The 57,416-nt window shown below is 48.3% G+C and carries 53 protein-coding genes, 1 rRNA gene, 2 pseudogenes and 1 riboswitch; of the genes and pseudogenes, 20 read left to right on the top strand and 36 right to left on the bottom strand.

Features of this window, described 5'->3' with window-relative positions; all coding sequences use genetic code 11:
• The 6 genes from rrf to NC980_RS20580 all read left to right on the top strand — a co-directional run.
• Positions 1-112 (top strand): 5S ribosomal RNA (gene rrf, locus NC980_RS20605); the annotation flags it as partial.
• A 953-nt stretch (positions 113-1,065) separates the two neighbouring features.
• Positions 1,066-1,707: a DUF3386 domain-containing protein gene (locus NC980_RS20600; RefSeq protein WP_190377155.1), complete on the top strand. Its 642-nt coding sequence runs from the start codon at positions 1,066-1,068 to the stop codon at positions 1,705-1,707.
• An 88-nt stretch (positions 1,708-1,795) separates the two neighbouring features.
• Positions 1,796-2,032, top strand: coding sequence for a NifU family protein (locus NC980_RS20595; RefSeq protein WP_190377154.1), 237 nt, complete (start codon positions 1,796-1,798; stop codon positions 2,030-2,032).
• Positions 2,033-2,103: 71 nt separating this feature from the next.
• A complete protein-coding gene (locus tag NC980_RS20590; protein ID WP_190377163.1) occupies positions 2,104-4,338 on the top strand; it encodes a glycoside hydrolase in 2,235 nt (744 codons plus the stop codon).
• Between the two features lie 85 nt (positions 4,339-4,423).
• Positions 4,424-4,633, top strand: coding sequence for a Uma2 family endonuclease (locus NC980_RS20585; protein WP_277881402.1), 210 nt, complete (start codon positions 4,424-4,426; stop codon positions 4,631-4,633).
• Positions 4,634-4,697: 64 nt separating this feature from the next.
• The gene (locus tag NC980_RS20580) at positions 4,698-5,102 is read left to right on the top strand and encodes a Uma2 family endonuclease (RefSeq protein WP_277881401.1); all 405 of its coding nucleotides are present in this window, start codon (positions 4,698-4,700) and stop codon (positions 5,100-5,102) included.
• Here NC980_RS20580 and eno read toward each other — a convergent pair.
• Positions 5,093-6,388, bottom strand: a complete 1,296-nt coding sequence (eno, locus tag NC980_RS20575) for a phosphopyruvate hydratase (RefSeq protein WP_190377162.1) — start codon at positions 6,386-6,388, stop codon at positions 5,093-5,095. The genes NC980_RS20580 and eno overlap by 10 nt on opposite strands.
• A 190-nt stretch (positions 6,389-6,578) precedes the next feature.
• Between eno and NC980_RS20570 the strand changes: the two genes are divergently transcribed.
• From NC980_RS20570 to NC980_RS20560, 3 genes are read left to right on the top strand one after another with little or no spacing between them, the layout of a single operon-like run.
• Positions 6,579-7,712 (top strand): AI-2E family transporter, encoded by a 1,134-nt coding sequence (locus tag NC980_RS20570; RefSeq protein ID WP_190377153.1) that lies wholly within the window; start codon positions 6,579-6,581, stop codon positions 7,710-7,712.
• Between the two features lie 36 nt (positions 7,713-7,748).
• Entirely contained in the window at positions 7,749-8,168 is a 420-nt protein-coding gene (locus NC980_RS20565; protein ID WP_190377152.1) for a hypothetical protein, read from the top strand.
• A gap of 53 nt (positions 8,169-8,221) precedes the next feature.
• A complete protein-coding gene (locus tag NC980_RS20560; RefSeq protein ID WP_190377151.1) occupies positions 8,222-9,244 on the top strand; it encodes an SAM-dependent methyltransferase in 1,023 nt (340 codons plus the stop codon).
• A gap of 94 nt (positions 9,245-9,338) precedes the next feature.
• Here the strand turns inward: NC980_RS20560 and rpsD are convergent, their stop codons facing one another.
• From rpsD to NC980_RS20530, 6 genes are all read right to left on the bottom strand, one after another.
• Positions 9,339-9,947, bottom strand: coding sequence for a 30S ribosomal protein S4 (gene rpsD / locus NC980_RS20555; RefSeq protein WP_190377150.1), 609 nt, complete (start codon positions 9,945-9,947; stop codon positions 9,339-9,341).
• A 71-nt stretch (positions 9,948-10,018) separates the two neighbouring features.
• Positions 10,019-10,513, bottom strand: coding sequence for a MogA/MoaB family molybdenum cofactor biosynthesis protein (locus NC980_RS20550; protein WP_190377149.1), 495 nt, complete (start codon positions 10,511-10,513; stop codon positions 10,019-10,021).
• A complete protein-coding gene (gene psb28, locus NC980_RS20545) occupies positions 10,513-10,848 on the bottom strand; it encodes a photosystem II reaction center protein Psb28 (RefSeq protein ID WP_190377148.1) in 336 nt (111 codons plus the stop codon). Before psb28 ends, NC980_RS20550 begins: the two co-directional genes overlap by 1 nt.
• 75 nt (positions 10,849-10,923) lie before the next feature.
• On the bottom strand, positions 10,924-12,246 hold the full coding sequence (locus NC980_RS20540) for a serine/threonine-protein kinase (RefSeq protein WP_190377147.1): 1,323 nt from the start codon (positions 12,244-12,246) through the stop codon (positions 10,924-10,926).
• A gap of 63 nt (positions 12,247-12,309) precedes the next feature.
• On the bottom strand, positions 12,310-14,028 hold the full coding sequence (locus NC980_RS20535) for an ATP-binding protein (RefSeq protein WP_199298553.1): 1,719 nt from the start codon (positions 14,026-14,028) through the stop codon (positions 12,310-12,312).
• A 132-nt stretch (positions 14,029-14,160) separates the two neighbouring features.
• Positions 14,161-15,321 carry an MFS transporter gene (locus tag NC980_RS20530; RefSeq protein ID WP_242026997.1) on the bottom strand — a complete coding sequence of 387 codons (1,161 nt, stop codon included), beginning with the start codon at positions 15,319-15,321 and terminating at the stop codon, positions 14,161-14,163.
• Positions 15,322-15,530: 209 nt separating this feature from the next.
• Here NC980_RS20530 and NC980_RS20525 point away from each other — a divergent pair, with 209 nt between their 5' ends.
• The gene (locus tag NC980_RS20525) at positions 15,531-16,961 is read left to right on the top strand and encodes a phosphoglucomutase/phosphomannomutase family protein (RefSeq protein ID WP_190377159.1); all 1,431 of its coding nucleotides are present in this window, start codon (positions 15,531-15,533) and stop codon (positions 16,959-16,961) included.
• Between the two features lie 116 nt (positions 16,962-17,077).
• On the opposite strand, the gene NC980_RS20520 is transcribed toward NC980_RS20525, so the two are convergent.
• Positions 17,078-18,529 (bottom strand): glycoside hydrolase family 13 protein, encoded by a 1,452-nt coding sequence (locus NC980_RS20520; protein WP_190377145.1) that lies wholly within the window; start codon positions 18,527-18,529, stop codon positions 17,078-17,080.
• Between the two features lie 115 nt (positions 18,530-18,644).
• A riboswitch (Glutamine riboswitch) is annotated at positions 18,645-18,719 on the top strand.
• 36 nt (positions 18,720-18,755) lie between these two features.
• Between NC980_RS20520 and NC980_RS20515 the strand changes: the two genes are divergently transcribed.
• The 6 genes from NC980_RS20515 (at position 18,756) to NC980_RS20490 (ending at position 23,819) form a co-directional block, all read left to right on the top strand.
• Positions 18,756-19,139 (top strand): DUF4278 domain-containing protein, encoded by a 384-nt coding sequence (locus tag NC980_RS20515; protein ID WP_199298552.1) that lies wholly within the window; start codon positions 18,756-18,758, stop codon positions 19,137-19,139.
• Between the two features lie 159 nt (positions 19,140-19,298).
• On the top strand, positions 19,299-19,526 hold the full coding sequence (locus NC980_RS20510; RefSeq protein WP_190377144.1) for a 4Fe-4S dicluster domain-containing protein: 228 nt from the start codon (positions 19,299-19,301) through the stop codon (positions 19,524-19,526).
• A gap of 106 nt (positions 19,527-19,632) precedes the next feature.
• Entirely contained in the window at positions 19,633-20,706 is a 1,074-nt protein-coding gene (locus NC980_RS20505; RefSeq protein WP_190377143.1) for an aromatic ring-hydroxylating dioxygenase subunit alpha, read from the top strand.
• A gap of 164 nt (positions 20,707-20,870) precedes the next feature.
• Entirely contained in the window at positions 20,871-21,392 is a 522-nt protein-coding gene (locus NC980_RS20500; RefSeq protein WP_190377142.1) for a hypothetical protein, read from the top strand.
• A 41-nt stretch (positions 21,393-21,433) separates the two neighbouring features.
• The gene (locus NC980_RS20495) at positions 21,434-22,321 is read left to right on the top strand and encodes a hypothetical protein (RefSeq protein WP_190377141.1); all 888 of its coding nucleotides are present in this window, start codon (positions 21,434-21,436) and stop codon (positions 22,319-22,321) included.
• A 211-nt stretch (positions 22,322-22,532) separates the two neighbouring features.
• Positions 22,533-23,819 (top strand): aminotransferase class I/II-fold pyridoxal phosphate-dependent enzyme, encoded by a 1,287-nt coding sequence (locus NC980_RS20490; RefSeq protein WP_190377140.1) that lies wholly within the window; start codon positions 22,533-22,535, stop codon positions 23,817-23,819.
• Positions 23,820-23,930: 111 nt separating this feature from the next.
• Here the strand turns inward: NC980_RS20490 and NC980_RS20485 are convergent, their stop codons facing one another.
• Entirely contained in the window at positions 23,931-24,851 is a 921-nt protein-coding gene (locus tag NC980_RS20485) for a HEAT repeat domain-containing protein (protein WP_190377139.1), read from the bottom strand.
• Positions 24,852-24,921: 70 nt separating this feature from the next.
• Between NC980_RS20485 and NC980_RS20480 the strand changes: the two genes are divergently transcribed.
• Positions 24,922-25,356, top strand: a complete 435-nt coding sequence (locus NC980_RS20480) for an SRPBCC family protein (protein ID WP_190377138.1) — start codon at positions 24,922-24,924, stop codon at positions 25,354-25,356.
• On the opposite strand, the gene NC980_RS20475 is transcribed toward NC980_RS20480, so the two are convergent.
• The 5 genes from NC980_RS20475 to NC980_RS20455 all read right to left on the bottom strand — a co-directional run bounded on the left by NC980_RS20475 (position 25,353) and on the right by NC980_RS20455 (position 29,352).
• Positions 25,353-25,937, bottom strand: coding sequence for a hypothetical protein (locus tag NC980_RS20475; RefSeq protein ID WP_190377137.1), 585 nt, complete (start codon positions 25,935-25,937; stop codon positions 25,353-25,355). The two genes, NC980_RS20480 and NC980_RS20475, sit on opposite strands and share 4 nt — an antisense overlap.
• A 66-nt stretch (positions 25,938-26,003) precedes the next feature.
• Entirely contained in the window at positions 26,004-26,243 is a 240-nt protein-coding gene (locus NC980_RS20470) for a 2Fe-2S iron-sulfur cluster-binding protein (RefSeq protein WP_190377136.1), read from the bottom strand.
• A 141-nt stretch (positions 26,244-26,384) separates the two neighbouring features.
• Positions 26,385-27,854 carry a cobyric acid synthase CobQ gene (gene cobQ, locus NC980_RS20465; protein WP_190377135.1) on the bottom strand — a complete coding sequence of 490 codons (1,470 nt, stop codon included), beginning with the start codon at positions 27,852-27,854 and terminating at the stop codon, positions 26,385-26,387.
• A 36-nt stretch (positions 27,855-27,890) separates the two neighbouring features.
• Positions 27,891-28,292, bottom strand: coding sequence for an Npun_F0494 family protein (locus tag NC980_RS20460; RefSeq protein ID WP_190377134.1), 402 nt, complete (start codon positions 28,290-28,292; stop codon positions 27,891-27,893).
• Between the two features lie 187 nt (positions 28,293-28,479).
• The gene (locus tag NC980_RS20455) at positions 28,480-29,352 is read right to left on the bottom strand and encodes an ABC transporter permease (RefSeq protein ID WP_190377133.1); all 873 of its coding nucleotides are present in this window, start codon (positions 29,350-29,352) and stop codon (positions 28,480-28,482) included.
• Between the two features lie 97 nt (positions 29,353-29,449).
• On the opposite strand from NC980_RS20455, the gene NC980_RS20450 reads away from it, so the two are divergent.
• A complete protein-coding gene (locus NC980_RS20450) occupies positions 29,450-30,007 on the top strand; it encodes a Uma2 family endonuclease (RefSeq protein ID WP_190377132.1) in 558 nt (185 codons plus the stop codon).
• A 385-nt stretch (positions 30,008-30,392) separates the two neighbouring features.
• Here the strand turns inward: NC980_RS20450 and NC980_RS20445 are convergent, their stop codons facing one another.
• The 15 genes and pseudogenes from NC980_RS20445 to NC980_RS20375 all read right to left on the bottom strand — a co-directional run bounded on the left by NC980_RS20445 (position 30,393) and on the right by NC980_RS20375 (position 47,936).
• Positions 30,393-32,567, bottom strand: a complete 2,175-nt coding sequence (locus NC980_RS20445) for a polysaccharide biosynthesis tyrosine autokinase (protein WP_190377131.1) — start codon at positions 32,565-32,567, stop codon at positions 30,393-30,395.
• Between the two features lie 52 nt (positions 32,568-32,619).
• Positions 32,620-34,074 (bottom strand): SLBB domain-containing protein, encoded by a 1,455-nt coding sequence (locus NC980_RS20440; RefSeq protein ID WP_190377130.1) that lies wholly within the window; start codon positions 34,072-34,074, stop codon positions 32,620-32,622.
• Between the two features lie 144 nt (positions 34,075-34,218).
• Positions 34,219-35,205 carry a hypothetical protein gene (locus tag NC980_RS20435; protein ID WP_190377129.1) on the bottom strand — a complete coding sequence of 329 codons (987 nt, stop codon included), beginning with the start codon at positions 35,203-35,205 and terminating at the stop codon, positions 34,219-34,221.
• A 6-nt stretch (positions 35,206-35,211) separates the two neighbouring features.
• Positions 35,212-36,369, bottom strand: a complete 1,158-nt coding sequence (locus NC980_RS20430) for a glycosyltransferase family 61 protein (protein ID WP_190377128.1) — start codon at positions 36,367-36,369, stop codon at positions 35,212-35,214.
• 3 nt (positions 36,370-36,372) lie between these two features.
• Positions 36,373-37,272, bottom strand: coding sequence for a glycosyltransferase family 2 protein (locus NC980_RS20425; protein ID WP_190377127.1), 900 nt, complete (start codon positions 37,270-37,272; stop codon positions 36,373-36,375).
• A 6-nt stretch (positions 37,273-37,278) separates the two neighbouring features.
• On the bottom strand, positions 37,279-38,442 hold the full coding sequence (locus tag NC980_RS20420) for a glycosyltransferase (RefSeq protein ID WP_190377126.1): 1,164 nt from the start codon (positions 38,440-38,442) through the stop codon (positions 37,279-37,281).
• Positions 38,443-38,488: 46 nt separating this feature from the next.
• Positions 38,489-39,751: a glycosyltransferase gene (locus tag NC980_RS20415; RefSeq protein ID WP_190377125.1), complete on the bottom strand. Its 1,263-nt coding sequence runs from the start codon at positions 39,749-39,751 to the stop codon at positions 38,489-38,491.
• 58 nt (positions 39,752-39,809) lie between these two features.
• Positions 39,810-40,292 (bottom strand): annotated as a pseudogene (locus tag NC980_RS20410) (glycosyltransferase); the annotation flags it as partial.
• Between the two features lie 388 nt (positions 40,293-40,680).
• Positions 40,681-41,934 (bottom strand): glycosyltransferase family 4 protein, encoded by a 1,254-nt coding sequence (locus NC980_RS20405; RefSeq protein ID WP_190377123.1) that lies wholly within the window; start codon positions 41,932-41,934, stop codon positions 40,681-40,683.
• 121 nt (positions 41,935-42,055) lie between these two features.
• Positions 42,056-42,970, bottom strand: a complete 915-nt coding sequence (locus tag NC980_RS20400; RefSeq protein ID WP_199298550.1) for a glycosyltransferase family 2 protein — start codon at positions 42,968-42,970, stop codon at positions 42,056-42,058.
• A gap of 35 nt (positions 42,971-43,005) precedes the next feature.
• Positions 43,006-43,698 carry an FkbM family methyltransferase gene (locus NC980_RS20395; protein WP_199298549.1) on the bottom strand — a complete coding sequence of 231 codons (693 nt, stop codon included), beginning with the start codon at positions 43,696-43,698 and terminating at the stop codon, positions 43,006-43,008.
• 19 nt (positions 43,699-43,717) lie between these two features.
• Positions 43,718-45,046, bottom strand: a complete 1,329-nt coding sequence (locus NC980_RS20390; protein WP_190377122.1) for a flippase — start codon at positions 45,044-45,046, stop codon at positions 43,718-43,720.
• Positions 45,043-46,416, bottom strand: a complete 1,374-nt coding sequence (locus NC980_RS20385) for an O-antigen ligase family protein (protein WP_190377121.1) — start codon at positions 46,414-46,416, stop codon at positions 45,043-45,045. The genes NC980_RS20390 and NC980_RS20385 overlap by 4 nt, the downstream gene beginning before the upstream one ends.
• A gap of 22 nt (positions 46,417-46,438) precedes the next feature.
• On the bottom strand, positions 46,439-47,245 hold the full coding sequence (locus tag NC980_RS20380; protein ID WP_190377120.1) for a WecB/TagA/CpsF family glycosyltransferase: 807 nt from the start codon (positions 47,243-47,245) through the stop codon (positions 46,439-46,441).
• A 373-nt stretch (positions 47,246-47,618) separates the two neighbouring features.
• Positions 47,619-47,936, bottom strand: a complete 318-nt coding sequence (locus tag NC980_RS20375) for a hypothetical protein (RefSeq protein WP_190377119.1) — start codon at positions 47,934-47,936, stop codon at positions 47,619-47,621.
• A 205-nt stretch (positions 47,937-48,141) separates the two neighbouring features.
• On the opposite strand from NC980_RS20375, the gene NC980_RS20370 reads away from it, so the two are divergent.
• Together NC980_RS20370 and NC980_RS20365 are read left to right on the top strand one after the other, a co-directional pair.
• Entirely contained in the window at positions 48,142-49,722 is a 1,581-nt protein-coding gene (locus NC980_RS20370) for a B12-binding domain-containing radical SAM protein (RefSeq protein WP_190377118.1), read from the top strand.
• Between the two features lie 45 nt (positions 49,723-49,767).
• The gene (locus tag NC980_RS20365) at positions 49,768-49,956 is read left to right on the top strand and encodes a hypothetical protein (RefSeq protein WP_348254044.1); all 189 of its coding nucleotides are present in this window, start codon (positions 49,768-49,770) and stop codon (positions 49,954-49,956) included.
• A gap of 42 nt (positions 49,957-49,998) precedes the next feature.
• On the opposite strand, the gene NC980_RS20360 is transcribed toward NC980_RS20365, so the two are convergent.
• From NC980_RS20360 to NC980_RS20330, 7 genes and pseudogenes are all read right to left on the bottom strand, one after another.
• Positions 49,999-51,324 carry an HlyD family type I secretion periplasmic adaptor subunit gene (locus NC980_RS20360; RefSeq protein WP_199298548.1) on the bottom strand — a complete coding sequence of 442 codons (1,326 nt, stop codon included), beginning with the start codon at positions 51,322-51,324 and terminating at the stop codon, positions 49,999-50,001.
• A gap of 229 nt (positions 51,325-51,553) precedes the next feature.
• Complete coding sequence (locus NC980_RS20355; protein WP_206753826.1) at positions 51,554-52,639, bottom strand: hypothetical protein; 1,086 nt, start codon at positions 52,637-52,639, stop codon at positions 51,554-51,556.
• 236 nt (positions 52,640-52,875) lie between these two features.
• The gene (locus NC980_RS20350) at positions 52,876-53,022 is read right to left on the bottom strand and encodes a hypothetical protein (RefSeq protein ID WP_190377115.1); all 147 of its coding nucleotides are present in this window, start codon (positions 53,020-53,022) and stop codon (positions 52,876-52,878) included.
• A 45-nt stretch (positions 53,023-53,067) separates the two neighbouring features.
• Positions 53,068-53,658, bottom strand: a complete 591-nt coding sequence (locus NC980_RS20345) for a hypothetical protein (RefSeq protein WP_199298547.1) — start codon at positions 53,656-53,658, stop codon at positions 53,068-53,070.
• A complete protein-coding gene (locus tag NC980_RS20340) occupies positions 53,659-54,372 on the bottom strand; it encodes a S8 family serine peptidase (RefSeq protein ID WP_199298546.1) in 714 nt (237 codons plus the stop codon).
• 109 nt (positions 54,373-54,481) lie between these two features.
• Positions 54,482-57,037 (bottom strand): annotated as a pseudogene (locus NC980_RS20335) (peptidase domain-containing ABC transporter).
• Positions 57,038-57,160 (bottom strand): hypothetical protein, encoded by a 123-nt coding sequence (locus tag NC980_RS20330; RefSeq protein WP_277881398.1) that lies wholly within the window; start codon positions 57,158-57,160, stop codon positions 57,038-57,040. It lies immediately after the preceding pseudogene.
• Between the last annotated feature and the right edge of the window lie 256 nt (positions 57,161-57,416).

Raw genomic sequence — 57,416 nt, 5'->3', positions numbered from 1 at the left:
TGGTGATGGCGGTGTGGCCCCACGCTCATCCATCCCGAACTGAGTGGTGAAACGCATTTGCGGCGACGATAGTGAGAGGGTAGCCTCTTGTCAAAATAGCTAGCTGCCAGGGTATTGATTAGAAGAGCCGAATGCATTCATTTCTGTGAATGCGTTCGGCTTTTCACTTTCTTCACTTCATGAGGCTTGCAGCAGAAAGCTTAGGTCTTGAAGCGCAGACGCGAGCTACTGTGTTTCTCCCCAGGCATCGATGGCAGTTGGGGCTGTTGTGACCACGCTTGCTCGAACTGCTGGCAAAAGTCATCCACGTCGCAAAAGATTGCCGTCACATTCAGTCGCGCTATGATTGGTTCCATAGCTGAGACTCGCAAGAACGTTACAGCTCTTTCAAACGTAGTTTCGGCTTTCTTTTCGCGCTACCTCTCCCGTCGAACTCACGTCAGCACAAGGTGTTTGAGAACTTGGCAGCGCGAGGCAAGACCTCACAGGAAGCCTCGAATTCCAGTTTGGACGTTTCCTAGTGTCTTTTCTTTGCAGATCTCGTTTGATCACAATTGCTGAATTGAGCGACTCGATCTGATCCGGTTTGTAAATGAGAAGGTGATCTCTAAACTTTGAAAGTTTGGGGTGAGCAACGTAATCGCCGGTTGGGTCAATTTGGGTCAATACAATTCTTGTACAATCTATACGATTCTTCCAATTTTGGCGAGATTCTATTCCATTGATTTGAGGTTTAATTTTGTAGCGAAGAAGAGAAAATTGATGCTCTAAATGGGACTAAATAATTGACGCGAGACAGCTATGTAGAAATCACGGCATTTCGAGGGAAGCTTTTTGCAATATACAATCGTTTCAGATTTCATCCCAAGCTCAGCATTTGCTTGCTGTGAGACGCAGCATTTTCTTTTGAAGATGTTCTTCTTAGGTGCATATTAAAGAAGTATTTGACGGTTTTTAGGCACGATCGCAATTTTTCTCTTTCATGGGCTGATGTCACCTTCCCAAAATTAGGCGAATTCGTGTCAAATTCTTTAAACTAAAGGGAGTGACTTTGTTGGAGATGCTATGACCACCACTGTGCAAACCGATGCGCGTGCCTTGTTTCAGGCTGCTTACGAAAATCGGTACACCTGGGACGAAAACTTCCCCGGTTATACGGCAGACGTGACTTACCGCGAAGGCGACAAAACTTACCATGCAAAATGTCGCATCAATGCCGATTTCACTTTTGATGTGACTGACATCGAAGAGGAAGAAGGTAAAAAGGCAATTCACGGTCAAGTTTGGGAAATTGCAGTTCACCGGGTTCGTCGGGCGTTTGAAGAAACGCATGGGAAGAACACGTTTACATTAGGTGCAACTGATCCCGATGGAGGCGTTGAGATTTTAGTAGGTGGTAAGTCGGAAGGCGATCGCTACAAGGTTCGCAACAATGAAGTGAGTCTCGTTCACCGCCATATTCATGGAGTGGTTGTGACAATTAACACCTTTAGTAGTCACGACACTGGAAATGGCTATTTGTCGCACCGCTATGATTCGATTTACAGCGATCCGAAAACGGGAGCTGTCAAAGGTGCGAGGAGTGAGTTTGAAGATCTTTACGAACAAATTGGCGAATATTACATTCTGACGAGCCGCACCATTACAACTGAGCAGCATAAGAGCGAATTTCTGTTTACGAATGTGCAGCCATTAGAGCGGGTATAAGCCGCACTCAATCAAGTGCAAGACCCGCACTCTCTGAACGATCGTTCAGAGTTAGGATTAAAGTTGTCAAGCTGTTAGAAGGTGAATTATGTCTTTGACACTAACGCCCGAAAATGTCGAAACCGTTCTCGATGAGCTGCGTCCGTATCTGATCTCAGACGGCGGCAATGTGGAATTGGTGGAATTGGACGGTCCGATCGTGAAGCTGCGCTTACAAGGTGCGTGTGGAAGCTGTCCGAGTTCGACCATGACGCTGAGAATGGGGATCGAACGCCGCTTGCGCGAGATGATTCCAGAAATTGCTGAAGTCGAACAAGTTTTGTAGGCAAATCCTTATATCGAAAATGGAGGCAAGGGATAGACTATTAAAGGTCTAATCCTTTGCCTCCGTTTTTTATGCCGCATCCGCTCCACGTTGCATTTATCTGGCATCAACATCAACCTCTCTACAAAAGCCGAGGGGATGCCAACTATTACGCTCCGTCTGAAGGGCAATATCGCTTACCCTGGGTACGTCTTCATGGCACAAAAGATTATCTCGATTTAGTGCTGCTTCTGGAGCGCTATCCGAAATTGCATCAGACGGTGAACCTGGTGCCATCTCTGATGATGCAGATTGAGGACTATGTGGCAGGAACGGCACTCGATCCGTATCTGACGGCAACGGTTACGCCCGTGGAGCAGTTCGATCGTGCGCTGAAGGAATTCGTGATTGAGCATTTCTTTGACGCGAATCGCCATACTTTGATTGAGCCACATCCACGCTATGTGCAGCTCTATGAACAGCGACAAGATTGCGGGTCGGGCTGGTGTCTGGAAAATTGGAATACTCAAGATTTTAGTGATTTACTCGCGTGGCATAACTTAGCGTGGATTGATCCGCTGTTTTGGGATGATCCGGAGATTGCAGCTTGGTTAGAGCAAGGGAAAGGCTTTACGTTGAGCGATCGACAACGCATCATTGCGAAACATCGCGAAATTATGAGCCGCATTATTCCGCAGCATCGCAAAATGCAGGAAGTGGGACAGCTTGAGGTGACGACGACCCCTTACACGCATCCGATTTTGCCGTTGTTAGCGGATACAAATTCGGGGCGAATTGCGGTTCCAAATATGACGCTACCCGAATCGCGGTTTCAGCATCCGGCGGACATTGAGCGGCACTTAAGAAAGGCGTGGCAGATGTATGAAGATCGATTTGGTCGATCGCCGCGTGGGTTGTGGCCCTCGGAACAGTCGGTCAGCCCTGAGATGCTGCCATATGTGGCGAAGCAGGGCTTTAACTGGCTGTGTTCGGATGAGGCAGTATTGGGCTGGTCACTAAAATACTTTTTCCATCGGGATGAAACCGGGAATGTTTACGATCCTGAGAAGTTGTATCGTCCATATCGATTGGAAACACCTGCGGGAGATTTAGCGATCGTCTTCCGCGATCACCGTTTATCAGATTTGATTGGCTTTACCTACAGCGCGATGGAGCCAAAACGAGCGGTTAGCGATTTGGTGGGGCATTTGGAGGCGATCGCGCGATCATTAAAACCGAACAACGATCAGCCGTGGTTAGTGACGATCGCATTAGACGGTGAAAACTGTTGGGAATTCTATCCACAAGACGGTAAGCCGTTCTTGGAAATGCTTTATCAAACGCTGAGCGATCACTCTGAGATCAAATTAGTGACCGTTTCAGAGTTTATTGAGCAATTCCCGCCGGCTGAGACAATTGCAGCCGATCAGCTTCATAGTGGATCGTGGGTCGATGGAAGTTTCACTACTTGGATCGGAGATCCAGCGAAAAATCGAGCTTGGGACTTGCTGACTGCTGCAAGACAAACCTTGGCAAATCATCCTGAAGCAACTGAGGAGAATAATCCTGAAGCTTGGGAAGCACTCTACGCAGCAGAAGGATCAGATTGGTTTTGGTGGTTTGGAGAAGGACATTCCTCGAATCAGGATGCCATGTTTGATCAATTGTTTCGAGAGCATTTAGCGGCGTTGTATCGATCGCTGAATGAACCCGTTCCTGAGAATGTGCGTCGTCCGGTCGAAGTGCATGAAGCGCGGGGCGATAGTGCGCCACAAGGATTTATTCACCCCGCGATCGACGGTCGCGGAGATGAGCAGGATTGGGACAAAGCGGGACGACTTGAAGTCGGCGGTGCGCGGGGAACCATGCACCAAAGTAGTTCAATTCAGCGACTCTGGTATGGTGTGGATCACTTGAATTTTTATTTGCGCTTGGATTTACAGATCGGAGTGCAAATCGGCAAGGATATTCCACCAGAGCTGAATCTCTTCTGGTACTACGCGAATCAACCGATGCACAATAGTCCCATTCCATTAGTTGATGTTCCAAATCAAGCGCCTTTGAACTATCACTTCCATCACCATTTGGGTGTGAATTTGCTGACTCAAACGATTTGGTTGCAGGAAGCAGGTGAACATTTCCGGTGGCAGTCGAGAGCAAGCCGCGCTCAAGTGGGAGTCGATCGCTGTGTTGAAATTGCGATTCCGTGGGCAGACCTGCAAGTTCAGCCGGATTACTCGCTGCAATTGATTGCGGTGTTTTCGGAAGGGGGACGGTATCGGCAAGCGTTGCCGGAGGATGGAGTGGTTGCGATCGTGGTTCCATAACACATTGGCGATCGTCTGGATGGTTAGACGATCGCTTTTTTGAACCACGTTAAACTGAGAAAACCAACTTGTAGGATCAGCGTCGATGACTGCCCTCTCTCCGTCAGCCTCAATCCAGTCGCGCCTCTACACGTCAGAAGAATACCTTGCGTTGGAAGATCAAGCAGAATTCCGAAGCGAATACCGACAGGGAGAAATTGTGCCTCCTGCCATCGGCACAACAAATCACAACCGAATTGCACGAAATGTGAGTGCAGCGCTACATTTTGCGGCTAAGGTGCAAGACGGGGTTTGAGAACTTTATCGGGGATGTGAAGTTGTGGATTCCGCAAGAGCAGCTTTAGACCTAGCCGGATATCATGGTTGTAGTCGGTGAAGTGGCTTATCACAACAATCGTCGCGATATCATTCTGAATCCTCAAGTCATTATTGAAGTATTGTCTCAATCGACAGAAGACTACGATCGATTAGGAAAGTTCGCGAGTTACCGCACCATTCGTAGCTTTGTCAAATATGTTCTGGTTGACCAAAATCGAATTCGAGTGGAACATTTCACAAAGCAAGCAGCTAAACGTTGGCTACTTCAAGATTTAGATGCGGAAGATCGTGAGATTCGATTAAGAAGTATCCCGGTTTCGATCTCGCTGAATGATGTTTACCGCAATGTAAATTTTTCAGAAACAGAAGTCAGTAAAACAGGAAATTTAGCGGAAATGAGGAGCGATCGCATCTCAACAATCGCTCCTCATTTCCCTTATTTGTAGCTCGGAGCCATGCCAATGGTTCCCGCGTAAACCGCAAGGCCGCCTAACTCGTCTTCGATCCGCAGCAAGCGATTGTATTTCGCAACTCGTTCACTGCGACAAAGCGACCCAGTTTTGATCTGACCAGCGCGGGTAGCGACTGCGAGATCTGCGATCGTCGTATCTTCGGTTTCACCGGAACGGTGGCTGATGATCGATCGGAAACCATTCCGCGCACCGAGATCGATCGCTTGTAGCGTTTCCGTCAGTGATCCAATTTGATTCAGTTTAATCAAAATTGAATTTCCTGCTTTCTGTTCAATTCCCTTTTGCAGTCGCGTGATATTTGTCACAAACAAATCATCCCCAACCAATTGGCATTTGCTACCAATCTTTTCGGTCAATAACTGCCAGTGCTGCCAATCATCTTCATGTAACCCATCTTCGATCGATACAATCGGATAACTGCTGACTAACTGTGCCAGATAATCCACCATCTCAGTCGGTTTGTGAGCGGTTCCATCATAGGTGTATTGCCCATCTTTGTAGAACTCACTCGCCGCCACATCCAGCGCAAGGGCAACCTGTTCGCCGGGTTTGTAGCCCGCTTTCTCGATCGCAGAAATCAACAGGTCGAGGGCTGCCTGATTCGATTCGAGATTGGGAGCAAAACCGCCTTCGTCACCCACACCCGTCAGCAAGCCTTTATCGTGCAGCACTTTACTCAGCGATGCGAACACTTCCGCGCCCCATCTCAGCGCTTCTCGAAACGTCGGTGCCCCAACCGGAACGATCATAAATTCTTGGAAATCGACGTTGTTGTCTGCATGAGCACCACCATTAATCACATTCATCAAGGGCACAGGTAATACATTCGATAACGGCCCACCCAGATAGCGGTAAAGCGGCAGTCCCAGCGCGTCTGCACCTGCTTTTGCGGTTGCCAGCGACACACCCAAAATTGCATTTGCACCCAAAGCTGCTTTATTCGGAGAACCATCGATTGCGATCATCGTGCGATCGACTAGCTCCTGATTAATGGCATCCAGCCCGATCAACTTCGGAGCCAGCGACGTTTCAACGTTTTCGACCGCTTTGAGAACACCTTTTCCACCGTAGCGGCTTTTGTCGTCGTCGCGGAGTTCGTGGGCTTCAAAGCTTCCAGTCGAAGCTCCGCTCGGAACTTGAGCAATTCCGTAAGCACCATTCGCCAGAGTGACTTCGGCTTCGATCGTCGGACGACCGCGTGAGTCGAGAATTTCACGGGCACGAATGGATTCGATCGCTGTGTCTAGGGCATCAATCATAATAGTCAAACCTGTAGTGAAAAAGGCAGCATTTTCGGGCAAATCGATTTTGCCTTTGCCTAGAATACGCCCTTCCTGAACAATTCTTGTAGCGAGCTTCACATCCCGGTCGCAGGGAAGTGGAAAAAATCCGGAATTAAATTCGATCTGAGCAGTACACTCGATTAGGTTTCGGTAAGGAGTGAAAACGGTGGGACTCGGTAGATGGATTGGGTTTTTGGCGTTTGCGATCGCGCTTTACATTCTGTGGGAGCTTCGCCAGGTGTTGCTGTTGGTGTTTGCGGCCGTGGTGTTTGCGACGGCGCTGAGTAGCTTGGTGAAGTCTTTGCAGCGATTTGGACTCAAGCGCGGCGGAGCGGTGCTAATTTCGATCGTGACGCTGCTGGTGTTAACGGCTTTGTTTATCGGGCTGATTGTGCCACCGTTTATCACTCAGTTTCAGCAGCTAGTCGAACTGGTACCACGAGGACTCGATCGGGTGCAAAGCTGGTTTGATCAGATGCAGCAGATGGTTCCAGGGTATTCGCAATATATGCCTGGTGTGGATGACTTAGTGCGGCAGATTCAACCGTTGGCGACTAGGGTTGTGGGAAATTTCTTCGCGCTGTTCTCGAATGCGTTAACGGTACTATTGAATATTCTATTAGTATTAATTTTGACGATTATGCTGTTGATTAATCCTCAACCGTATCGTCAAGGATTCATTGCGCTATTTCCTTCGTTTTACCGGAGACGAGCCGATCGTATTCTCTCACTGTGCGAAGTGTCGCTCGTGAACTGGATTATCGGGATTTTGATCAATATGGTCGTGATTGGGTTGGTGAGCGGAATTTCGCTGCTGATCTTGGGTGTGCCGCTGGTGTTGGCGAATGCGCTTCTAGCGGGACTTTTAGAGGCAATTCCGAATGTCGGCCCAGTGTTGAGTGTGATTCCACCGATCGCAGTCGCACTTCTCGATGCCCCGTGGAAAGCGGTTGCCGTTTTGATTGTCTACATTTTGATTCAGCAGCTTGAACAGTATTTGCTGGTTCCGTTTGTCATGTCGCGGCAGGTAGCACTTTTGCCCGCAGTAACGTTAATTTCGCAGGTTGTGTTTGCCATTGCCTTTGGGTTTCTCGGTCTGTTTTTAGCGATTCCATTGGTGATTGTGGGACAGATTTGGATACGAGAAACATTGGTGCACGACGTTCTCGATCGCTGGCGCAAAGATGAACTTGAGGCAGAGTTAATTGATGCGGAGACAGACTTGCAGCAACTTTCAGAAGCGAAAGTCGGGATTGATTCACCCGAAGAAACTCACAGTGACGAGGAGGGTTCGCGGTAAACTAATTCCTGTGTCACATCTGGAATGTTCTGAATTATGAGAGCGTGGATTGCGGTTGCACTGTCGGCAGTCATTTGGTTAACGGGCATCTCGGACGCGTGGGCGTTGATTCAAATCAAGCTATCGGATTTGTCGTATCGAGAATGTTCGGCGGAGATGTCGAAAGGCGCAGTTACAGCGGGCGGTGTGCCGCAGTCGGCGCGATGCTTTATTGTGTTTGGCAAGGCGACCAATCCCACGAATAAAACGATCGTCAATGCCGATATTTTCGGACGAATTTATGATGCGAACGACGATCCGATTATCGAGAACCGTACCCGGTTGGGCGCGATCGAGGAAGTTCCGCCGGGTGTGAGTGAGTTTGAGTTTCAGGTGAATGTGCCTGAGAATCAACCGTTACCGTTGAAGTTGTTGCAGTTCAAAGCAGCAGGATTTACAGGAACAGTGAGACGTTAGCTCAAAGCTAAATGTGATAGGACTATTACTCGTTTCTGTAGCCTCGTAAATTCATGCAAAAGCCCCCAACTTCTCAAGTTATCTTCACGGCATCACCCGAATTTGCTCAAGTTGCATTGAACGAAATTCAGCAAAGCGATCGCGGCTCAAAATTGCTGCAATGGCTTGATCAAGGAGTGGGCTTAATTCAATTAGACACTCTAGATTTCCGCGATTTAGCACCCCGAATTCTAAAGACAAAGGCTGCATTCATTAGACATCTTTGCCCGGTGAATGACAAAATTCCGCTTGAAATTACACAGTTAAGAGCGGCGATCGCGGCTCAAATCCCTTTGTTCGATCGGGCTGAAACGCTCTCGATTCAAGTTCGTTCTTCTATTAAAAACATCAATCGATCTGAACTTAGAAACGCTCTTGTTGATGATTTAATCAATGCAGGCTTGAAGGTGGAAGCAAAAGATCCAGTCCAAATTATTTCAATTTTTTGTGATAGCACAACTGCTTATCTGGGATTTTCTAATGCTTCAGATAACTTGAGCAATTGGGCAGGCGGAATGCACCGATTTGCACACGAAGACGAACAGATTTCTAGAGCCGAATTTAAGTTGCTCGAAGCGATCGATGTTTTCAATCTCAATCTTCCCACCGCAGGATTAGCGCTCGATCTTGGTGCAAGTCCGGGCGGTTGGACAAGAATTCTGAGAAAGCTTGGATTATCCGTGGTTGCCGTTGATCCGGGTGATTTAGCTGAATCGCTGCGCTTGGATTCAAACATCACTCATCACCGTCAGCTTGTACAACAGTATTTACCAAACTGCCGCGATCGCTTTGATCTCATCGTCAATGATATGAGAATGGATGCAGTTGACTCTGCAAAAAACATGATTGCAGCAAGTAAAACGCTTAAAGAAGATGGCATGGCGATCATGACTCTGAAATTGCCCAGTAAAGGGGTAAAGAGCGTGATTAACAATGCGATCGCACTGCTCGAAGACCATTACGAAGTGATTGGAATTAGAAATCTATTTCACAATCGGCAAGAAGTGACAGTCGCGATGCGAACAGCGCCAGAATAACCCACAATACGACGAAACCTCCCAGCGCTGACGGGGCGCGGGAGGCTGTCAAAGATATTCAATTGCCGCGGAGAATATCAATTTCGGAAAAATCTTACGCCTGACGTGAGTAATACTCAACGACCAGCAGTTCATTAATTTGCAGCGCCACCCATTCGCGATCGATGACTCCGTTCACTTTCCCAGTCATCTTGTTCTTGTCGAACTCCAAATGACTCGGCAAGTTAGACAAACCCGGATATTGCAGGTTTGCTTCGACCAATTTGCGAGAGCGATCGCGATCGCGCACCGCAACCACATCTCCCGGACGGCAGTTATAGCTCGCAATGTCTACAACCTTACCATTGACCGTAACGTGACCGTGATTCACTAGTTGACGTGCGCCGGGAATCGTCGGAGCCATTCCTAAACGGAACACAGTGTTATCTAACCGCATTTCCAGCAGTTGCAAGAGTACCTGTCCAGTCGAACCTGCTGCACGGCGGGCTTTCCGCACGTAGCGAAGCAGTTGTTTTTCGCTCACTCCATAGTTGAAGCGAAGCTTTTGCTTTTCTTCTAGACGAACTGCATATTCTGAGCGTTTCTTACGCGCTTGTCCGTGTTGTCCGGGTGGATAGGCGCGGCGTGCAGATTTACGGGTGAGTCCGGGAAGATCTCCCAGACGACGGGTGATTCTAAGGCGAGGGCCTCGATATCGCGACATTGAACGTTCCTCGTTTGACTCGGAGATTTAAACAACTTTTCTAGTATACGACGCGGAATTCGCGGCTTCAATTATTTTTTCAATTGAGTGACCAGATGCACTAATTCCGGCAAAATCAGTTGCTCTACTGCCAGTTTTACCGCATTCGATGAGCCGGGGAGCGAAAAAATCAGCTTGTTTGAATAAACTCCGGCGATCGCTCTCGATGCGATCGCTCTTGATCCAATCTCGGCATAGCTCAGCGATCGAAAGATTTCCCCGAATCCGGGCAGCGTTTTTTCGAGGAGTTGTTCGATCGCGTCGTAGGTGGTGTCTCTTGGGGCGATGCCTGTTCCACCACTGAGAATCACCGCATCGACAGCGAATAGATTGACGAATTGAGCGCGAATCTGATCAGGTTCATCGGGCACGATCGCATAATGCGCGATTGTGTGACCGGATTGTTTGAGCAGCGATTGGATCAGTTGACCACTGCGATCGGTCTCGATCGTGCGGGTGTCACTGACGGTAATCACGGCACAGGAAACGGTGATCGCAGCTTTATCCGGGTGGGGCTGATGCGACATTACGACTTTGTAAAGCCTAGATCGTTGGATTCAGCGTAGCGATCCATAAACCGCATAAAGCGATCCCAATCTTCCACCGATTTCATGATGTAGGTCGCTTCGAGTGCCGCAGGCTGACCGTTGATAAATTTGGCTTTGACTTCGCGGGTGAGCAGTTCGCCTTCTTCGTCGATCATGTACATTCCGGTGATGCTATCGGTCTTTTCAGCTTCTAGCGCTTTTGGCTTCTCGAAGATGAAGGTGGCGGCTCCGTTGGTTCCATCTTTGGAGCGGGTTATACGAACATCTGGGATCACTTCTTCGGTAATGCCTCTTGAAAATTGGATTTCTGCCATGATGCGAATCGATGAGTATTTTGGATTGGCTCTATTCTCCCATCTTTGCGTAACTTAACAAAGGCTTCTCATTTTTCATTTAAGCTTCAGCCACGATCGAATCTCTTTCAGTACCCAAGCCTGCTCGAAATCGGTGAGTTCTTCACCAAACTGGTGCAATCGATATCCGGTACGATACGGCCCTGATGTGATTGTGATTAAGCCATTTGAGTCGCGCCGCACTTCTCGAATGTCACGGGTAATGCCTGTCATCCGATTGCTGGCGGTTTTGAAGCGCTGAGTTTCGACGACGAATTCTCGGCGATCGAACTTGACATAAGTCCGTTGAAACGTCGGACTCATAAACAGCAAAAAGATCAGCACTCCCAAAATGAGAATCCAGGTTGCAGAGCTAAGCACGCCGAAAAACAGGATCAGGAAAATCATCGGCACGATAAACGTTAATCCCAGCGATGCAACGCCTAGCTTGATCAAGCCTGGAAGATTTAAGCCCTTCTCTTCGGGATGCTTGGGAATAACAATTTCTAGCCGTTTTTTCGAGCGAATCAGTTGGACTCGCGTATTTTTTGGGCGTTCAACCGGCGGAAAGGAAAACACAGTTTCAGAACGATTCAAGGCATCGATCGCCTCATGTGCTGTCTGGAATCGCTGCTCTAGATCAGGATGGGTGAGCTGATCGATCCAATCTGCTAACGCGGGCGGCAATGTGACACGATCGCGCCATTGAATCCGAAGCTGTCGCTGGGGTAAATCGGCTGGGGAGACTCCGGTGAGTAAATGAATCAACGTCGCACCCAACGCATAGAGATCAGAACCGGGAACAGCACGACCGCCGAACTGCTCGATCGGCGTGTATCCGTAAGTTCCAACGATCGTAAAGGTTGCACCCTCGACATTAGCGCGATCCTGCACCGCTCCAAAATCGACCAGATACACTTGCTGATCCGTGCCCAAAACTAGATTACTGGGCTTGATATCGCGATGCAGAACGGCGGGATTGAGACCATGTAAATCGCGCAGAATCGTTAGAACTTCCAGCGCAATTTGTCGCACTTCCGCTTCAGAAAATCGCTTGCCTTCCTGAATTAATTGTTTCAGTGAAGTTCCCGGAATGTAGTCCTGCACCAAGCCAAACCAGAGAATGCGATCGTCGATCGAAAAAGAATCCCGACACTTCGGAATGCGCGGGTGATCCAACTGCCGCAAAATCTGAGATTCACGCTCAAACAGCTTGAGATCATCCCACTGCGATTGCTCCCCAAACGCCAACAGTTTCACAATCACAGATTGCGACTGAGCCGTTAAATCCATCGCCAGCCAAGTTTGCCGCCCTGCACCGTGACCTAATTTTTCTTGAAGTTGATAGCGATCGTACAGCGTTTGTCCTGCACTCAGCATCGATCAAGGCTCCCTATCGTCTTTACCGACTTCGCTTTCGATCATAGCGATTCCGTCTTTTCTTTAGCTGAAGCTGGGGAGTTTGACGATAAATTCTGTGCCTTGAGGCAAGACGGGGAAGCACTCGATCGAACCGCGATGTTGTTCGACGATTGTTTGATACGAGAGCGCGAGTCCCATTCCGGTTCCTTTGCCGACTGGTTTTGTTGTGAAAAATGGATCAAAAATGCGGGGTCGAATCTCTGCTGAAATACCGATGCCTGTATCTCGGATTCGGACTTTTACAGTTTGGTCAGAATGTTGATCTGTCCAAATTTCAATCGTGCGATTTTCTACGGTTTCGATCGCATCGATCGCGTTGTTAATCAAGTTCATCCACACCTGATTGAGTTGTCCGGCATAACAGTCAATTGGGGCAACAGTTCCATAGTGCTTAACGATTGTAATGTGTTGAGCCTTCAATCGGTGCTGCAATAGCGTTAAGGTTTGCTCGATCGCAGCGTTAATATCAATGGTTTTGAGCGCTGCTTCATCTAATCGGGAGAACGATCGCAGCGATTTGACAATTTCTTGAATGCGAGTCGTACCTGTTCGCATTGAAGCAAACACCCTAGCAACATCATCGAGCAAAAAGCCGAGATCAATTTCATCAATGGTGTGTTGAATTTCCGCGATCGGTTCAGGATAGTGTTTTTGATAAAGCTGAATAACCCGAATTAAATCGCGAGTGTAAGCATCTGCATAACGCAAATTTCCGTGGATAAAATTAACAGGATTATTCACTTCATGAGCAATTCCCGCAACTAATTGACCCAGACTCGACATCCTTTCACTTTGAATGAGTTGCGTTTGAGTTTGATTTAAGCTGGATAGCGTTGCTTCGAGTTCTGCATTTCTTTGAGACAGTTCAGTGGTTCGCTCTGCAACCCGACTTTCTAAAACTTCGTTCGCTTGCTCTAGGGCTTCTTTGGCACGTTTGAGATCAGTGATATCTGTTGCGATCCCACCGATCGCAAACGCTTGTCCTGTTTCATCAAACAAGGGAAATTTGACGACGATCGCAATATGTAATCCGTCTTCATGGGGCTCAATTTCCTCAAGCTGAATCGAAGTTCCAGACGCGATCGCAGCACGATCGGCGACTTGAAATGCTGCTGCAATCTCAGGCGGAAAAAAGTCGTAGTCGGTCTTGCCTAGATCGCGGTCTTGATCGAGATTGAATCGATGGGCAAATTCTCGATTCATCAATATATACGTTCCATTCGTATTGCGATATTCTTTGGCAAAGATACTAGCTCTTGTGTTGTTGATAATACACTTAAGCAAGTTCTGGCTTTGCTGCAACTTCGCAACTTGACCTGATAATTCTGTAATTAATTTGTTATGTGATTTCTTTAGTCTAATTTCAGACTGTTTATATTTTGTTATTTCGGTAATCATTCCACAAAAGATGGTTTCACTCTGATTGATCTCAGTGAGCGCTGCGATAATTTGAATCCATCTCTGCTTGACTCGTCCCTCAAAGCTCCAGGGAATGGCACGATTGATTGCCTTTCTTAAAGATTCTCGAAAGCGATCACGATCGCTTGGATCAATTTGGTTTTCTAACACGGCAAAATCTTTTGTAATCACCGCAGCAGAAACACCAACGAGATCAGCGACGCGATCGCTGATGTAATCAATTCTGTACTCGTTCCCGATCGCGCTTAACCGAAAGATTGCACCTGGAGCGTTAGCGGCGATCGTCTGCACATCAATCTCTATAGCCGAATTAGAACTCATACAGGGCACAACCGAGCAATCTTGAGAAAAGTTTCCTTATCATTCCCTCAATTCTCTTGTGCTACCACTACGATCAACCCCTATGATCAAATACAAAGATCAAATACATACAAAGATCAAATACAAAACTTGTCAATGGGCTGTTAAGCGCTGCTGTCGCCAATATAATCCTAATCCTGCTAGCAGCATCATCCCAAATCCGATCGCGCACACGCCAGACCACTGAAACCGATTCCAAGCGTAAGTGCCTAAATACGAGCCAATTGCACCGCCAACAAAATAAAGCGTGATGTACAACGCATTTAAGCGACTGTGATATTCCGCAGGCAAGCTGTAAAGCGTTGCTTGATTTGAAATTTGGCTCGTTTGGACTCCCAAATCCAGCAAAATCGCACCGAGGACTAATCCGCCTAGCTGTTTCCCAAATGCCCAAACCACGAGAAACGCTGCGATCGTCATCAAAACTCCGATTTTTAGCGTGAAGCCCGGACTCCGACGATCAGCAATTTTGCCAACCACCACCGCCGCTACTGCACCCGCAATGCCAACAAATCCAAACAACCCTGCAATATCACTGCCATACTGATACGGCGGTTGTTCGAGCAAAAACACAAGCGTACTCCAGAAGGCACTAAACGCCCCAAACGACATCGCCCCAATCCAAGAAGTCGCTTGTAGTATAGGGTCTCTCTGAATTAGCTCCAACATCGATCGCAGCAAAGTTGGATAGGTCATTTTCAAGCTCGATTGATAGCGGGGTAACTGTTTCGCTAAAACGATCGCCAACAGCACCGTCGCACCACTAGCAAACCCATAGATTGCCTGCCAACCGATGATTTCTCCGGCAAACCCGCTTAGCGTTCTTGCGACCAGAATGCCGATAAATAAGCCACCCATCACCCGACCGACAATTTTGCCGCGCTCCTCTGGTTGGCACAGTTGCGCGGCAAACGGTACGAGGATCTGTGCAGCAATGGTACTCGCCCCGATCGCAAAACTCGCAAGGCTCAATCCCACTAAATTCGTCGATAGTGCCGCCAGCAAGAGCGCGATCGCGGCGCATCCCGTCACCAGGACAATTAGCCGTCGCCGCTCCATGCGATCGCCCAACGGCACGATGAATAAAATTCCAATCGCATAGCCAATCTGCGTCAACATTGGGATCACTCCGACTTCTGCTGCCGAAACTCCGAACTGTTGAGCTATTTTGGCTAAAAGCGGCTGATTGTAGTACAAATTAGCGACCGTTGCGCCCGACGCGATCGCCATCATCCAAACCAGTGAAGAACGCATAAATGAAAGAACGGTGAGGTTTATATTGCAAGGGTAATTGAGGAGCGAGGAGTAAAGGGATTTTGAAGTGTCCTGGAAGCCTTGAGGCGCTCTGTAAAGAAACTGGAGAAAGATCATAAAACTCGATAAAGTCCGAGATATCCCCGTTACACTGTTTTTGTTTCAAACCCTTTTGCAGCAGGAGAAGTGCAAGCATGGCTCACGCGCCGATGACAATTACCACAATTAATCCGATTCAGTTTGGCACCGATGGCTGGCGCGGCGTGATTGCTGCTGATTTCACGTTCGATCGCGTCATGACCGTCGCCCCGATCGCCGCAGCAGTTCTGTCTGAGGTTTACGGTGCAGAAACCGGAAGCAACACCGTGATTGTGGGCTACGATCGCCGATTTTTATCTGAAGAATTCGCTCGCACTGCGGCAGAGTCGATTCGCAAAGTTGGCTTTGATGTGTTGTTTTCTGAAAGTTTCGCGCCGACTCCTGCCTTTAGTTGGGCAGCGAAGAAGCTGAATGCGTTGGGCGCTATCGTAATTACGGCAAGCCACAATCCTGGCAACTATTCAGGCTTGAAAGTCAAAAGCGCCCACGGGGGATCAGTGCCGCCGGAAGTGACGAAGAAGATCGAAGCCTTGTTAGCGAGTGGTGCGCCTGCGCCTGATGTGCAACCGGGAACATTCAGCACGTTTGATCCCTGGGAGAGCTATTGCGAAGGACTGCGATCGCTTGTGGATACTACAGCGATTAAAACGGCGATCGAGCAAGGGAAAGTCACGGTGTTTGCGGATGTGATGCACGGAGCCGCAGCGACCGGATTAGCGCGATTGCTCGGTGTGGAAATTCATGAGTTGAACAGCGATCGCGACCCCCTGTTTGCAGGAGGCGCACCAGAACCGCTACCGAAGTATTTGCCAAAGATTTTAGAGACGATTCAGAATTTTGACGGAAATAGTTTAGCGGTGGGCTTAGTGTTTGATGGCGATGCCGATCGTGTTGGCGCAGTTGATGCCAAAGGGAATTTTCTCAGTTCTCAGATTCTGATCCCGATTCTGATCGAGCATCTGGTGCAAAAAGGCTTTAGCGGCGAATTTGTCAAAACGGTGAGCGGTTCAGATCTGATGCCGTTGGTTGCCAAGCTTTACAACCTGCCTGTACACGAAACGCCGATCGGCTACAAATACATCGCCGATCGAATGCTCGAAACCAAAGTTCTACTCGGCGGAGAAGAGTCCGGCGGGATCGGCTATGGTCATCACATTCCAGAGCGCGATGCGTTACTGTCGGCGCTGTATGTTCTCGAAACTGTGGTACAAACGGGAACCGATCTGGGCGAACTCTACCGCCGTTTACAGGAAAGAACCGGATTTTTGTCAGAGTACGATCGCATTGATCTGCCTCTTGCCAGCATGGAAGTCCGCGCCAAACTTCTAGAGCAGTTGAAAACACAACCCCCGCAAACCATTGCTGGAAAAGTGGTAATTAGCTGTCAGACCGACGATGGCTATAAGTTCCGGCTTGAGGATCAAAGCTGGTTATTGATTCGCTTTAGTGGGACAGAACCCGTTTTGCGGCTGTATTGTGAAGCGGCAACGATCGACCAGGTTCACCAAACGCTAAATTGGGCGCGTGATTGGGCGAGTTGAGGACGAATTTTCCGCTTCGGTTTGAGCGGCTGACAGCCCCTAAATTTCCCACTCGTGGGGAATTTAGGGGCTACCCGGATTCAACATCGAAGCAAGTTCTATGGACTTATGCTCTGTTAGATGACAATACAGCCCGATCGCTCAGGTAGATCAATCTCTAACTCTTGCTCATTCCAAATCAATTCTGCATTGCCGTAAACGATGCGACTCGGATGTGTTTTAAGTCCCGTTTTATTCCAATGAATCGCCGCTTTCACCGCAACGGTTCCCACATTCACCGCAATGATCACTGTTTGATTGTCTAAGGTTCGCGCAAAAACGTAAGTTGTTCCTTCCGCATATAACACCTTGTAATCCCCCGTTCTCAAAGCGGGATAAGCATGGCGCAGTTTGACTAATTGACGGTGACACTCATAGATTTTGTAATCCCAGTTTGACTCCATCGGAAAACCCCGCCGAGAATCTGGGTCGATCGCTCCCGGTAATCCCACTTCATCCCCGTAGTAAATACTCGGCGCACCCGGAAACGTCATCAATAACAAAGTACAAAGCTCAATGCTTGGACGATCACCACCTGCAATGGTCATCAATCGCGCTGTGTCATGGCTTGCTAATAAATTGAGTTGGGTAAGCTGAATCTCCCAAGGATACAGTTTCAATAGATCCTGCATCTTTTGAGCATACTCACCCGCAAACATCGGTGGATACGGCTGATAATCCCGGCTTTGAACCTGATCTAATACCACACGATCGCCCGCAGCAAACGCGATCGTCGGGCCTGCAAACAAGTAATTCATCACGCCATCGAACTGGGTGCCATCGAGCCACTGACGCGAGTCACCCCAGACTTCGCCGACGATGTAGGCTTCAGAATTCAGGGCTTTGACGCGATCGCGAAATTCTTGCCAGAATCCCGGTGTTTTCACCTCAAACGGCACATCTAACCGCCAGCCATCGATGCCAAATTTAATCCAATACTCCGCGATTTCCATGATGTACTCTCGCACCTCCGGATTATCGTGATTGAACACAGGCAAAGCGCGATTGTTATCCCAGCCTTCATACCCTGCCGGAAACTCTCCCGTATACGGATGCAGCGGAAACTGATGAATTCTAAACCAATCGATCCAAGGCGAATGATCACCGTTTTCTAAAACGTCATGGAAAAAGAAGAAGCCGCGACTGGAGTGATTAAACACACCATCCAGTACAACTTTGATGTCTCGCTCATGTGCCGCTTCGAGCAACTCGCGAAACGCTTCATTGCCACCCAACATCGGATCAACCTGGTAATAGTCGTGCGTGTGATAGCGGTGATTGCTAGCAGACTGGAAAATTGGCGTAAAGTAAATCGCATTCACGCCCAAATCCTGAATGTAATCAAGCTTCTCGATGATTCCCCAAAGGTCGCCCCCCTTGTAGCCTTGCAGCGTCGGAGTCGCATCCCAATCTTCCCAACGCATCGACTTGAGCAGTTTTCTATGCCGTTGCTTGGCGCGGGCAAATCGATCGGGGAAAATTTGATAAAAAACCGCGTTCTTTACCCAGTCTGGTGTCTGTATCTGCATGAAAAGGCGACATCGATCACATCAATAGTACGGTAATGATCCCTGTGAAAATCGCTCTCTAACTATTGGTAGAAGTTTAGGAATTCTACAAATCGTAGTCTATAATACAGATATGAACGTTCATCCTTGCTATGCGCTAATTGCTATGGGCCAAGGACGGAAGTAAGGGGTTCTCCTGAAGGAACGCGCCTCAATCTCACTTCATTTCCATTGTTCGAGGCGACTTATGAAACTCATTTATCGTGGTGTTAAATACGAATACGACCCCACTCAGCGCGGATGCGACGATCGCTTTTCTCAGTCTCATGAGCCGATCACGCTAACCTATCGCGGCAATCGCTACCAACTCGACCCGAATCGCCCTGTACGATCGGCAGTTGAACAGCAACCGCGTGAACTGATTTATCGCGGCAATCGTTACTGGATGGGCTATCCAGACGGTAAACCGACGCTTAGCAATGTGAGACGATCGCAGCAAGTCAAAGATCTGCTTTCAACGCATCGTGCGAATTTGCAGCAGAATTTACAGCGTCGTATTGAGAGTGCCCGCCAGAAGGGCGATGAGGCTTTGCTGACGCTGCTTGAAGCAGAACGTCGTCATCTCACCTAACCCCAGTTTGACTTACTCTTCACGCACTGAGCCGCGATTGCGGCTCTTTTTTTGCAAAAACGCACTTTTTCAAATTCAGTCCGACTTTGGGCAATTGGGCAGAAACATATACGAGAATAGATCTATCCGAATGTCGATTTGCTCAGAGAGAAGAACACTGTGTCTCATACGATCGTTACAAACACTTGTGAAGGGGTTGCGGATTGCGTCGATGCCTGTCCGGTTGCCTGCATTCATGAAGGTCCTGGAAAAAATACCAAAGGAACAGACTGGTACTGGATCGATTTTTCGACCTGTATCGATTGCGGCATCTGCTTGCAAGTCTGTCCAGTTGAAGGCGCGATCGTGCCTGAAGAACGTCCCGATCTGCAATCTACGCCGAATTAATTTCTGGTGATCTAGTTTTTTGCTCAAAAGGGGACAGAGTTCCCCTTTTTTGTTGGCTTTATTTTGTTGTTAACATGATTCCACGAATTCCAAGGAAGGATAAGTGATGCTCGAATTGGCGACGACACTTCAGGGACAAACTATTCAAAATCGAGTGCGTGAAGTCGGAATTAATCCAAACCACTGGTATGCGGTGACTTGGGCAAAAGATCTCAAGCCCGGAAAGATTCTCCCGATTCGCATTTGGAATCAGTCGATCGCCCTGTATCGTGATTCCCAAAATCAAGTTCAAGCCGTCGAAAATGTCTGTCCGCATAAAGGTGTGGCGATGGACAAGGGCAAGGTGCAGGGCGATGCGATCGTTTGTGGCTATCACGGGTGGGAATTTAACGGGCAGGGCGACTGTGTGGGCATTCCCTACTGGAGCGAAGGTCAAAAGCTCCCCTGTGCCCAAATGCGGAGCTACCCTGTGCAGGAAAGATACGGCTTGATTTGGCTGTTTCCGGGCGATCGTGCCTTTGCTCATTTAGCCTCGGTTCCAGAAATTCCCGAATACGATGATCCGAAGTGCTTCATGGTGCCGATCGGGGCAGAGTTCAAAGCGCATTTCTCTATCTGTAACGAAAACACAATGGATGTGTTTCACGGTTATTTGCACCAGAATCTTCAAGGTTGGTTTGATCCGGTGTTGCTGAAGCTGCGTGAGACCGATAAGGCTGTCACCGCAGAATATCAGGTGTCTTACAAAGGCATTTTGACCAAGTTTCTAGGGCTGAGCGAATCGGGCGGTGTCACCACAAAAATTATCTCCGTCGATTATCAGTATCCTAACTACATCAGCAAGCTCGAAGGTGTATCTGCTCTGTACCTAATGCGATTACCGATTTCTGAAACAGAGAGTCGATCGTTTGCAATGTTATTTTTGCGATTACCGATTCCCGTTTGGTTGCTGAATGCGGTGCGTCGAGTATTGCAGCCTATAGTCTTGCATTTACTTTTCTTGCCGTTCTTGCACCAGGATATTGAAATGATCGAAAGCGAACAAGAAAACTATCTCAGAAATCCGCAACGGCGCTATGTCGAAGTCAATCCCGCGATTATTGCCGTTCAGCGTCTGATTGTGAAGCAGTACGATCGCTATCAGCAGACCCTTCAATCTTCTGAGATGATTTCCCGGTAGCGAATATTCTTTTTTCCTTACGAAGCGCGATGGGCTGCAAAAATTCTCCTACAGTGTCAAATGCTTCTCTAAACCGTGCTGTGACACAAACTCATCCCTAAGTGGGTTGCAGCAATTCAGGGGTCGTCGTACATCGATCGAGAAGACTACTATTCAGCAAACCTATGAGACATCGATTGAATTTATCAAACTGGCGGCGCAGCGTTGTGGCGGTAATGCTTGCGATCGCCCTGTTCGTCACAGGCTGCCAAACTCAAGAACCCTCCCGATTTGCCGAAGCGCAAAAAGAAAGCACTAAACCGAAGGTGACGGCTGTTTCCAAAGAGGCAACTCAAGGTAGCCAATTTAACAAATACTTCCCCAAGCCCGGTGCAGGGTATGAGCGCGTTTACACCCAGGAGAAAAAAGGCTTCGCAGAAGCCAAATTGAAAAAAGACGGCAAAGACTTAGCCATGCTGTCCATTTCCGATACCTCTAGCCTGCCTGCTGCGGCTGCGAAGTATCAAAACACTACCGAGAAAATTAACGGCTTCCCTGCAATGACGATGGGCAACACCCAAACCGGAGTCTTAGTGGGTAAGTATCAAGTCAAAGTCTTATCGCGTGATCCCTCGTTTACCCAGGCAGAGCGCGAAAAGTGGATTTCAAAATTTGACCTCAGAGGCTTGTCGCAGCTTAAGGGCTAGGGCATTCAGCGAATACTGAACTACGAATCATAGGAATTTTCATGAGTAAACCCATTTTTGAACTGGTGGACGAACTTCCCACCCGCGGCACAACCGTCAAGGCGCTTCAAACCCTTGATTTTGTCGTGCCCGGACAGTGGCAAAATCTCACCGGCTTCACCAACACGATCCGCACGGTTACAGGTGAAACCGACGAGAGCTTGATTCAAGCGATCGGAGAACGCGCCGTTTATCTCTACAACGACGAGTCTCAAGGCTATCAACGCGCCCTGTGGCTGTATCAGACCGTGGATAACGCCGCAGGCGCACTCGGAGCCGCTGCACTCGCAAACAAAGTCGGACAGGACATCTCGTTCCTGGGATTTCTCAAAAATCTCACTCCCAAGCCCGAAAAACTACAGAGCCTCGATCTCTGCGTCAAGCTCGTCGTCGAACTTGTTGCTTTTTGCCAAATCAACGGCATCCCTGGCGATAGTATTGGTGACTTCCTGGCGGCACTCGGTGACTACAGCGGCGAATCCCTGATGCGGATGGCAGCCTTGGTGAGCTTTGACGGTTTAATCCCGCTCGGCGGCGATTTTATCCAGAAAGGCTTGTCTACGATTAGCCAAACTACCCCGGACGAACTCGAAAAGAACCAATCCTTCAAGAGCGTCAAGCCCTTGATCCCTGGCGGTGATTCCGCCGGACAGTTGAACTTTATCGGACAGAGCTTTGATTCGGTCAAAGGCTGGATGGGTGATTTTGTTTCCTCGCGCAATCTGACTCAGCAAACTTTGCTCGATCGCGTTCGCGGCGCGATCGATATCACCGCTGACAAGCTCGATTACGTCGGCGCATTTCTCGATGTGTCCGTCAAATACTACACCCACACGGGAACGCAAACTTTAGCGCGTCGTCTGATAGAGCGAGCAGTCGCAGAAATCTAGGGGCAGCAATCTGACGATAAACAGCGATCTTACCCCTGGAACGATCGCTGTTTATTTCGTTTGCTAAGAGTCCCTGATAAGCTGATATCACGCCTCATGTTTGAGACCGTCGATCGAACACGATGCGTTTGTGGGCGAAATTTCTCGTCTGCAAATATACTGTTGAGTCAGAAGCAAATCGCGAACGTCATGCAGGTGAGAGGAGTAAACTGTGCAAGTTGTTAAGGAATACGTGCGGCGTTGGTATGAGAGTGAACTCGACCCGGATGAGTATCTCTGTCATCAACGCCAGGGGAATATGGTGGAGATTGAGGAGGCTGAAACCGGAGAGCGGCGCACCGTTCTGACTTTTTGCACAAACGATGTTCTGGGACTGACCCAAAACGAATCGGTGAAGCAAGCCGCGATCGATGCAATTTTCCAATACGGCACCTCGAATAGCTCAACCTCGGTGCTCAGTGGTCGGATTGACTTACATCGTCAGCTTGAAGACGAGATTGCTAGCTTTAAGCATTTACCCCATACCCAGCTATTTCTGAATGCGTGGATGGCGATGCAGGCGTTGATGGATGCCTTTTGTCATTTGGCGATCCCCGTTTCTGGGTTTCAGCATACCCGCGAAACGTTGGTGATGACTGATGTGTTGAATCACGGTTGTATTGTGTCTGCTTTGGCTCACGCCGGAACGCGATCGGGAAAACTTTTCGGCTATAGTCCCAGAGTCCGCGTCAAGGCATACCGCCATTGCAATATGGAAGATCTAGCGCGGAAGCTGAAGCGCCATGCTCGTCCTGACGATCGCATTATGGTCGTGTCGGACGCGGTGTTCTCGATGGATGGTGACATTGCACCCTTGCCAGAGATGATCGAAATTTTGGCGAATTATCCCGATAGTACGCTGCTGATGGATGAAGCTCATGCGACGGGCGCGATTGGTGCGACGGGGCGCGGGATTTACGAGCATTTCGGACTGAAGCCGCAAGATGCGATCGATCGCGGCGTTAATCCGCTGATTCTTTCGACGTTTGCGAAGTTTGGGGCATCGGTTGGCGCGGCGATTAGCACTCATGTTGCAGAGCTAAAGCCGTTGCTGAATTGTTCGCCGACTTCGATCGGGACTTGTTCGCTGGCACCGCCTTTGACCGCAGCAGCGTTGCAGAGTTTCCGCACGGTGCAGGAGCAGCCAGAATTGGTGTCGCGCCTGCAAGATAGTACGCGATATTTGCGATCGCGTTTAGCGGCTCAGGGATTTGAAGCGATCGGGGAAACGAACGTTGTTCCGGTGCTGCTGCCGCCGGAGATGAATCCGAAGCTGTTTGCGCGAGAATTGCTGGAGTTGGGGATTTGGGTATCGCCGATCTGGTTTATTGCGAAACCGAGGATTCGGATTACGGTGAACGCGCTGCATACTCGCGAGGAGATGGATTGCCTGGTCGCGGGTATGGTCAAGGTGCGGGAGTTGATGTACAAGCAGGACACCGCAACGATTAGCGCGTGATTCGTCAATCGCAAATCGGTAGAGACGCGAATTGCAAACCCGGTAGAGACGTAATTAATCGCGTCTCTACCGGGTTGATTGTTGATCGGGATTATCGATCGCCCCCCCCAATTAAACCGATGTCTTTTTCGTTCTTTCCAGCATCTTTTGAGCAACCTGCATCGCTGGCGTTTTCCCGTATTGCAACTTCAGATCCTGAATCGCACCATTCGCCGCTTTTACCACGCTCCCCGATGGACTCTGCAACGCTTTTTCCAAATACGGTAAAACCTTCTCCGATCGAATGCGTCCTAGCGCCTGCACTGCATACAGCCGAACCTTCAGATCAGAATCTAGCGTCAGTTTGCCAAGTACGGGAATCGCTTGTTCTACCTCACCTCGAACCGCATGATGACGGACAATTTGACCGAGCGCAACTACAGCCGTTCCCCGCACAAGCGGTTCTGCATAAGTTGTGTACTGAACTAATTTTGAGATGTGCTTGAGATCTTTAGACTGTCCCCAAGCAAGCAGATCCTGAGTCAAGTCTTCAAGCTTGCCATCATTCGGACGCTTTGGATCGTGGATCGTCGGTGGGACAAGCACGGAAACAACTTGCTCTCTCGGTTCGACTTCATCTTCTGGACGTTTTGAATCTTGAATGGTTGGTGGGAGAACGACCTCAACGACTTCACCTCTGGGTTCCGGGGCATCGTCGATCGGCGCTTCCGCCACCATTTCCTCTACTTTTAGCGTTTCGGTGCTTTCTGCTTCTAGACTCAATTCTGCGATCGGTGCTTCTTCGGTGGGTTCTGGAGCCTCGTCGATTGCTTCTACGATCGGCGCTGATACTTCAGCCGGAGTCGAGATTTCTTCGGCAACAGGGACGACGGGAATCGGTTCAGGGTCAATCTTCAGTTCTGGAATAGACTGAATCACCTGTCCGATTGAGTCCTCGCGTCTTGTGGTGGATTTTTCATAGCGGGACACCCCGAAAATAACTCCCCCAATCAGTGCCACAAATGTTGCGATCGCGAGTAAACTTTGAGCCATATCCTTACTTCCATGCAAATTCGGCTTTATTATTTTGTCTTAAGTACGCGAAGATGCTGGAATTGTTTAAATGTCTCAATGGTTAGAACACTCCGCCCAAGTTGAAGTCGAGGCATCGATCGACAAAGTGTGGAGCCTTTGGTCAGATCTCGAACAGATGCCCAACTGGATGAACTGGATTACCTCGGTGAAAATTTCCGAAGATCAGCCCGATCTCTCACGCTGGACGCTGAGTACAGGCGGACTTCAGTTTAGTTGGCAATCTCGCGTCACCAAGCAAATTCCCAACCAAATTATTCAGTGGGAATCAGTCAGTGGCTTGTCGAATCGCGGAGCAATCCGGTTTTACGATCGCGGAGCCGAGGGCAGCATTGTTAGAATGACGCTCTCTTATGCTGTGCCCGATCTTTTGGCTCAGATCATGAACAACGCAATGGTCGATCGCTTTGTGCAGTCCAACATTCAAGCAGACCTGGATCGATTCCGCGATTATGCACGAAATTAACCGCGATCGCGCTCTAACAAAATCATCATCATTAAGCTGAGCAAGATTTGAGTCTGTTCGCGATCGTTCGTGCGATCGACTTGCTGAATCGTGAATTTGCGCGACCAAAACGTGGGGAGCTTGGATAGCTTGATCACCACAGTTCCATCAGGGCGGCTCACTAAATAAGTCGGATTAAACAGATATCCGGTGAAGAAGCTACCAAAGGGCAAATCGCCTAACAGCGAATCCATCACTTTCACCCAGGGATTCTCTTCCTGAATCGTAAAAGCAACAGCCTCGCCATCAAAAATATCAAAGTGAGCTTTCCAGAGAGATTTCAATCCGCGCCGCTTGAGCGCTCCAACGATCTTTCCGCTTGGGTCTGAGAAATTGTAGCGAGCGGAAAAATCGATGATGCGATCGGCTTTGATCGTAAACAGCTCTTGCGATCGATGGACATCCGCAAACACATTGATCACTTCTTTAAGCCTAAACAGCTTTTGCCGCACGTAGAAAACCGGATTGCCTCCAGCATCGGCGATCGTCATTTGCGGCGTGAGTGACCAAAATTTGAAGGTCAGTTCTAAGGGGTACTGCATGAATTTGAAGATTGAGAAAGCTGAATCATAGTATCCCCAATCCCCCACCATCGAGCATCGGCAATCTCACCAGGTTGGATCAAAGAAGAGATTGATGGTCAGCGTCTCGCGTCCGGGGGGAACCGAAGCGAGACAGCTTCGCACCGTTTCCCCGTCATCGAGTTCCACTTCGCAGGCATGACACGACCCCATCAGACAGCCTGTGGGAATGGACACTCCCGCACGATCGGCAACTTGCAACAGGGGTTCGCCCACTTCAGCATCCACCGTCACATCATCCGGCAAAAAACGAATGCAAACACTCATAACAAAATTCTAAAGAATGTCTAAACGCCAATGGCTTTCGAGGTTTTTGCCTCTACTGTATAAATCAAGGACAAACGGGTACGTTGCACCGAAAGGGTTAGGGATAAAAGCGCATTCAGGCTATCTGGTGCGCTTGTTTTTTTAGGGCAGAATTGGCTTGAGGTCTAAATGCAGTTCGATCGAGTCGGCAAGCTGATCGAGCATTTGCTCCCGTTGTTCGCGGTAGTTGGCAACTCCGGTGGGCAGCGATCGCAATCCGCGCTGCTGCCGCAACCGATTCAACCAGGCACGTCGCCAAGGCCCGTTATCAAAAATGCCGTGCAGATAAGTTCCCCAGACCGATTGGGTTTCATCCACAATACCGAGATTCGCATCGTCAAAGAGTGCCTGTGTGCCTTCTGCTTCTTCGAGCAAGCGGGTTCTGCCCTGGTGAATTTCATAGCCTGAAACGGGTAGACCTTCTTGCGGATAGTTAGAAGTCACATTGCGCTGGCGGGCGATTTTTTGACCTGCGATCACTGTTTTGAGCGGCAGCAGCCCTAAACCCCGATAGCGCCCTTCTTGTCCTTCGATGCCTTCGGGATCGGCAAGAATTTTACCCAGCATCTGAAATCCGCCGCAAATGCCGAGTACCGTTCCTCCGGCTGCAATGTAGTTCTGAATTTCTTCGGCCATACCGCTTTTGTGCAGCGCGATCAAGTCCGCGATCGTCGTTTTCGATCCGGGAATGATCACCGCATCGGGATGCCCCAGCGATTGCTTCGGATGGACATATTTCACATTCACCGAAGGTTCTGCTTCAAGCGGATCGAAGTCGGTGAAGTTGGCGATGCGAGGTAAGCGAATTACCCCGATCGTCAGATCGCCCCTCTCTTTTGTAGAACTACGATCGAACAGGGAAAGCGAATCTTCTGCCGGAAACACCTGATCGAGCCAGGGAATCACCCCGATCACCGGAATTCCGGTCTTCTGCTCCAGCCATTCAATTCCCGAATCGAGCAGCGATCGCTGTCCCCGGAATTTGTTAATCACGACCCCTTTAATCAGCGCTCGTTCATCAGGATCAAGCAGTTCTAGCGTCCCAACGACATGAGCAAACGCGCCACCGCGATCAATATCCACCACCAAAATCGTCGGCGCGTTCAGATACTTCGCCACCCGCATATTCGTTAAGTCGCGATGCTTAAGGTTAATTTCGGCGGGACTGCCTGCTCCTTCACAGACTACGAGATCGAATTCTTCGCTGATGCGTCGGAGTGAGTCTTCGATCGCGCTCCAGCCGATATCAAAGAAATTTTGATAATACTCAACCGCACTGGTTCGCCCTGCAACGCGTCCTTTGATGATCACTTGAGAAGTCATATCCCCTTGAGGCTTCAGCAGAATCGGATTCATCTCCACCCAAGGCTGCACTCCCGCCGCCCAAGCTTGCACTGCCTGAGCATATCCAATTTCGCCTCCGTTCGCAGTGACGTAGGCATTTAGCGCCATATTTTGTCCCTTAAACGGCGACACCCGAAACCCTTTTCGCGCCAGAATTCGACAAAGCGCAGTTGCGACCATCGATTTTCCGGCGTGCGAGGTCGTGCCTACAACCATGACTGCTTTCATTAATTCACCTCCGATCGGTAAGCGGAATAAGTCGGTCTAAAACGGAAGCCGGAACCAGCGGTGCATCACATTCAGAATGCGATCGCTCAAGCTGGCTTTACCAAACCCCCCGACGGATTGCCATTGCTGCACCAGTTGCCGACCCAGCGGAGTCAGGCGAAAACTGTCGGTGAGTCCCTGTCCGTCTACTTCGCGTCGTAAAATGCCGACTTGGATGAGCCAGAGGAGTTCCCCGTCTGCGGCAAGCTCTGAGAGCATTCGTTTACTGTGCTGATTCCGAATGCCAGGAGTGCCAGCAACCGCACCGAGTGAAACGCTGTGAGTTAGCATCGTTGCATAGAACTTGAGCCGAAACGGAGCGCATCGAACAGCGCGGGTGGCTCGATCGAGGGTTTTCTGTGGGTAGCGGAAGTCGGGGTTCGAGGTCGTCGGGGTCATCAGTAATCGGGATGCGGTGGAATAAAGTCTGAAGAAAAGTCTGAAGAATTGTTTACATCAGCCTCTATTATTGACAAAAAAATTTCTGTTTTACGGGATATAAACGATCGAGTTTTTTAGGCAAGCTAGAGTATTTTTCTCGATAGTGTAATTGAATCCGGGTGAAGTCTGGCAAATCGGGGGAGATTTAGCGAGTTTTACGATCGACATACTCATTCAGTCCTTCTCCGAACAGCGATAGTCCTACCACCAGTAGAGTCATCGCCAATCCCGGAAATAAGGCTGTCCACCAAATTCCCCCAGTTGAGAGGGCATCGAGTGCTTCTCTAAGATCATGCCCCCATTCTGGCACTTCATCGGGCAGACCCAATCCCAAAAAGCCTAAACCCCCCAGCGTTAGGATTGCATCTGCGGCATTCAGTGTAAACAGAACTGGAACGCTTTGAATGACATTGGCGAACAGGTATTTTTTTAACACTCGCCAGGTTGAAGCCCCCATTGCTTGAGCCGCTTCGATGAATAGCTCTGTTTTCACGCTCACGGTCTGATTGCGAACAACGCGATAATACTGTGGAACATAGGCGATACTTAGCGCGATCGCAGCATTTAATATCCCCCGCCCGACCACAAATGCCAATGTGACCGAGAGCAGTAACCCCGGCAGCGTGTAGATCGTATCCATCAAAAAAAGTAGCGCACGATCGAGCTTTCCGCCCCGATAGCCGCTCACCATCCCCAACGGCACACCCACGATCAAACTCAGTGCCGTTGCCAGAATCACGACTTGAATGGCTGCTTGTGTGCCAAACAGCGTCCGCGAAAACACATCGTATCCTAAGCTTGATGTCCCAAACCAATGCCGAGCGTTGGGTGCCGCATGAGGGGGATTATCGAGAAATTCAGTCGGACTTTGGATAAGCCCGATCGCTTGCAGAATTGGGGCAAACAAGGCAATAGCGACAAAGATGAGCACGATCGCCGCACCGATTCGCATCATTTGACGCGAGAGCGAGGGGCGTTCTGTGGCATTGAGAAAGCGGGGCAAACGAATCGAGGTCATGAGAGGCACGATCGTAAAACGATTTGCCTATGATACTGGCATTGAGAAGGGATTCGATCGCAGGCGAAAATAGAAGGTGAGTTCTCAGGAGGTTGTTATGTCTCTCACAGCGAAAGACTTAGAAATCGTACAAGCCCAACTTGCTCAGGGTGAGCGAGACTACCGAATTGAACTAATCAACGGAGAAATTATTCTAATGAGTCCATCCGGTTACGAGTCTGATGAAGTGGCATCAGAATTCAATGCGCAGTTACGCAATTGGGTAAAACCTCGGAAGCTAGGACGAGTAACTGGAGCAGGGGCAGGATTTGTTTTACCAAATTCAGATACACGCGCTCCGGATGTCTCGTTTGTACAAGCAGAGCGATTGCGCCAAAGTCCTGAAACTTTTGCGGAACTTGCACCGGATTTAATGGTCGAAGTAAAGTCTCCAAGTGATAGTGTGAAGAAATTACGCGCCAAGATTGATCAGTTTCTTGAACAGGGGACGCGAGTGGGCATCTTGATTCACCCAAAGCAGAGATGGGTGGAAGTGCGTCGATCGAACATTGAACCCGTGACGCTAAAAGATGGTGATGTGTTGACTGTTCCGGATCTGTTACCAGGTTGGGAAGTACAAATTTCAGAGCTTTGGTCGCCTGTGTTTGAAGATTAGAGCCGTTTGAGGTTTTGAGCAGAAAGATTGGTGCGTCAACTGGGACAAATTGAGCTAAAAACAGGAATGTTGCTGTTTGAAGTGGGAACAGTCTTGCTCAAAGTAGGAATGTTTCGCTTCTGAACAGGAATGTTTCACTTCTGAACACGAATGTTTCACTTCTGAACGCGAATGTTTCACTTCTGAACGCGAATGTTTCGCTTCTGAACACGAATGTTGCTGTTTGAAGTGGGAGCAGTCTTGCTTAAAGTAGGAATGTTTCGCTTCTGAACACAAGTGTTGCTGTTTGAAGCGAGAACAGTGTGAGTGAAAACTGTGAGTGAAAACAGCGAAGATGGTGTTTGTGCAGGGCAGCAGCGATCGACGCGCGAAGAATGAATTTGACCTATGAAGGCTTATGCACAAGCCTGGAATCGCGAAAAGGCAAGGATGATGCTTGTGGTGCATCATTCACAATCACTCCAAGTACCCGCGTTGACACAAACTTCAGTTCTTCTAAAGCGGCGGCGATCGACGATCGATTGGTTTTCCCTAACCGAATCACCAGCGCTAAACTATCGCATTGAGCCGCAATCAACCCACTATCTGCTAAGCCTAGTAAGGGCGGCGCATCCACAATAATCAAATCAAATATCATCTGGAATTTTTGGAACAAAGGCTCAATGCGATTCGTGGTGAGCATTTCAACTGGATCAAAGAAAGCTTGTCCCGCCGTCAGAATCGTTAAGTCTTCATAGCCAGGAAGAAATTGCACAACAGTTTGAAGCTCCTGATCACCGAGCAGCAGATCGCTCAGTCCTACCTGATTTGGCAATCCTAAGCGCTCATGAACCTGAGGATGGCGCAGATTTGCATCCACAAGCAAGACTCTTTGTTTCATCCGAGCAGTAGTCATTGCCAAATTTAGCGAGATCGTCGTTTTGCCTTCTCCCACCTCGGCAGACGTAATCATCAGAGAACGCACTGAGGTTTGATTCTTGCTCAAGAGACGGAGATTTTTTGACAGCGATCGCAATGCCTCAAGCATTGGCGTAGAAACGGTTGGAGGCTGAGCCTTGTTATACGGAATTGCCCCTAACACAGGCGATCGAGCAGTACGCTTCACCTCATCCAGACTATGCAGCACATCCTGAAGGGTTTCGACCAGAAACCCGACTCCAATTCCGAGCAACACTCCCAAGACCGCAATTAATGCGAGAAATCGCACCTTATTAATGCTGTTAGTCCTCATCGGTTTACCTGAGCCATCTCGATCTAAGCGAGGCGGAATGGTCAGTTCCCAAGGAACTTCTTGCTGGGCAGCATCAATCTGCAAAGCTTCCCGTCGGGTGGCAAACTTATTCAAACTATCTGTTGCTAAAGCTAATTCGCGCTGTAAATCACTGTACTGACGAGCGATCGCAGGTAACTGTTGAACTTCGCGATCGACCTGAGCTTTCACCTGATCGATCGCCTGACGACGCGCTTCTGCGACCGTCACCGCATCCCCTGCCTTTGAAACAACCCGGATTGCTTCTTGATTTAGTAGATCTTGTAGGTTGCGCCGCTTTTCGAGTAGTGCCTGTAATGCAGGATTATCCGGTTTGAGACGAGCCGATTCGATCGCAATCTGCCCCTCAATTTGCTGATACTGCGTTAACAGCGTTTGATAGTAGGGCGTTTCGCCTAAGACGGTTTGAGGACTCGCTGCCTGCAATTGCCGCAGCAGAGTATTGCGTTTCGCTTCTGCCTCCGCAATTTGAGTTTGATTATCTGCCGCAACTTGTCGCAATTTGCCTTCAGTTTCAGCCAGTAATCGGCTCTGCTGCTCAGGATCAACAATGCTGTGCTGTTGCCTAAGCGCTTGAATTTGCTGCTGTAATGTCTCTACTCGTTGCCGCAGGGGTGGAAGCTGACTATCAATGAATTGAACCCCTCGTCGAATGGTGGATTGGCGTTCTTTTAGACTGTACTTTAGATAAACCTGAGAAAGTTGATTCAGAATAAATTCGATTTTCTCTGGATCAGTATCTTGATAGCTAACTTCAATTAACTTAGTTCCTTGTTCACGTTTATCTGATGTGAGTGTAATAATTCGAGCAATTTTTAGCTTCTGAATTAAGGTGTCGTAAGTAGTATCAGGATAGCGTTGGCGAAGCTGATCAATCACAGGCTCTAGTAGTTTCGGGCCTTGCAGAATCCGAATTTGAGATTCGTAATCTAAGCTAGATTGATCGATATTAATCCGTTGGGCATCGGTAACTTCTGACCCTTGAGCACGAGTGGAAGAGCGTGCCAGTTGCTCTTCTGCTGTAATCGGTTCAACGAGGAGTTGGAACTTCCCTGCATACTGAACTGGAGCCGATCGAGTCATTAATAGAAATGCTCCCCCAGCCAGCACAGTGGTTCCTATAGTTACTTGTGCCATCAAAAACCCACGTCGGCGGACAACTCCAATCAGCCAGCCTAAGTCCCATTTCTCCTGCTCGACCTCATGAGCAGTTGCAGTCTCGATCCTGGGGTGCGAGAATTTGCCATTCGTTTCGGGCAAAGGTGAAAGAGAATTTGGCGGTTTATTCATCTCGGTTTTTGACTTAATTACCCATACATAGTTGACGAGATCCGCCCCTCAATCACAGCCCAAAAAGCTTCAGAATGTTGAAGACTGAGAAAATATTGCCGACTGGGGCTAACACTGAATTAATCCCATCTCCGATTCTGGTCATCCCCGATCGACCGACGACGATAATGTCGTTGTTCTGCATCGCGGGATTGGTGCGATCGTTAATTCCCTGGGACAAGTCGATCACGATCACACGACGTAAGATCGTTCCGTCGGGATTCAATCGAATCAGATCGACCGCTCTTGTTTTGGCGCGGCGTTGATCAAAACCGCCAGCCGCCAGCAATGCTTGATTCAGCGAAGTGTTGGGCGGAATTTGCACGGTTCCAGGCTGCTTCACTTCACCCACCACATTGACGCGAATCGTATCCGGTGAAAAGCTAGAACTTGCAATCTCAGCCGCTTCAGCAGGAGTGAGTTGAGTCGCAGTTGGAATTGCGATCGTGTCTCCTGTTTGTAAGATAGCATCTTGGCGCAGATCTCCCTCTTTTAGTAACTTCAGCAAGTTAATTTCAAAGGTCTGCTCTGTTCCGTTACGGGCTAAGCGGCGGATTTGGATGCGGCGGATGTCCGCTTGGGGTTTGATGCCGCCTGCACTCTGAATGGCGCGAGTCACGGTCGGAAATGGCTCGATCGTCGCTTGATTCGTCGCACCGGGAACTCCTGCGGCTCCCGTGCGGATATTCCCAGCTACGACATAAGCGCCAGGTCGAAACACTTCGCCAACCACTGCGATCGTAATCGGTTCGCGATCGGCTGCAAAGGTTGAATTAGCAAGCTGGGCGGATTCGGTTAAGTCAATTTTGGTGGCTGTCGGGATCACAATCGAATCTCCATCTCGCAGGGTTACGTCCTGAGTACGATCACCCGATTGCAAAAATTTTCCTAAGTTCGCGGTCAGAGTTTGGCGATTGTTGCCGCTGATTCTTTGGATTTGAATATTTTTGATATCGGCTGCCTGAGTGATACCGCCTGCGAGTTTGAGCGCACTGGTTAAGGTCGGAAAAGAAAGCGTAGCAGTGGGAGTCGCAGGCGTAAGGGGAATTGGGTAAGAACCGGGACGATTGACTTCTCCGGTGAGGGTAATGCTAAGTGGACGGGGGGTAACCAGGGTAACAGTCGTCAAGGGACGATGAAAGAAGCGCAAGTATTGCTGAGTGATTTGTTTGCCTGCTTGATTCAGGGTGAGTCCTTTAACGGGAACGCTACCAACGAGGGGAAGATTGAGGCTCCCATCAACTAGAACTTGATAACGGGCGTTTTGACCGCTGTATTCGGGAGCATCGAAGATATCAAGTTGTACCAAGTCCCCGGCTCCTAAGGTGTAGGATTCATCGATTGGAGCAGCAATGGAAGGAGTCGCAACAGAAGATTCAGCACTGTAGACGAATCCTGCATCAAGGTTGCCTGCAAGTAGAACCAAGCCTGCCACAGAGCAGAATTGATAGAACCGAGTAAAAGACATAAGTTTCATCTCAAGTTTCGCCTCGCTGTCAATAAGAGGTATGGAGGAAGAGCCTATTGAACAGTAAGCCCGATCGCTGCGCCATAAACCATCAAAGCGACTCACACGATCGCTTGATAAAGGTTACAACTCAGACTGTCGGATTTAAATTGATGCTGACTTGCTTCTTAAAGGTTGCAAATACTGTTTGACAAGTCCCTTAACTCCAGACAGCTTTTTCTGCCTGCTCAACCGTTTTCGTTTTTGCCAATGGTAGGTTGTGTACGTTTTGAGAAAAGCATCTTGATTGCTTGCTGCTTCTTCATCTAACTCTGCTAGAAACTTCTTATCTGTGGGCAGATGAAGCAAAAAACAGCTTTTCATGTAGTCAAAATTTCTCTGGGGATGAAGTGGAGGCGTACTCCAGTATCTCCAAACAATGCCCAGCGTTCCTGCATCTGCCATCACATAACCCTGCTGCCGCATCTTCTCTAAAGCAACAGAAGTCACTAATTCATCGCCCTGATGATAAAGCATATCGATCTGACTGATGTATGTATCTAGAATTTTCTGAACCTCGATAGATAAAGCGCTGAAGAAATCAGGGTTTCCTGCGATGAACTCACCACCACACCATCTGCCTTCGCTTGGACTTGGCATGAGCTTTTGAATATCGGTGAGGAGCCGATCGTGACTATAAGCGGGGATCATTTGATCCGAAATGTCGTAGTAAAGCGGAACTTGATGTTCAACAATGTACTCAAAGCAGCGTGGCAACGGATTGACTGCAAGAACATCTAAATCAATCAGCAAGGAATATGACTGTGGATCAAGGGAAGCGAGATATTGATAAACCTCTAGCTTGAAGTGAGATGAGAAAAAACTCAAACCATGTGGAAGCTGCATATTGAAGCACAGCTCTTGAATTTCCAGAATCCCTGGCTGTCCAATTTGCTCTAATAGCCGCTCAATCTCTTGCTTCTGATTCGTCAGGACAATAAAACTGATGCCTCTACTTCTAAGCGATCGAGACAAACTGATTGCATTTCTGAGATAAATCAGAATTTGTTCATTAAAGGAAGTCACAGCACAGTTTACTGCACTGTTTTCATTTTCTGCGAAATGCAGAAGCCCGTAGAATTGATAAGGCATCGTTGCTTAGCTCCTTGACTCGCACATCACTCGTTGTAAGTGTTCCCGAAGTGATGCCAAAGATATAGAGAAGTTAGCCGTAAGGGGAGATTCACTTGCTTCTATATCGTCGGTAATTAATGACGTATAAACGAGCTGATTATGCTTTGCGATCTGTTCGTACACTTTTGGAGTGTACTCTTGGCTAAAAAGCTCGATTACTTTTGTGTTCGATCGACAAAAAGTGAGGTTGGTAAAACCTGCACCATGTACGCCAACAATGATCTCAGCCTGATGAAATAAGCAAATTTGTTCCAGGACAGACAAATCTGATAAACGATAGCGTGAAAAGCCTTGCTGCTCTAGAAATGCGAACACCTGGTTTTCATTAAGTAAACGTCTTCCATTCACAGAGTCTCCGCGCTCAATGTAAACACGCTGATTAAATTTCAGATCTAAGTTTGCTTTTGGTAAGAATGTTTCTCTGACCCAGTTAATAATCCACAACGGCGGATTGGCGAAGTTTGGATTGGGATGATCGGTAACAATAAGCTGCTCAGCACAGAGATGTTGAACTTTAGCACTAGAAATCAAGTTGTTTTTGAGACTCAGCAAATTTAGTGTTTCAGCTTGAAAACGGTAGCGAAGATCTGGAACTAAAAGATAGTCCACCTCATCGATATCTATCACAGATTCACAGAGCTTAATTCGCGGAAGAACGTCATAGAGCCAATGATAATAGTTGTAATTACCAGAGCCACCTGTTAACAGTGAGAGTACACTTTTACGAAAGCGACTGATCGATCGCGGTGTTCCTTTGCTCAATACAGGATTTTGCTCAGGCGGCAAGATGATGCCGTCTTTCCATTGCCAGGATGCACCGGGAACTAGGAATCGATCGCACGATACCGCAATATATACATGACGATCGGTAAACAGCTTACCTTTTGTAATGGTATAGACTGCATAGGGTTGCTCTATTAATTCTGAATGAACATGCTTCACCTCAACTCGATCGAGCTGATCTATTGATGCAACCTCACTGGGTGCATACAATAACGAAAAGAACCAACCCAGTGACCACTCAGAAAGCTTTCTTTTGAGCTTAGGCAGAAGTTTAGGAATATTGGTAATTAAGGTTCTCACGATCGTATTGAAGTTACTAGAGAGCTTGGAATTTTGCATCAACTAACGAACACTAAAAGACATTCGTTGCACCAACATTAACCAAAACAATCTACGGTAAGGCAGCAGCCAGTAGAATAACCAGAACACTCCACCATTTTCACGACAAAATGCTTTCCACTCCTCAAAGGAATGCAGCGTTACATCTTCTAGTGCAAATCCCTTGGGTCGGTTCACTTGCTCTAACTTTACCCCGGCTAAATCACTCTTAACCATTCGGCTTCGATGGGGATTTGCAGAACAGGTTCCCAAGTAGCTGGGTGCAATCCAAATCGAACAACCTTGACGGCGCGCTCTTAGACCATAGTCATGATCTGCTAGATTATGCGTGTAGACTGGGTTGAAGTTTCCGACTAGGGCTGCCACCGCACGCGGAATCAAAACGCAATTGCCGTGAAAGGTGTCACAACGGCGGGGTTGTTTTAAATCAGGATTAACTTGATGAAACTTGAGCGGATGCCAAAAATAGGTTTGAACAACTCCACCATAGCTGGGTTGATTGGTATCAGGATCAAGAGTAGAGGCAACAACGATCGCTTTCTGCTCTCCTTGTGCTGCAAGCTTATCTGATACCTCTAGCAAAACCTTGAGAGCATGAGGATAGAGCATCGTATCATCATTTAGCAAGCAATAGTAATCCGGATCTTCTACCTGTGCCGTTTCAAAGGCAAGTCGCATTCCTCCATTCCAAAACAGGCTTCCGGTTCCTTGATGCACCCGAACATTGGGATAGTTTTGGCGCACTGCCTCTGCTGTGCCATCTGTGCTGCCATCATCAATCAAATAAGGCTTTAACTCGATCCCCGGCGGAAGGTTTTGTTCAGATAAAGCCTGCAAGCACCGCAGTGTTTTTTCACGGCGATTGTAGCAGGTCAGGAGGAACGCGATCGTTGTCTGTTTCATCGTTGTTTAAGCCTCATGGGTAAGCAGAGTCAGGGCAGTCTCTACACTGTGCAGAAATTGGTTGTACCGATTTTCAACCCAGGTTTTGACCGATTCGAGGTCGTCAGGCGTGATTGATCGAGCGATCGCAGTTTGGATAGCTTGAGCAAATTGCCCTGGCTGTTCGGCAGAGTAGACCGTCGTTGGTAGAGTTGTTAATCCACGTAGGGCAAAGGGAGTTGCTACAACAGGCAGAGCGAGCCCGATCGCTTCCAAGGTTTTAAGCTGCACTCCGCCGCCACAAATAGAAGGAATCGCGATCGCCCTTGCTTCTGCTAAAAATGCTTGAGCATCTTCTACAAATCCTAGATACTCAACATTGTGATATTTGTCTTTTAGCCATTCTGCCCCTCGACCCGCAACTCGAATCGAACAGTGAGCCGGGAGATGCGGATAAACTTGGTCAAAGAAATAGCACAATCCATCTGCATTAGGTTTCCAGATCCAGCTCCCAATCATGCCAATGTCGTAAGTTTTGCGATGAGTCGGATTCACTGGAGAAACATTGACGGGAAGTTCAAATACTTTCACTGAATCCGTTTTATCGAACTGCCTAAAGTAGCTTGCATCATGCGAACTCAGAGCCCAGATTGCTTCACTGGTCCCAGCAAGATTCGCTTCCATTTGTTTGACTAACTGCGCTTCTCGCTGATAAACCCATTTTTTCAGGTGATCGACACTGAATTTGAGGCGTTGTTGATAGATTTCATGTTCTACATTGTGGGCTAAAACAGCAATCTTACTAGGCTCGACAAGGGCAGGTTTTAACCAGCAAAGTTGAGACGAATGCTCCAGTACAATCACATCATAATGCTGCTGAGACAATAATGATCGTACCGTTTGCACATAGCGATTTGAGTAATATTTCGCTGAACTATAGGGCAACTGTCGAAACAGGGCGATCGCAGCCCAAAGTAGTGAATGTATTCCGGCAGATGACGTTTCAATATGGCGTTCACCAACTTCGATCGTATCTTTGCCGTAAGGATGACGATCGCCCCAGCGACGATAACCAACGATCGAAACCGAATGACCTAGTGCTTTCATCGCATCGATAAAATGCTGAGATGCGATATCCGCCCCAGTCCCGTATCTACTAGGAATTGCAGTGGTTAAGTTTAGGATTTTCATAGATAGCGCGTCTCATTGCTGAATTTCTAACAAAGCAACAAATTAACTAGGAAGCCGTGTTCAGGACGGATTGATAGAGGAAGGACATTTTTTTTCCGCGTTGCTCCCAGGTGTAGAGAGACTTGACCCGTTCGTAACCCTTCTCGCCAATCTTGCGTCGGAGTTCTGAAGCTTCAGCAAGACTGGTGATTGCACTGGCGAAATCATGCACAATCTGCTTCTTACTTCCTACATGTACTAAGATCCCGCAGCCCTCAGATAAAACGGTTGCAGTGCCATTCAGTTTCAAACCAATTACAGGTAACTTATAAGCCATTGCTTCGAGAATCACATTGGGTGAACCCTCACGCAAGCTTGGAAACACGAAGATATCTGCTTGCTGGTAATAGCCGCTCATTTCTCGATAAGGAACTTGTCCTAAAAACTCAATTTTTGACTGTAATCCCGCCTGAATAACCTTCTTTTTCCAATAAGGCAGAAGCACTCCGCCACCTACAACCAGCAATCTCCAAGAAATATTGCTTGGTAGGCGTTGTAATGCCTGTAAAAGAAGTCCAAAATTCTTGCGCGGCTCAATCAAACCCGCCCAAAGTAAGCAGATTTCAGCAGACTCAGGTTTTTCAGTTTTGGACAAACCCTCAGGCAGCTTAGGAATGCCTGAATCTGACATTAAGAAAGTTGTCTCAGAATCTCGCATCCTGCGAATTTCATTCAGTGTTTCCAAGTTGCCACATAGAACAAGCTCAGCTTTCCTGACTGTCTCGCTGGCTGCAGCGGATGTTAATCTTGTCCAAACAAAGTAAGCCATTCTGATCATTTCTTGGGCAATTCCCTTAGCCGGCAAGAACGAATAGCCAACGAGAGGGACACTTTGGCTCCCAGTGACCGGGCCTAAGATGAAGGGTTTAGGAAGCCGCGATAAATAACTCGGAATTGTCCACGAACCGTAGGTGACATGATGAACAATGTTGATCGTCACGGTTTCAAGCAGTTCTTGCGCTTCGATGAAAGCTTGTTTTTGCCATTCAACGCATAGATTGTAAAATTCAAATCGTGGAAAAAGTGCCATCATGAGCTTAGACCCTTGTGGCATTGGAATAAAAATGAGGTGAATGTTATCGCGGTAAGGAAGTCGATCGACTGCTGCCCTTACAGGTTCTTCTTGTCCTAAAAAATCAGAGATGAGCGCATAAACTTCATGCTCTTTTGCTAACTCTTTTAGCCAGTTCCAACCCACGCCTTCTTCTGATCCCTTGTCCGGGTGGCAGACAAATGCAGAGAGCAATATTTTTAGTTTCTGAGCAGTCATAGTTTAACCTGCCGCAATCATCCCATCGTTTCAACTATTAATACCCAAATGCTTTGCCTTAAGCTTGATTCCCAAACATGCAATTGATAAAATCACCCAGCACCAAATCTTTCGCAAACCTCTCTTCCATTATCAGGCGGCTTTTGCGTTTCATCGATTCAATCATGGGTTTATTTTGAATCAGCGCTTCTAACTGCTGAATTAAGTCTTCCTGAGAGCTACAGATGTAGCCATTCTCGCCATTGACAATGATCTCAGGCGCACCCAGAGCATTTTTTGTCGTTAGGACTGCAAGTCCAGCACAGCCCGCTTCACCAATCACCGATGGATAACCTTCAAGCGTTGTTGGCAGAACGAAAATATCGTGACTTCCGAATAAGTTAATATGCGCGGTCTGCCCGTAATCCACAGAGGTTTTGACTGTAAGATTGGGGTGTGATTCTACAGCTTGTTTTGTCACGATCGTCAGTTTCACATTTGGATTGTCAAGCTGCTTAAACCAACGCAGCAAAACATCTCCACCCTTACGCTGAAAGTCCCCCCTACAAACAAGAGACGAATTTCGCGATCGTAGCGCTCAGGCGATGGGATGAACAAATCAAGATCAGGACAGAATGGCAGCCTTAAAACTTTTCTGCCTTCTTGATAGGCTCTTAGCACTTCTCGACAGAGGCTGTAAGACCCTAAGAACCGTCTTGTAATAACAGAAATATAAGCGAACTTAGTTGTTGGCACTCCTCTTTGAGCCTGATTTGGAATGAACTGATGCACCCTCAGATCTAAATAGTTCTCAAAGATTGAAATCAGCCGCTTCTCATTGGTTCGATTTCCCAGATCCACGGGAAATGTCACTAGCAGAAGTTTTTTCTCGATCGTCATTTTGCTTCTCACTCAATGCAGTTCCTCAGCCCCCTGAACTTATAAATCTCTTAACTCACAGTTTTCTCGACTAGCTCTGAGTAAAGTGCAATATGCTGCTGAGCTTGCAGGTTTAAGCAAAAGGATGTTTCCGCCTTTTTTCGTGCATTTTGGCTCAGAAATTGATGGCGCTCTAAATCCTCTAAAACCCAGATGATTCCCTGAACTAAGCTCTCCGGTTGGTAAGCTGCTGCAAGAAAGCCATTAACTTGGTGATCAACAATGTCTTTCAAGCCAGTTGCATCGAAAGCAACAACAGGTGTTCCACAGGCTAGAGATTCAGATGCAGTTTGCCCAAACGCCTCTTGTACGGAGGGGACAACCATCATCTCTGCCGCAGCATAGGCAATCGCAAGTGAGACATCATCGTTGAGATGTCCCAAGTAATGCACCTTAAAGCCCACGTCAACTGTCTTTTCTGGCTGTGAAGCTCCAAAAATCACTAGCTCGATTCTATCTTTCCATTCGGTTGTCCTCAGTTTTTGCAGAGCAGACTGAAGTAGATGCCAACCTTTCCGAGTATCGCTCGTTGGATCGAGCGCTCCGAATAACACCAATAATTTGTCTTGAGGAAGATTGAGTCGATCGCGAGCGGCTGGTCGATCAAACGGTTTGTAAATTTGCAGATCCAGTCCGTTCGGAATTACCCTAACTGGAGTGTGACGAAATACAGAACTCTGGCTAGCGCAGTCGGCTAACCAACGGCTCGGAGTCACGACCACAAGATCAAGGTCGCGCCAAGCTTTTGCCTTGCGATTCCAAACCCAGCGAGACAAGTCTTGCTCCTGTGAACTTTGCAACTGTGGACAAGCCCCACAAGATTTTGTGTAGCGATCGCACTGTTCCGCATAGTGACATCCACCTGTAAATCCAGCCATATCATGCAGCGTCCAGACTAAAGGCTGCCGGAATTGCGCTAAGTTTTCAATGTTCAGAAATCCCTTAAAAATCCAGTGCAGATGAATCACACTCGGTTTAAGTTGAGCGACCTGAGAGACGACCCGATTTGGAACCCACTGCGGCGAAAATCGTGAATGACTGCGCGATTGTGCGGGTAGGTCATCCAGTCTTTCACTGATTAAAAGTTTCTCGTTGAATTTCCTCAAGAACTTCTTTTCAACAAGAACAGAGGGATCATGAGAGCTTTTCGCTTGCACTAACATCTGCGATCGATATCCAGCTTGTCGCAACCCGCGATGCAATCGATAAGTAGCACGAGCCGCCCCTCCTGCAAGGTCCGAGGAACTTAAATGAAGAACTTCCATATCTTGATTGAAGGAGATAACTAGGCTAGTGTTCGTTCAATGAGATTTTCGTTTCGGTAGGACAGCTTCCTGCCCTCTAAATTTCCCACGGGTGGCGGATTTAGAAAATTGAGATTACCTTCTAGTGATGGATCAACTGTTTGAGAATTCTCTGAGCTTTTCTGCTGGCACGAAAGGCTAAACTCGGTGCCTCTTGCGTAAAGTGCGAATGCTCAGCTTGTGTATCGCGAATGACAAAAGGTGGATGCTTCAGAGGAAACTCCATTGCTTCAATTGGTCGATTTGCTAGATGTGGATTAAATTCCTTCGTATGAGTTGCATCCCCATCAAAACCACAGTTAGAAATCAAGTTGGTACTTGCGATCGCGCTGATTCCGCTTTGCACCCAGCAAGCAAAAGTCCATTGATAGTCCCAAGTATCGACTAAGTTGTCATACACAGACTGAAATGTGTGTTCCCAAGCTTTAGCAATCTTTGGATCAATCAAGATATCTTTGCACCAGTTTCCATCTTTGATCGTGGGCCAAAGCGCCATATTCACATCGTAATACTGCCAAGCTCGTCGCCAAGTTGCCCATCCCCAAATGGGGGTCGATCGCGCAAAGTAATAGCTATACTCTGTTCTGCGGGTCGCTAACCGCGCATTGTCTCCACAAACCGACATAATGCGCTGATCATCGCGATATCGATCGAGCAATTCTTCACAAAACCGAAAGAACGTCGGATGCGGTAAACAATCATCTTCTAGGATAATTGCTTCTTCAACCGTTTCAAAAACCCAATCGAGTCCACTAGCAACCCGATGTTTACAGCCTAAATTGAGGTCGGAGTAATTCGTCAAAAGTTCGCATTTCCAGTCGATCGAATCAATCACGGCACGAGCCGCAGCACACTTTTCAGCTTCACCGGGTCGATCGACGCGAGCACCATCTGCAATGACTAGCAATTGTTCTGGTTTAGCTTGTCGAATTGCTTCAAAGACTCGTTTCGTAGTATCCGGGCGCTTAAAAATGATCAAGGCAACAGGGGTTTTCATGCGGCTCTCTCAAATTGCTGCAAACTATACGTAACTCATTCATTTGCTTTAAAGACGGCGGTACTCAACGTTTTGGCAAACAGAGAATACCCTCTCTCTGCCAAGAACTGATAGACACTACCTTTCTGAATCTGCTCCAAGTCCATCTCAGCGCATTCAGCCAAAATATACTCCGGTCTAAACGCTGACCAATCGTTCGATTGCAGCACTTCCAAATCTAAGCCTTCAACATCGATCGACAAAAAGTTAATCTTCTGCCCCGTCGGAAGATGGCTGTGCAGTACTTCCTCCAAAGTCTGCGTAACAATCTGAATTTCCTGCTTCAAAGAGTAAGCCCCCTGCCATCTTCGTTCTGCTAGTTCGCGACCGAAACAATTCAACGCCGGATCATCAAACACAAAAAATGTCATTTCTCTGGGACTCGAAGCGATCGCTGCTTCCACATTGATATCTCTTGGTCTCAAGCGTTTGAAAGGCTCCATACTTCCCGGCATTGCGTCAATATTGATACCTGACCATCCTCTTTGATAGAAGATGAAAGTATTGGAGAACCGTTTAGGATGATGAGCACCCACATCCACATAAAATCCACGATCAACAGTCTCAAACACACGATGCAAAATCAGATCCTCACCCTCTTGCGAATAGGACTTTCTGGAGTACCCATCCCGAAGAGTCATTTTCAAGTCTTTCAGATTGTTTTTTAGCAGCATAGGAAGTGTTTTCATCAGAAGTTATCCAAAGAAGTTATCCAACCAAGAAAAGTGCTTTGAGTTGTAACGCCAAAATCCGTTTTGCTCTGGGATCAACGAAGTTTGTTACGACCACCGCACATCCATAAGCAATCACCGTTGCAATTGCCGCACCGACTCCAGCGTAAATTGGAATCAGAATAAAATTGAGCAGCACATTGATCACCGCACCGATCAGAGTCCTCTGTAATGACAGCTTGAGAAACCCCTCAGCAAAGCTCCACGACTCTTGAGCCACCCCCAGAAACACAAACACACCTGCCCAAATGTGAATTGCTAAGATGGGTGCAGATGCAGCATAATCGCTGCCAAACAAAAGCATAATCAGCCATTCTGCTAGAAAAGTGACTGGGAGCGCGATCGCATAAGCAAGCCGTACCAGAAAGTTAAATAGACCTTGTAGTCGTTGATAGTACAGATCAATATCTTTCGATCGTAGTTCTACAATCGCAGGAAAGGCTGAGGAAGCCAGAGCCATCGGCACAAAATACCAAATCTCAGACAGCTTCACGGCTGCTGAATACACTCCAACCGCTTCACTCCCCATCATTTCATTCAACATCACCTGATCAATCTTCATGTAAGTCATGATTGCTAAACCTGACAGAATTAAAGCCCAACAGTTTTTCAGCAATGTCCGGGCGCGAGTGATACTTCCCCGCCACGAGGTCAAAGAAAATCCTCTAGAGCAGTAGGCTGCAATTAGTCCAATTGCAACTAGGATGCCCTCAAAACAAGCTGCCCAAGCAAAGGCAATCAGGGGCGCTCTGATCTGAATGAGTGCCACTCTCACCCCAACCGTAAAGATGAAGGCGGCGCTTTTTGCAAGAATTGAATACTTCGATTGCAACTGCGATTGAAACCAAAAGTCAATAATGTCAAAGGCTTGGAAGATAAATCCTGCGGCAGCAATTCCTACAAGCCATTGAATCATTGCATCGTTTGGGCGCATCCAGTAAATTACACCCAACGATAACAACCAAGCCGCAGTGCCACCTACCAATCGAATTAGAAAAGTCGTACCTAGGATTTCATCTTTATCAGCAGGAGATTGAACAATGTCGCGAACCACAAGCCCCTCTAGCCCCAATGTCGCAATGGGACTGAAGAGCGCAGAAAAAGCGATCGCATAGTTAAACAGTCCAAATTGCTCTGGCCCTAAGTATCGAGCAACCCAAACGCCTACAATCAGCGCCAATCCCATGCGGAGAATTCGATCGATAAGCAACCATCCCGTATTGCCAAGAATCTTTTGTACGGTATAGCGCCCCTCCAGCTTAGTGCGAAGAAACGGAGGCAGAAGTTGAACCCAGGATTGATTCATACCGGTAAGCTCCTGACAGATTGAAGTTCAGGAGCCGACTTTCTTTGCTGTCTGTATTCAATCTGCAAGCGGATTAATGCGATCGTATACAACACCCAAATATAGTTTGCACCTGTCAGCAGTGTGTGTGAGACGTTAAAGAAAACTAGGTAAACCAAGATCAGAAGTGGCAAGCTGCAATCTGCTGAACCGTTTTGCAAGCTGTACTTCACTGCTTGAGCGAGCCCGACAAACCAAGACATAAAGAACAGGATGAGTCCAAACACTCCCAAGCTCAATGCTAAATCAATAAAACCATTGTGGGCATGAGTTGGAATAAAACCACCATAAATGATAATGCCATGAGCCGGATCATCATCTCCACGCCAAGCCTGCCAAAAGCTATTAATGCCGTAGCCTACAAACAAATTATGCTGCTCTAAGCGATCGATCAGCTGTGGCCAAAACTCTGTTCGTCCTGTCAGTGACATATCTTTGCCCAAAGCCGCGAAAATGAGTGGAAGTAAATACTGCATAATCACAGAGGTTACAATTGCTAAAATTAGCCCCCCGATTAGCAACACTGGAAAGTATTTACTATCCAAGAATTTCACCGATTGTAGAACAATGACTAAGACCGTTAAGACAACACAGATAAAGATACTCTGGGCAGAATTCGCCATTAACATCACCATGCCCAAAAAGCCTGCGATCGCAAATGCCTTCCATCGCTCTTGTTTAGGAGCATCTAAGCCATAAGAAACCCAGAGTGCAACACCGAACGCCAGAAAATTACCGAGATCAATTGGAAAAGGCATAATTCCAGATAGTCCTTTGTCTTTAATTGCTAGTGAGGGCACGATCGCAGGCGAACACAAATTAATAATGCCGCTTACAAATGCCAATCGTCGGAGTATGACGCATAGCGCTTTAAAGCTGTACTCCCTAGCAATATGAATCGCGAACAGAGTCGCAAATAGAAAGACCAAGCCGTACCTAAAACATAAAATCGGAGTTTCTGACCAAAAAGCAGATAACAGTGCCAAGAGCAATAACCCGAACAAAAACGGATTCTTGCCTAGATAAAGCAAGCCGCTAAAGAAGCTCCTAAACCAAGAGCTTAGTAGAAGAGCGATCGCACTATAGAAGGTCAATTGCACAAATGCAGATTCAGGAGACTTATCGAACCCAGCGAGCGCTTCTGGCTGAAAATAAGGGAATGGCGCAACGGTTGGGTGCAATCCGCTAAATAGAAAGATAAATGTAATCAGCCAGCGCAAACGATGGTTATTCTCCTCACGCGTCACCCAAGACGAAAAAAGCAGCAGGTAGATTGCCCCAATCACCGCAACGAGCAGTAAGACTATCGGATTAAAAAAGATCTCCCTCATAGCTTCTGCCTTCTGCGATTCGTTAACTCTGCTCAGTCTGCTTTATTAGACTTCCCTGATATACCTTAGATACGGCTAGCTGTTTCACTGCCAGCAATATAAATATCGGAATTGTGCTGGTATACCGCCACCATAGTCTTTTTGGCTCCTGGATAAGACGGTATAACCATTCCAGCCCAGCATTTTGAATCAAGCGAGGAGTGCGTTTTCTCAGGCCCGCATAAACCGGGAAAGCCCCACCTAAACCAATCATGACAGCTTGCACCTTACCCCTTTGTCTAGCAATCCATGCCTCTTGCTTAGGGCATCCCAAAGAAACCATAACTAATCCTGCGCCACTCTCGTTAATCGTTTGCGCGATTGCTTGCTCTTCCGTTTCCGTACAAGGACGAAACGGCAGTGGTGCAGCACCTGCAATTTTCAGATTTGGAAACTCGCTTTCAAATCTCGCCTTCATGCGTCCCAGTATTTCAGGTGTTGAACCTAGGAGAAAAATTCCTACGTCCTCTTCGATCGCACGGCTACAGAGCGCCAAGATAATATCTAAACCAGCAACTCGGTCTTGTCTGGGCTGCCCTAACCACCTCAACATCCACACTAAGGGCATCCCATCTGGAGTAACGAGATCAGCCTTCTTCAAAATATCGGCAAATGCAGGATCTCGACGGGCTTCCACTAGCATATGGACGTTTGCCACACAAACGCTTTTACTCTTTTGCTGCTTCGCCCATTGCATCATTAAGGAAATTTGGGCTTCAAAATCTAAAGCAGTAACACGAACATCCACAACCTCAAGGAAGGGAAACGTCTCTTTCAAACTCGTATCCATAGGAGCCAATTGTTCTTAGGGTGCAGTAATGGCTTAAGCTTCTAGTTCTGATTAATTTGAGACAGTATTCATAGCACCATGTGGATCAACTAAAACGACAATCTGAACACACGGATTCGGGAATTCGGCTTCTCTGCTCTACTGAGAGGCGTAGACAGTACGCCAAAACAGATAGATAAAAGCTAAGCTGAGGTAACTGAGATCTGAATGACCTTCAACAATTGCATAGTCTTAGTGACCTTGAGACCCTAAGCTAATGTGGATTCACTATTTGAAGTTTGTTGCGGCTAGCATGGCCTAAAAATGCTACAGCATTGCTCTAATGTTGCTTCCGGGGCTAGCTCATCACCCTGATTTCCTCGCTATTCGTTATTCATATGTCTGTAGAGTTCCCCATTTGAGGCGTTACACCACATTGAAAGAAACAGGAGAAATTTATTCCTTTGGTTGTCCGATGCTCGAAGTCGTGCAACACTTCTTCAAACCAGCGGTCTAGCATGGCAACACTGGTTTGGAACGTTGTGTCTGCTTGTGCCAACCACCTTGCAAGCTTCGTTATCCCGTTTTCCCGATCAATTGCCGTTTCAAAATCAATTGCCGTTTCAAAAATGTGTCTGCGGTCTTCTTTTTGTTGATGCAGAGGTACCAGAGCGGAGATATGTCCTTCACCTGCTGCAAGATGACTTGACATCTAAGATAGTTGCAGAACATTACCCATTTGAGCGAGTCGGGGGCGAATCTTAAAATTTATAACCTTTTTTAACATTGCTGAGAAACTGATCTCAAAATGAATTATTAATAGAGTTTTACAACTTTTACTGCAAAGGGCAGCGTATCCCCTTTGGTCGCTACGCTTAACGATGTGCTGCACGATTGCCCCTCATTAACAATGGTCCATGAAAGTACTCTTGCTTTATCCCAAGTTTCCTAAAACGTTTTGGTCGTACGATCGCTTTATGCAGATGGCAGGACTAAAAGCCTTTATTCCACCGCTCGGAATTTTGACGGCTGCTGCATTGCTGCCAGCCGAGTGGGAGATGCGGTTTTGCGATCGCAATGTGCAACTCGAAACCGACGACGATTGGAACTGGTGTGATTTAGTCATTCTGTCTGCAATGCTGGCACAAAAAACCGATTTTCATGCCTTGATTCAAAAAGCAGTGCAATGCGGTAAGAAAGTTGCGGTGGGTGGGCCTTACCCGACGTCTCTGCCAGAAGAAGCTTTAGCTTCAGGTGCTCACTATCTTGTGTTAGATGAAGGAGAGCTGACGGTTCCACAATGGATTGCTGCCCTTGCAACCGGAGCAGAACAAGGAGTCTTTCGCAGCGTGGAGAAGCCCGATGTGACCACGAGTCCGATTCCGCGCTTTGATTTACTCAATTTAGATGCTTATTTGATGATGGCGATTCAGTTCTCGCGGGGTTGTCCGTTTAACTGCGAATTCTGTGACATTATCACACTTTACGGACGTAAGCCCCGGACTAAAGAGCCGCAGCAAGCGATCGCAGAACTCCAAGCTCTTTATGATCTCGGTTGGCGCGGCTCAGTGTTTATTGTGGATGACAACTTTATTGGCAATCAGCGCAACGTTAAACGATTCTTGCGCGACCTGATTCCGTGGATGGAGGCACATCATTATCCCTTTACCTTTGTCACCGAGGCATCCGTCAATCTGGCTGATGATCCAGAACTGTTAGATTTGATGGTGCAAGCAGGCTTCTATGGGGTGTTCCTGGGGATTGAAACACCCGATCAAGATAGTCTGCAAACAACTCGTAAATATCAAAACACCCGCAGTCCTTTAGTTGAAGCGTGTCACACGATCACGCAGGCAGGATTGTTAATCTATGCTGGATTTATTCTCGGATTTGATGGAGAGCGATCGGGGGCGGGCGATCGCATTCGAGCGTTTGTGGAAGAAACCCAGATTCCACAACCCATGTTAGGGATTCTTCAGGCGCTTCCCAATACCGATTTATGGGAACGACTCAAGCGAGAGAACCGACTGCGGCGGACTCACCAAGATGCCCTAGAGGTCGGTGATCAAAATACCTTAATGAATTTTCATCCCACTCGATCGCTCGATGAGATTGCTCACGACTACATCAGTACGCTTTGGACATTGTATGAACCCGCGAACTATCTAAAGCGTTGTTTTCAGCACTGCCTAGACATTGCTCCGAATCCACGGCTGCGTCAAAGCTTACATTTCCCACTCGGAAAGGGACTCCGATTAATCATGCAGGTGATTTGGCTTCAGGGCATTTGTCGAAAAGACATTCGCGCACAGTTTTGGTGGCAACTCTGGGAAATGATCCGCCGCAGACCGCGATCGCTGAATCTCTATATTGGATTGTGTGCAGCCGGGGAGCATTTTGCTGAATACCGTAGCTTGGCAAGAGAGCGCATTGCTCAGCAGATCGGACATGATCCGCTCAATCCTCCCCAGCTAAACGAAGCGGTTGCCTTCGTCTAGACCCGATGCGATCGAGCTTGCTTTTGGGGCATTGATTTCACCCGGTTGTGTAACTTTTTGCTCAAAACTGGCTATAGCAAACAGGTGGTCGCCTGTCCGCCGGATCATCCCAGTGGCTGGAACTTCCTCGTCAACCTATTGGCAGGATTGATTGCCTACACCTATCAGCCCAAGTTACCCTCGCTCGACTTGCAACCAAAAGGCTTGCCTGCTCCGCCTCCTGCCATCTTCTAATCTGTCGAACTGACGTTAAAAAGTTTCGCTCTCTGGTTCCCCTTAGCGCACTGAAAAGGCCCGATCCCAACTGCCCGTGATCGGGTCTAGCAAAAAGCTGAGTACAGTTTTCTGACGCGTGACAACTTCAGCGGTGGCTGCCATGCCGGGGGTAAGGGGAACCTCCTGACCATTCACTCGAACCGAATGCTGCTTGAGTCGCACCTGCACTGGAAAGACCAACCCTGCCTCTTTCTCATTCACTGCATTGGGACTGATTTTACTGACCGTTCCCTCCACCATGCCGTACTCCTGGTAGGGAAACGTAGCAAGCTTCACCTTGACGTGCATCCCTGTTTTGATGAATCCAATATCTTGGTTTGGGACTTTGGCTTCTACCAGCAGTTCTTCACCAGCGGGAACGATCGACAGCAGTTCATCGCCTGCATGGACGGCTGCCCCCGTTTTCGCCACTTTCACGTTGTAAACTGTGCCCGTTACGCCTGCTCGAATCGTGCTTTGTTTCTGTTGTTCCCTGGCTTGGGAGAGTTTGCCTTCCAGATCGGTCAATTCCTGCTGTTGCTTATCAATTTGAGTCAGAATCTCACTCTGCCGTTCCGACTCTAATCGACTGGCATTATTCTTGGCGGCTTGAAAGGCTTGTCGCGCCTGCTCGATCGTCTGATCCTGAATTGCAATTTCTTTTTGTAACCCTTCCACTTTGTTTTGCGTGTCGATGTAATCAAACCGGGGCACGGCTCCTTGGCTTGCAAGCGATCGCATTGCCTCAGATTTTTGTCTGCCGTAGGAGAGGTCTGCTTGTAGACGAGTTTTTTGTACCTGAGTGGATCGAATCGTACTCAGTTGTCGGCTGGCATCCGCTTCAGCCGCTGCTCGGCGATCGCGGTACTCCCGCAAGCGTGAGGCTAGCAATTCATTTTGCAACACGGTTCCTGTCCGCACTTTCCCGCTCCGTTCGGCTTCTAAGCGGGCTAGGGAATCCCGATTTTGCGTGGCCAGAGTTTGCAACTGCTGCACTTCTGCTGTGGATTGGGTTGGATCAAGTTGCACTGGGACGTCGCCTTGCTTAACCACCTTTCCTTCGGTCACATTAATCTCGCGCAGTTGTCCACTGGCCAGCGATCGCATTGGTTGCACCTGGGTTGCCGGAGCAATCTCCCCCTTGGCTGTGGCGACTTCATCGATTTTGCTAAATGCTGCCCAAGCGATCGCCCCAGTAACAGCAAGGCAGATGCCACCAACTAACACACGGGTATAGACAGGCGGCAGACGACGCACCGCATTACCGAGTTTGTAGTTGAGATAACTCTGGGTATTGGCAAATTGCTGTTTGGTTTGCTGACGTTGAATGGGAGAAGAGCGCGGCATGTTCATATTTGCCTCCAATTTTATTTGAGTAGAAGTGACGGCTCAATATTTGGCTGGAGATTTGAGTCTAGAACTTGGAGAATGCAGTCTAAAACTAGAAAATTGGGCTTCTGAGGTTGAAAATTTGAGTTCAGAACTCCATGTTTGAGGTTTTGATCGCGATCGTTGAGGGTCTAAACTGAAAGACTGCAGTGTAGAGTGGGCACTGCCCACCCTACTGCTTGATGTGTTAGTTGCCGTACTCGTCGTGGAAGCGCGGTGTGACGATCCGAATGCTATCCATGTCGTACACACCACCGCCATACTGCAGATCATCACTGTGATCCAGTTGATAGGAAATTTCTTTACCTGTTCGCCCATTGCGCGGAGCATAAGGAGCTTTCCCCTCCTTCATACGCTTTAGGTTTTCCGGGTCTTCCCAACCCTGGCTAAGCTTTGAATCTTGTGCAACAAGCTTCCAAAAGGTTGCACGAAACTCGTCAAAATTCTTGAAATCTTTTCCTCGTAATTGGCGAGCAATTTGACCTGGAATCAATCCAATTGGAGCACGCTGCTTACCTTGATTATCCAGAGGTTGGAATAAGTAATCAGTATTAGGTAGAGTTTCACCTCCTACAGCGACACCGGGTTCACGGCGCATCTTATCTGTATCTCTCCAATCGGGGAGCTGCAATGCCTCAGGATTTATCCTCATCGTCCTTAACAATTCCCAAGTTTCCCTCTTTCCAAATGGTGTCGTAGCCCCTGGTCTTATTTCTTCTGACATAAGCTCAGGATGCCGATCAAGGAATTCCTGAAGCATCGCTCTGTCCTCAGGGGTAGCTTTCTTGGGAAGAAGTTTACTGGCATCGAATCGGAAAGGGGGCGAATTTATTTCTCCTGATGGAGTTGTATTTTGCGATTGATTCTCAAACGTAGGGGGTTGAGCAGGATCAGTTAGTTCAGCACCGTTTTTACCCCATACACGGGATTTTATCCGTTTAGCAACCTCTGACAAGCTCTCTCCTGGATGGATCTCATCTAAACGCCCCAGTATTGAGGGATCGTTAAGATACTTAAGGTCACGGGTGTCCTGAATGTGAGGCAGCAGAGGATCGAGTTGATCGGGAGGGGAAGGATTCCAGGGCGATGGAGCAGTGCCCAAGCCTCCGTTAGAAACCCCGTCATGACCTGGCTGAGCAGGGAGTAGTCGGTTGGTGGGATCTGCTTCAGATTGCTGAGAGGGTGTAGATTGTGCACCTCCTCCCAGTAGTGAACCGAAACCACCCAGGAAAAGAGCACCTGCAGCAGGTTTCAGCCATGAGGGAAGATTCAATTGCGGGGAGCTACCACCTGGCTTTCCAGGAGAGGTTCGGTTGGAAGATATTCCTGAGTTTCTGTTCAAAGCGCCAGAAGCTGTACCCTGACTGATTGATTGGGGAGGTCTATTTGAACTTTGATGAGGAGTCGAATTGCTTTGAGTACCTTTTCCTCTTGTAACAGGATTGCCTAAACCACCGCGTTGCTGTGAGTTACCGGAACCTCTATGTGGACCTCTGCTACCAGGATTACCTAGACCACGTGCTGGTTGAACACCACCGTCTGCGCTTCTGCCAGGGCTTGTACCAGCGACACCTTTAGACGAACTTCCTTGAGTTGGTCGCGTTCTGCCTCTAGTCCCTGGTTTGGGTCGAGTGAGTACAGAGCCTCCTGATCCATGATTTTGTGCTGATTGATAGCTGCCCCTGCGGGGACGTGCGCCAGCTAAATTTTGTGCTCGTTGCGGACTTCCCGATTTGATGGAGTTTTGTGAATGGGGACTGATCGATTGACTGGCTGGCCCAAATTGATGGCTTTTGCATCACTTTCCGCCCTGGTAGCAACATTAGCCGTCTTGTCTAATCCTTTGGCAGTCTTAGCACTCTTGCCTGCCTTCAATCCCTTAGCAGCCCACTTGCCAGCCTTAGCAACGTCACCTCCGGGAAGCATGGAAACTGCTGAGATCGCGGCATTGGTGTAGTCTCCTTCAACAGTGTACCAGGCAGCATTCACTCCATCTGAAATAGGTGTCGGATCAATGGTGCCAATGACATCCAGGGCAGTATGCCCAAAATCACTCCAACTCCAAGCGAGCCGCTCACTCGCTACAGCTCCATCAGTACTCTTCCAGGTGGAATTGTCAAACGAGCCGTTCACCTGCTGGATCAGTTGAGCCCCAGAGAACACCTGAGTTTCCGGTGTGATGGTTCTTGCCAGATTCACAGCAGCAGCCATATTCAGCAGTCCCGCTCCGGTTTGAGTATCCCAACCGGATTGCTGAAGATCGGTTGCGGTTGATTCCAGTGTGCGAGTCACCTAGCGATAATCAAGCGTGGGATTGGCTGCCCACATCCTGGAAATCGTGCCTGTCACTTCTGCTGCCGCTCGCGACGTACCCGTGAAAGCGTCACCCGTTTGCTGGCCCGGTGCCACCAGATCTAAGCCATTACCATAGCTGGAATAATCGGCGCGATGATTACCGTCTGCTGCGCCTACCGCAATGATGTTATCAAACTGTTGGGATGCTTGCCCCAGAGCCGACATTGCACTCCCCTGATTGCCTGCGGATGCCACAATCAATACGCCATTGTCGCGGGCATAGTTGAGGGCTTGCTGTTCTGCGGTTGTCAGTTGCGATCTCGTTGTCACACTACCATCCGGATGTTTCTCCGTCAGGTCAAAACTGAGGTTAGCAACTGCTTGCTTTCCTAGTGTTTTGGCAGCATCTACAAACTTTGTTAGTGAGTTTGCCCAGTTACCATTGCCGACTCCCCCACCTAACCAGGCTGGAGATTGGGGATTACTTTCGGCGATCGTTTTCAAGACCTTTGTACCGTGTTCTCCAGCACCAAACCCTTGATCGATAACGCCAACTAAGGGTTGCTGTGAACCAGGTGAGGTTGGAGCAGAACTACTATGCGTTTCAGCTCTTCCTGCATTGACTTGCTCAAATCCTGCTTGACGGTAGGTTTGAGGCTGAAATGTAGCATTTGATTGTTGATTCGAGTAGCGTTTCTCTTGACGTTCCATTATTTTTCTCCTGAATGTTTTGATTGAAGTTTCATCCTCTATGACTCATTCAGCACTCTTGATAGGTTTTATGATTTGTCAGATGTCAGATGTAGTTGCTGACCACTAACTAAACAGCTGCCTGCTGTTGTTGATAGAGCGTCCAATAAGCTCCCTTTTGCCGTAACAGGCCTTCATGGGAACCCTGCTCAATCAGCACTCCTTTTTCCAATACCAGAAAGCGATCGGCTTGTCTCAGGGGTGAAAATCGGTGCGTAATCATGACAACGGTTCGCCCTGCTCGAATGCGTTCTAAATTCTGCATGACTCTCCGTTCCGTTTCGCTGTCTAATGCACTAGTCGCTTCATCCAAAATCAGGATTGGCGCATCAGAGAGAAACAATCGCGCTAATGCTAATCGCTGTCGTTGCCCACCGGATAAGCCTGTCCCCCGTTCACCAATCTGGGTCTCGTAGCCTTCGGGTAATTCCATGATGAAGTCGTGGGCAACTGCCATTCGAGCTGCTTCGATGATTCGTGCCGGTGAAATGTCCGGATTGTTGAAAGTAATGTTGTCCGCAACTGACCCGTTGAACAGAAAGTCATCCTGTAACACCACACTTATTTGCTGCCGCAAAGAGGTTAGATTCACGCCTTTGATGTCAAATCCATCCACCAACACCCGTCCCGATTCTGGCTGATAGAGCCGTTGAATCAGCTTTGACAAGGTACTTTTTCCAGAACCACTGCGACCGACAATGCCAATGAACATCCCCGGTGGCACATCAACAGAGATCCCTTTCAATGCAGGTTCCAGGTGTGGTTGATAACGGAAGAAGAGTTGCTCGAAGGTGACCTGTCCCTGAAGGAGTGGCAATACCAGCCCAGTTTCTTCGGTCTCCTCCGGATCAGCATTGAGAATGTCGCCCAGCCGATCAACGGACAGTAACACTTGCTGAAAGTCCTGCCAGAGTTGAGCCAGCCGCAGGAGCGGTGAAATTGCCCGTCCTGACAGCATCTGAAATGCGACCAATTGCCCCACGGTGAGGTGATGTTCAATCACCAACATGGCTCCAAACCAAAGGATCAGTAACTCTGAAAGATGGGTCAAAAACTCACCAATGTGACCATCCACATTGGAAATGGTGGAGGCCCGAAAGCTGGTTTTGACATAGCGGGCGAACAAGCCTTCCCAGCGTTCGCGGGTTGCCAGTTGAGCCGTATGAGCTTTCACCGCATGAATCCCCGAAACCGTTTCGACCAAAAACGATTGGCTATCGGCATGGCGATTAAAGGATTCATTCACCCAGTTACGGAGGATGGGTGTCACCACCAGAATCAACGCAATCAATACTGGCAAGATAGCCAAGCTGATCAGCGTTAATTTGGGGCTGTAGAACACCATCATCGTCAAATAGACCACGATGAAAGCAGCATCCAGCACCACGGTGAGAGCCGTTCCAGTGAGAAACTGACGAATATTTTCTAGCTCCTGCACCCGTGCTACGGTATCGCCTACCCGTCGCGCTTCAAAGTATGCCAGGGGTAACTGAAGCAAGTGACGAAACAGTTGTGACGATAGACTCAGATCTAGTCGTCGGGCGGTGTGGGTGAAGATGAACAGGCGCAGGATGTCCAGCACCGCCTCAAAGACGCTCACACCTAAAAGCGCGATCGCCATCACATGCAACGTTGAAAGGCTCTCATGCACAATCACTTTGTCAATCACGACCTGCGTGATAATGGGCGTCGCGAGTCCCAAAAGCTGCAAGACTAATGAGGCTACCAGCACTTCGATCAACAGTTGTTTGTGGCCAGATCGCAGGCAAAAACCAATCCAGATTGAAAGTTGCGGCTTTTGGTAAGGGTTCAACCAGCCACAGTTGCCCATCCCAAGCAGCTTCCACCATCTCTCGCGGCAGGCTTTCGCATCGTTTGCTGCGGTTCATCGGATCAGCAATGACCAACCGTTCTCCGTCTACTTCATACACCAGCACCCAATGATCTGTTGCCAGTGCAGTAATGCCGGAAACGACAGCCGCTTCAGATTCGACCAATCCGTTTGAATATGGTGCAGGTGCAGTCCCAGCTTCTCCCCTGCTTCCACCAGATTTGGGGCAGCCTGCCCTCGCACCTGTCGTTGTACTTGTTTCAGCGGAACCGGAGTTTGCATTTGCTGCGTCACCATGGTGAGGCAAGCCGCTGCGGTATTGAGGCTGAACTCATAAGGATAGCCAGAAACTGGATGGGGCAATCTAGGATCAAGCGGTTGATAACGCCAACGCAAGTCCGCCCAGAAACTCTTCAGTTCATGGGTAGTGACATCCTGCCAGAGGTTAAACTGCCAGAACACGACCACCACTTTTTTGCTAGCGGCTCTGGCTTTCCAGTATCCGACCAATTCCAAAGCATCCCCACACCCATCTCCAGGCTTCAGCGTCACAGATTTTTCCGCTTCCAGGGCTGATCGTCTTGGCTCCTGCACCAATCGCACCTTCCCAGAAATGACGAGTAATTGACTACCGGGTGTGCGACTTGACCACAGCACTTCACCCATCTGATGACAGCTGACCTGAGCCTCTTGACGGAAGAACAGTTGCTGCTCATCATTCAGCAAACTTAGCGGGGGTTCGTCCCAGGGCAAATTCAGTGCATAAATGTCCTGCCGTTCCTGTTGAACAACCATTTAGCTCACCTCTAATTTGACAGACATTGCTGACACCTGTTCACTCAGCCATTGGGCAAAGATTTCATCTCGCAATTGTGCCTCTAGTTCCTCATCCAATTCAGCAGGTAGAAACTCGTCCACCTGAAATACATACCAGTCGTCATCTAGTAGTAGCGGACCAATTAAGCCTCCTGATTGAATTTGCCCGATCGCCTCTAAATCTTCTGATAAATCTGCGTAGCTAAACGATTGAGCGATCGCGATTTCCAGCGCATCTTCTGCATTAGAGTTGTTGGGAAATAAGTTGTAGAGTTATGAGATTCCTGCTTTTTGCCATCAGCTTAAGCAGCGAGCAAGTAAAAGTTCCATAGTCCAGCAGCAGTCAGCATGAGAGGGT

Source organism: Leptolyngbya sp. AS-A5 (assembly GCF_039962495.1).
GTDB lineage: Bacteria > Cyanobacteriota > Cyanobacteriia > Leptolyngbyales > Leptolyngbyaceae > Leptolyngbya.
This window is presented reverse-complemented; position numbering and strand designations above follow the sequence as displayed.

What these genes read in the sequence shown, in the direction of transcription:
- NC980_RS20600 (WP_190377155.1), top strand. Translation starts at nt 1,066, where the DNA reads ATGACCACCACTGTGCAAACCGATGCGCGTGCCTTGTTTCAGGCTGCT.
- NC980_RS20595 (WP_190377154.1), top strand. Translation starts at nt 1,796, where the DNA reads ATGTCTTTGACACTAACGCCCGAAAATGTCGAAACCGTTCTCGATGAG.
- NC980_RS20590 (WP_190377163.1), top strand. Translation starts at nt 2,104, where the DNA reads ATGCCGCATCCGCTCCACGTTGCATTTATCTGGCATCAACATCAACCT.
- NC980_RS20585 (WP_277881402.1), top strand. Translation starts at nt 4,424, where the DNA reads ATGACTGCCCTCTCTCCGTCAGCCTCAATCCAGTCGCGCCTCTACACG.
- NC980_RS20580 (WP_277881401.1), top strand. Translation starts at nt 4,698, where the DNA reads ATGGTTGTAGTCGGTGAAGTGGCTTATCACAACAATCGTCGCGATATC.
- eno (WP_190377162.1), bottom strand. Translation starts at nt 6,388, where the DNA reads ATGATTGATGCCCTAGACACAGCGATCGAATCCATTCGTGCCCGTGAA.
- NC980_RS20565 (WP_190377152.1), top strand. Translation starts at nt 7,749, where the DNA reads ATGAGAGCGTGGATTGCGGTTGCACTGTCGGCAGTCATTTGGTTAACG.
- NC980_RS20560 (WP_190377151.1), top strand. Translation starts at nt 8,222, where the DNA reads ATGCAAAAGCCCCCAACTTCTCAAGTTATCTTCACGGCATCACCCGAA.
- rpsD (WP_190377150.1), bottom strand. Translation starts at nt 9,947, where the DNA reads ATGTCGCGATATCGAGGCCCTCGCCTTAGAATCACCCGTCGTCTGGGA.
- NC980_RS20550 (WP_190377149.1), bottom strand. Translation starts at nt 10,513, where the DNA reads ATGTCGCATCAGCCCCACCCGGATAAAGCTGCGATCACCGTTTCCTGT.
- psb28 (WP_190377148.1), bottom strand. Translation starts at nt 10,848, where the DNA reads ATGGCAGAAATCCAATTTTCAAGAGGCATTACCGAAGAAGTGATCCCA.
- NC980_RS20540 (WP_190377147.1), bottom strand. Translation starts at nt 12,246, where the DNA reads ATGCTGAGTGCAGGACAAACGCTGTACGATCGCTATCAACTTCAAGAA.
- NC980_RS20535 (WP_199298553.1), bottom strand. Translation starts at nt 14,028, where the DNA reads ATGAGTTCTAATTCGGCTATAGAGATTGATGTGCAGACGATCGCCGCT.
- NC980_RS20530 (WP_242026997.1), bottom strand. Translation starts at nt 15,321, where the DNA reads ATGCGTTCTTCACTGGTTTGGATGATGGCGATCGCGTCGGGCGCAACG.
- NC980_RS20525 (WP_190377159.1), top strand. Translation starts at nt 15,531, where the DNA reads ATGACAATTACCACAATTAATCCGATTCAGTTTGGCACCGATGGCTGG.
- NC980_RS20520 (WP_190377145.1), bottom strand. Translation starts at nt 18,529, where the DNA reads ATGCAGATACAGACACCAGACTGGGTAAAGAACGCGGTTTTTTATCAA.
- NC980_RS20515 (WP_199298552.1), top strand. Translation starts at nt 18,756, where the DNA reads ATGAAACTCATTTATCGTGGTGTTAAATACGAATACGACCCCACTCAG.
- NC980_RS20505 (WP_190377143.1), top strand. Translation starts at nt 19,633, where the DNA reads ATGCTCGAATTGGCGACGACACTTCAGGGACAAACTATTCAAAATCGA.
- NC980_RS20500 (WP_190377142.1), top strand. Translation starts at nt 20,871, where the DNA reads ATGAGACATCGATTGAATTTATCAAACTGGCGGCGCAGCGTTGTGGCG.
- NC980_RS20495 (WP_190377141.1), top strand. Translation starts at nt 21,434, where the DNA reads ATGAGTAAACCCATTTTTGAACTGGTGGACGAACTTCCCACCCGCGGC.
- NC980_RS20485 (WP_190377139.1), bottom strand. Translation starts at nt 24,851, where the DNA reads ATGGCTCAAAGTTTACTCGCGATCGCAACATTTGTGGCACTGATTGGG.
- NC980_RS20480 (WP_190377138.1), top strand. Translation starts at nt 24,922, where the DNA reads ATGTCTCAATGGTTAGAACACTCCGCCCAAGTTGAAGTCGAGGCATCG.
- NC980_RS20475 (WP_190377137.1), bottom strand. Translation starts at nt 25,937, where the DNA reads ATGCAGTACCCCTTAGAACTGACCTTCAAATTTTGGTCACTCACGCCG.
- NC980_RS20470 (WP_190377136.1), bottom strand. Translation starts at nt 26,243, where the DNA reads ATGAGTGTTTGCATTCGTTTTTTGCCGGATGATGTGACGGTGGATGCT.
- cobQ (WP_190377135.1), bottom strand. Translation starts at nt 27,854, where the DNA reads ATGAAAGCAGTCATGGTTGTAGGCACGACCTCGCACGCCGGAAAATCG.
- NC980_RS20460 (WP_190377134.1), bottom strand. Translation starts at nt 28,292, where the DNA reads ATGACCCCGACGACCTCGAACCCCGACTTCCGCTACCCACAGAAAACC.
- NC980_RS20455 (WP_190377133.1), bottom strand. Translation starts at nt 29,352, where the DNA reads ATGACCTCGATTCGTTTGCCCCGCTTTCTCAATGCCACAGAACGCCCC.
- NC980_RS20450 (WP_190377132.1), top strand. Translation starts at nt 29,450, where the DNA reads ATGTCTCTCACAGCGAAAGACTTAGAAATCGTACAAGCCCAACTTGCT.
- NC980_RS20445 (WP_190377131.1), bottom strand. Translation starts at nt 32,567, where the DNA reads ATGAATAAACCGCCAAATTCTCTTTCACCTTTGCCCGAAACGAATGGC.
- NC980_RS20440 (WP_190377130.1), bottom strand. Translation starts at nt 34,074, where the DNA reads ATGTCTTTTACTCGGTTCTATCAATTCTGCTCTGTGGCAGGCTTGGTT.
- NC980_RS20435 (WP_190377129.1), bottom strand. Translation starts at nt 35,205, where the DNA reads ATGCCTTATCAATTCTACGGGCTTCTGCATTTCGCAGAAAATGAAAAC.
- NC980_RS20430 (WP_190377128.1), bottom strand. Translation starts at nt 36,369, where the DNA reads ATGCAAAATTCCAAGCTCTCTAGTAACTTCAATACGATCGTGAGAACC.
- NC980_RS20425 (WP_190377127.1), bottom strand. Translation starts at nt 37,272, where the DNA reads ATGAAACAGACAACGATCGCGTTCCTCCTGACCTGCTACAATCGCCGT.
- NC980_RS20420 (WP_190377126.1), bottom strand. Translation starts at nt 38,442, where the DNA reads ATGAAAATCCTAAACTTAACCACTGCAATTCCTAGTAGATACGGGACT.
- NC980_RS20415 (WP_190377125.1), bottom strand. Translation starts at nt 39,751, where the DNA reads ATGACTGCTCAGAAACTAAAAATATTGCTCTCTGCATTTGTCTGCCAC.
- NC980_RS20405 (WP_190377123.1), bottom strand. Translation starts at nt 41,934, where the DNA reads ATGGAAGTTCTTCATTTAAGTTCCTCGGACCTTGCAGGAGGGGCGGCT.
- NC980_RS20400 (WP_199298550.1), bottom strand. Translation starts at nt 42,970, where the DNA reads ATGAAAACCCCTGTTGCCTTGATCATTTTTAAGCGCCCGGATACTACG.
- NC980_RS20395 (WP_199298549.1), bottom strand. Translation starts at nt 43,698, where the DNA reads ATGAAAACACTTCCTATGCTGCTAAAAAACAATCTGAAAGACTTGAAA.
- NC980_RS20390 (WP_190377122.1), bottom strand. Translation starts at nt 45,046, where the DNA reads ATGAATCAATCCTGGGTTCAACTTCTGCCTCCGTTTCTTCGCACTAAG.
- NC980_RS20385 (WP_190377121.1), bottom strand. Translation starts at nt 46,416, where the DNA reads ATGAGGGAGATCTTTTTTAATCCGATAGTCTTACTGCTCGTTGCGGTG.
- NC980_RS20380 (WP_190377120.1), bottom strand. Translation starts at nt 47,245, where the DNA reads ATGGATACGAGTTTGAAAGAGACGTTTCCCTTCCTTGAGGTTGTGGAT.
- NC980_RS20375 (WP_190377119.1), bottom strand. Translation starts at nt 47,936, where the DNA reads ATGTCAAGTCATCTTGCAGCAGGTGAAGGACATATCTCCGCTCTGGTA.
- NC980_RS20370 (WP_190377118.1), top strand. Translation starts at nt 48,142, where the DNA reads ATGAAAGTACTCTTGCTTTATCCCAAGTTTCCTAAAACGTTTTGGTCG.
- NC980_RS20360 (WP_199298548.1), bottom strand. Translation starts at nt 51,324, where the DNA reads ATGCCGCGCTCTTCTCCCATTCAACGTCAGCAAACCAAACAGCAATTT.
- NC980_RS20350 (WP_190377115.1), bottom strand. Translation starts at nt 53,022, where the DNA reads ATGGATCAGGAGGCTCTGTACTCACTCGACCCAAACCAGGGACTAGAG.
- NC980_RS20340 (WP_199298546.1), bottom strand. Translation starts at nt 54,372, where the DNA reads ATGGAACGTCAAGAGAAACGCTACTCGAATCAACAATCAAATGCTACA.